Raw genomic sequence first — 54,142 nt, forward strand, 5'->3', positions numbered from 1 at the left:
GCGACATCATGGGCGGGGAGCCCGCCACCGCAGCTGAGCACGACGACGTATACGAGACGCTGCAGATCATGCGCGCCCGCGGCGTGCGCCGCGTGCCGGTGGTGGATGCCGAGGGCGCCCTGGCGGGCATCCTGGCGCTGGACGACGTGCTGGAAGTCCTCGCCGAGGAGCTGGACGCGGCGGTCAAAGTGGTCGCGCGCGAGCAGGCGAACGAGGCGCAGCGCCGCCGCTGAGGCCGGCAAGTGGGATTCTTGACGCAAGCGTCGAGGCACGTCTGGGAGACCAAGTACCGGTATCGGGACGGGGCAAACGGCGGGGATCACACCATCGAAGACACCTGGCGCCGGGTAGCGCGGACGCTGGGCGCCGTGGAATGGCGCGACCGGGAGGCTTGGACGCGGCGCTTCCTCGACATCCTGGAAGATTTCAAATTCCTGCCCGGCGGGCGCATCCTGGCCGGCGCCGGCACCGGGCGCAACGTCACGCTTTTCAACTGCTTCGTGATGGGGACGATCGAGGACTCGATGGAGGGCATCTTCCGCGCCCTCCATGAGGGTGCTGTCACCATGCAGCAGGGCGGCGGCGTAGGCTACGATTTTTCCACCTTGCGCCCGCGGGGCACGCGTGCGAAGGGCGTCGGCGCCATCGCTTCCGGGCCCGTCTCCTTCATGGGCCTCTGGGACGCCATGTGCGCGACCCTTCTATCCACCGGTGCGCGGCGCGGGGCGATGATGGCGACCCTGCGCTGCGACCATCCCGACATCGAAGAGTTCGTCTCGGCCAAGCGGAAGCCGGGCGCGTTGCGGCATTTCAACCTGTCGGTCCTGGTAACCGACGCCTTTATCGAGGCAGTCCGCCTGGGCCGGGATTGGCCCCTTGTCTTCCCCGCCACGGCGGCGGACGAACCCGGAGGGGAAACCGTCCTGCGCGACTGGCCCGGGCACGACGAGCCCGTGCGCTGCCGCGTCCACAGGACGCTCAAAGCCCGCGATCTCTGGGCCATGATCCTGCGCGCGACCTACGACTACGCCGAGCCGGGCGTGCTCTTCATCGACCGCATCAACCGGCAGAACAATCTCCGGTACCGCGAGCGAATCAGCGCGACGAACCCGTGCGGCGAGGTGCCGCTGCCGCCGTACGGCGCCTGCGATCTGGGATCGGTGAACCTCACCGCCTTCGTGCGCGAGCCGTTCACCGACCGGGCGCACCTGGACACGGAAGGCATCCGCGAGACGGCGACGGTCGCCGCGCGGCTCATGGACAACGTCATCGACGCCTCGCAGTTCCCGCTCGCGCAGCAGGCAGAACAGGCGCGCGGCACGCGGCGTATCGGTCTGGGCATCACCGGGCTCGCCGACACTTTGATCATGCTTAACCTACACTATGCCGAGCCCGAGGCACGCGCGCTCGCCGCCGAGGTCATGCGCCTGATTTGCCACAGCGCCTACCGCAACTCCATCGAACTCGCCCAGGAGAAGGGGCCGTTCCCGTTCTTCGAGCGCGGCCAGTACCTCCACGGCGAATTCATCCGATCGCTGCCGGCGGACATCCGGGACGGAATCGCGCGGCACGGCATCCGCAACAGCCACTTGATCGCCGTCGCCCCGACCGGGACCATCAGCCTGCTGGCCGGCAACGTGTCGAGCGGCCTGGAGCCGGCTTTTGCCGCGGAATTCCGCCGCAGCATGCTGCACGAGGACGGCACCACGTCCGCCTTCGAGCTGGTCGATTACGCCGTGGCTTTGTGGCGGCGGCTGACGGGCGACCGCAAGGGCTTGCCGCCGGCCTTCGTCCGCGCTTCGGACGTGCCCCCGGACGGCCATGTGGCGATGCAGGCGGCCCTGCAACCGTTCGTCGACAACTCCATCTCCAAGACGATCGCCGTCCCGGAGGATTTCCCGTTCGACGCGTTCCAAAACATCTACGACCTCGCCTACGACCGCGGGCTGAAAGGCTGTACCACGTACCGCCCCAACCCTGTACGGGGCGTGGTCGTCACGGCGGCAGAGGAGAGCACGGCGGCCCCCCACTGCTGCGCGATCGAGCGCGAAGCGGACTGAAGGCACGGGCGGCGGGGCAGGCTCCCATCGGTCGGCTTCGGGTCCCAATACCCGCCCGATCGCCCGTGAATTCAGCGACCTTTAGCGTCCGGCCTTCCGCCGTGTCGTAAACGATCGAGCAGACCCCGCCAAGACGCTTCCCTGGCCGCCGCGCCCGGCGGCGCAACCGCACGGTTCATTCGACTTTGATGGTGCGCCTCTTCGCCGTCTCCGTCTTGGGCAGCGTGATCTCCAGCACGCCGTCTTTCAACGACGCCTTGGCTTTCGATTCGTCCACTTCCGCCGGCAGCGAAACGGTGCGCGAGAACGCGCCGCGGGAAATCTCGCAGCGATAGTAATCGCCTTTTTCTTCCTTCTCCTCGCGTTTGGTCTCGCCCTTGATGGTGAGCACGTTGCCGGTGAGCGAAATCTCGATGTCCTCCTTGTTCACCCCCGGCACCTCAGCCCTCACCACCACTTCGGCGTCGCGATCGATGACGTCGAGCTTCGGTATCCGTGCCCCGACCCTTGCCACATCGGGGACGGCCGGCCACTCCCACCGGAACGGCTGCGGCCAGCGGTAGGAAAAGAAATCCTCGAGCATGCGCTCGATGTCCTCGAACGGGCTCAACGCCCTAGCCGGGACCCGTCGGACTTCCTTTCCTTTGGTGACGGCCACTTCCTTTTTCGTTTCCTCAGTCATGATGAATCCTCCTGGTCGAAACGATGCACGCGATCCCTTCGGGATCATACCGCCCTCTCCCTCGGGGAGAGGGCATCCCCTCTTCCTCCTCCCCCAGCCGGGAGGAGGACGGCGGCAAATGGTTCGTCGACCATTTACCGGAGGCTCAATAGCGGCGGACCAAAAACTGGACCGCCTTGCCAAAGCCGACCGGATCAATATGCCGTTTCTAGAGACACCCGGGTTTGATCTAGCGCAAACCGGCGCCGGATTTCACCTGGCGACGGGGTCGGTCCCGATCGTGCTTGGCATAGAGCGCTTCGATCTGGGCGGCGAAGCGCTTCTCCATCTCCGGGCGCTTGAGCTTGAGGGTGGGCGTCAAGAGCCCGTTTCGATCGTCCACGGCTCGAGGGTCAGCCAGATCCCATGGGGACGGGCGTAGCCGGGGAAGCCCGCAGGGCGTGCCGCACGCGCTTGAGCGCTTCGGCGGCGGCGTTGCGGGACTGGAGAGAGGCGGTTCGGTCCATGGGCCGGTAGGCCCGCGCGGCGGCCGGCTCATTCCAGGACGAAGGTGACCTTCAGGTCCACTCGGTACTTGGCGATGTTTCCGCCCTCGACCACCACCTGCTGCTCCTTGACCCAGGCGGCGCGAATGTTGCGCACCGTCTTGGACGCGGTCTCGATCCCCTGGCGGATCGCGTCCTCGAAACTCTGGGTGGATTCGGCGCTGATTTCGATGATTTTCGCGACGGACATGGCGCTACTCCTTTCTGCGTCTGCAGCAAATGGTCGATGAACCAGTTCCCGTCGTCCCGCCCTTCCTCCCGGAAGGAGAGAGGGACTGGGCGATCTCCTCCCCAGAGGGAGAGGGGCCGGCGAGGGCGGGCACCGCCCGGCATCTCGACGGCGCCACCGGAATGCCCAGGCCGATTACAGCACGAGCGGGGGTCGGCCGGTTTGACTTGCATCAAACCGGCGCCTTTTCGGCGCGCCTAAACTGGCGAAAGATGCCTGGGTCGAACCAAGGAAAGGACCGCGATGTTCAAGCACATCTTTGTTCCCATCGACGGAAGCGCCACATCGCAAGTCGCGCTGGAAACGGCGCTCCAACTGGCGAAGGAGCAGGGCGCCGAGGTACGGATCGTCCACGTCTTCAAGCACTTCGTGGCCTCCTCCGGCGGGGGACCCATCGACCTCACCGAGGCGTTCAAGCGGGAGGGGGAGACGGCGTTGGCGCGGGCGGAGAACCGGGCGCGCGAGGCGGGCGTGCCGGCCGCGACCGAACTGATCGACGCCGGCGGACGGCGCATCCCGGGGGCCATCGTGGAAGAAGCCGCCCGGTGGCCTGCCGATCTCATCGTCATGGGGACCCACGGGCGGCACGGCTTCGAGCACCTTCTGCTGGGCAGCGTGGCGGAAGGCGTCGCCCGGCGAAGCCCGATCCCCGTGATGCTGGTGCGGGGACGGTGAAGGCGGCGCTTCCCCGTTGAGATCCCCTAAGCCTGCGCCCCCGTCCATCCGGGAGCGCCTGCGCTTCGCCCTTTTGCGCGACGGCCCCAAGCTTCCCGGCGAACGCTACGTGGGCCTGGAGACGGCGGATCCTTTCAGGATCGACCGGAAAGCGGGCGATAATGGGAGCTCGGACAGCCACGCGTCTGCCTCAAAGCTTATAGCCGATCTTCCGCAGCAGATCCTTCCGCCACTGGATGTCCTCTTCGCCCTCGATGTCCTTGGTGCGAAAGCCGTCCACCACGCCCAGGATGGCGCGCCCCTGCGCCGTTTCGGCAAGGACGATTTCGGTCGGATTGGCCGTGGCACAGAAGATGCGGCACACCTCCGGCACCGCCTTGAGCGTATTGAGGACGTTGAGCGGGTAGAAGCCCTCGCCCAGGAAAACGATGAAGCAATGGCCGGCGGCGATGGCCATGGCGTTCTTCCGGGCGAGCTCCACCATGGCGGGATCGGTGCCCGACCAGCGGACGAGGCATTTGCCGGAAGCTTCGCAAAAAGCCAGGCCGAACTTGATGCCGGGAACCGCGGCGACCAGAGCCTCGTGGATGTCTTCCACCGATTTAATGAAGTGGGTCTGCCCTAGGATGAAATTGACCGCTTCCGGTTTATCGATCTTCACGGTGATGAGTTCCATCTCGGATTCCTCCTGTTTGACTTGGATCGAACGGAACCGCCTCCTCCCGCTCCCGCTCGTGCAGACGCAGGATGCTCTCCACCACGCGGGCCACTTCCTCGTCCGCCAGGGGAGGACGGCATCGCGCCCTGTTCCAGGCGAGCAGAAGCTCGAGCACCACCTGCGGGTCGACGCCGCGCCAGAAGAGGTGTCCGGCCAGGGAAGCGATGGTGTTGTTGCGTTGCCCTTCCTCCACGCCCTCCCGCACGAGGCTCCGCCAATGGGCGATCGGATGTCCCGTCCGCGGTCCCGCGGGCAGCACCAGGCGCAGGAGCCACGGGGGTACGGCCGCCAGAGGCACCTCATCGGGGCTGCGTCCCGGCACCCAGGCGTAGCACCGCCCGCTCGGATGCAACGACGGGGGCGCCACCGCCACGCCGCCGTCTCCGCGCAAGTCGATGCCCGAGGCGATGGCGATCCGGTTCGGCACTAGCCCGCCGGGGTGGGAGAAATAGCAGTGCCGTCCCCCTCCCCCGGTCGTCGCCTCGACGGTGACGGGCAGCCCGCCATGCTCGGCTTCGAGGGCGGCGAGGCTCTGCTCGCCTCCATGCCGGGGATCCACGTCCAGCACCACGAGCCCGGACACGGCCCCGGTGACGATGGCCAGGTTCGCCTCGCCGCGGTGCCGGAACCACGCCTCGAGCTCATCCTCCGTCGGAAGGCGGCGCTGGAACTCGGCCCACGGAACCACAGGCCGTTTGCCACGCCGCTCCACCGGGACCACCGACCAGCCGCGTGCGAGGTATGCGCGGGCTGCGGCCCATACCGAAGCCTGCGGTTCGGACATGGACTTCCCCCGGCGCATCGGCTCAAGTGAACGCTCGAAAAGCTTGGAGCCTATCTCGAAATCGAGCGAGAAGCGCTGAGCGAAGCAAAACGCAGCGGACGGTGACGGTCTGCCAGTGCCCCGGGCGGCAACTCTAAACGTCCACCACGCAGCGCGCTTCCCATTCCCCGTCCCGCTCCCGGACCGAAAGCATGGTGAGCGTCGCGCCCTTCACCTCCACGCCCCGCTCCATGCGGGAGGTCCAGGCCTCGCCGGAAGCTTCCCCCACCCAGCGATCCCCGCGCCGCTCCAGGGAGAACCGGCTGAAGACGGCGCCGTGCTCCCGCGCCGCCCCCAGCAGCCGGTTGAGCCAGGTGACCAGGGCCAGCTCCACGTCCGGTTCTTCGAACTCCACCTGGACCGTGAGCGCCTGACCGACCTGGGCGAGATCGGTCATGATGGCGAACATCGCCCGGGCTGCGGCTTCGAACGCTTCGGTCACGGTCCGCCCTCGCCCGATCACGCCGATGTCGGCGTCGTGCTCGAAATAGTCGTAGGTCGGCGCTTCCATGTCACCCTTGCCGTTCTCGCTTCCCGGATCCGTCGTGCGCCAGTGCGCCGCTTAACCAGCGCAGGATCTCGGGCCACAGGCGCCGGTGGGCGTTGCGCCCCACCAGCAGGCCCACGTGCTGGATCGCCACGCCGGTGTCGCCGTGGTACCAGAGCAGCGCCTTGTTCGCCCCCGGCAGCGCTTCGTAGAAGGGTACCACCGATTGGGGCGGCACGATGTCGCAACGGGGGTCGGCCGCGCACAGCACCGGAATCGCCAGGCGCTCCGGCGCCGCCCGCCGGCCGCCGAGCTCGAGGGTGCCGCGCATGAAGCGGTCCTCCCGGTACAGCCAGGCGGCAATCTCGGCAAAGAGCCTCCTCGGCAGCGGCGTCTCGTCCAGGGCCCAGCGCTCCACCCGCAGATGGGTCTGAGCCGCTTCGGCGTCCCCCATGCTGGAGAGCCAGTCGAGCCAGCGGTCGAGCTGGAACGTCTTCGGGGAAGCGAGCACGCTCAGGGTGTTGAGATAGGAGCCGGGGACGTTGGCCGGCAGCCGCTCGGGGAGGCCCGTGCGGGAAAGGGCCGCCAGCGTGCGGCCGAAGGTGCCGATGCCCTCGCCGAAGTGGAGCGGCGCGGCGAGCAAGGCCAGCGCCCCCACCCGCTCCGGATGGGCCGCCGTGAAGGCGGCGGCGAAGGTGCCGCCCAGGGAATGGGCGATGAGGCCGGGGCGGGCCGCGCCGCCGTCGGCGGCGACGGCCTCCAGGGCCTCCAGGAGCAACCGGCCCGCGTATTGAGCTAACCCGTATTCCGCTTCCGCCTCGCCCGGGGGCTCCCATTGCAGCAAGTAGACCCGAAAGCCGGCCTCGAGACACCGGCGCACCACGCTCGCTCGAGGCGCCAGATCCCAGAGATAGGCCCGCTTGAAGGGCGCCGGCACGAGGAGTACCGCCGGGCCGCCCTCGGCCGGGCGGTGATACGCCTTGAGCGTGACGGGAGGGCGCGCCAGCACCACTCGGCCCGGCGTCTCCTGGGGTCCCAGGCCCACCGCGTCCAAGGCGTGACCCCACGCCCGGCGCCAGGCGTCCATCCCCCCGTAGAGGCTCCAGGCGGCGAGGCTCGTCTCCAGAACGCGGGCGAACCCCCCGTCCAGGGCCTCTCCACCCCCTCCCCCGCTATGGCTATATTCCGTCATCGCCGCCTCGCTCGCACCGCCTATCGTCCCCTTGGGACAGGGCCACGATGCACTCAATTCGATCCAGGCCTTTGATATGGGTCAATGCCCTTCCGAAGCGCAAAACGGCGCCGGCGGGTCCTGGACATCATCGATCGCAATCGGCGTGGGCCGGGATAGGCAGGGCGTCGTCGCTTCTTATAACATACCCGGAACGGGAGGCGCCGGGTCTCGCCGCAGGACGATGTTTCCGTTGACCGGGATCGACGCCCCATCCGACCTCCGCCGGTAGGTTTAAGGCTGCGTGGACATCCATCCCGGCGAATCGTCCCTGTGTAAACCATGCCCCGCTCAAACGTTCCGCCATGAGCCCAGCGTCCCCTTTCCCCATGCATAAACTCGTCCACATCCCGGACGGCCCGGCCGTGATCGAAGGCATGCTGGAGGCGCCGGAATCGGCCCGGGGAATGGTGTTGTTCGCCCACGGCAGCGGCTCCAGCCGGCATTCTCCGCGCAACAATTACGTGGCGCGAGTCTTGCGCGAGGCTGGGATCGGCACCCTGCTCATGGATCTGCTGACGGTGGAGGAGGACAGGGATTACGAGACCCGCTTCGATATCCCCCTCCTCACCCGGCGCCTGATGGTCGCCACCGGTTGGCTGCGCCGGCAGGCGGGTTGCGCCTCCCTGCCGATGGGCTATTTCGGCGCCAGCACGGGCGCGGCGGCGGCCCTGCAGGCGGCGTCGGAACTCGGGGACGAAATCGCCGCCGTCGTCTCCCGGGGCGGCCGGCCGGATCTGGCCGGCCGGGAGGCGCTGCGCCGGGTGCGCGCCCCCACCCTGCTGCTGGTCGGAGGCCGGGACGAGGTGGTGATCGAGCTCAATCAGGCCGCCTACGAGGTGATGACCTGCGAAAGGCAGCTCTCCATCATCCCGGGTGCCACCCATCTGTTCGAAGAACCCGGCACGCTAGAGGAGGTGGCGCACCAGGCGAGCGCCTGGTTCCTGCGCCACTTCGGCTCGGCGCATCTTTCCCGGCTTCCTCCGGACTGATCTCGGCCGGGCGCGTGCCATTACCGCCGGTGTCCCCGCCTTCGGGCGGGCGCCCACGGAGCATCCGCTAGCCGTGGGGCGGCTCCTGAAAGGCAGGCAAGATTTCGCGGGGCATCCGTGTTGAACTCAAAGCGCTTCCGTACGCGCAGGCCTTCGTCCCGCGAGCAGCGCGGCCACCGTGTCGTCGTCCACCTGAGGGAAGTCGAGATAGAACGCGCTCACGGCCCCGAAGTCCTCCGGCGCGTGGAGGCACACGACCTCGTCCGCGTAGCCCCTCACCTTTTCGAGACTGTCCCGCGCCGCCACCGGAACCGCGCAGACGAGCCAGGCCGGCTTCTTCGCCCGCACCGCGTGCAGGGCCGCGATCATGGTGGCGCCGGTGGCGAGCCCGTCGTCCACCACGATGACGGTTCTTCCCGCCGGATCGATCGGCTCGCGCCCTGGCGTGTACTTACGCCGGCGCGCCTGCAGGACCTGCAACTGGCGCCGTTTCTCCGCCTCGAGATACTGCGGGTCTGCCCCGGCCTGGGGCGCGTAGTCGGCCACATACGTCCAGCCGGACTCATCGACCGCGCCTACCGCGAACTCGGAATTGAACGGCGCGCCCAGCTTTCTGACCAGCACCACGTCCAGCTCGCCGTCCAGCTCGTCGGCCAGCACGCGCCCCATCTCGACGGCGCCGCGGGGAATCGCCAGCACCAGGGGGCGCGCGCCGCGGTATTTCGCCAGCGCCGTCGCCAACCGGCGGGCCGCGTCGATCCGGTCCCGGAAAATCATCCGCTCTCCACGGGCACCCGCACGGGCCTTTCCTCGAAGGACAGCAAGCCGCGCGTCGCCGTTTCCCGCGCGATGCCGCCCCGGACCGCCCGGGCGAGCCCGGCCACCTGGTCGGCGAGCGCCTCCAGCACATCGTCCAGCGAGACGATGCCTTCGAGCTGGCCGTCGCCGGACGTCACCAGGACGCGGCGCACGCCGGCGCTCTGCATGACATCGATGGCGTCGTCGACGCTCGCCTCCGCCCGCACGGTGACGAGCCGGCCGCTTACCAGTTGGCCGACCGCTGCCTGCTGGGGAGCAATCCCGCGGGCCATCGCCAGGACCACCAGGTCCCGGTCGGTGACCACGCCCGCGGCCATGGGTCCGCTCGGCGTGTCTTGGGTGACGAGCAAAGCCCCCACGTGGTGCTCCCGCATCAGCGCGGCAGCCTGATCAAGGGTGGCGGTGTGGTCGGTGGACACGATTTCGCGCGTACAGATATCTCCGACTTTCATGGTCTCTCCTTTCCCTTTTGGGCCATCCGGCCGGCTGCCGGCGCACCAAGCTTCGATTAACGATACCCGCCCCATCGGACAGAGTATTGACCTACATCAAAGGACGTTTCAGCGCCACGCCTCGATTCGGCTCGCCCGGCCAGCCTCCACCCGGGCAACTCAGAAAGACGAAGTGTTAGAATGGCTTCGCTCGAACCGCCCCTGGAGGGCCCTGTCCCCCATGAGCGTTTTCCCCGATCCTCTCGGCCCGGGCAGCCGAACGCCCTTGATCCCGGCCACCCGCGTGGTTCTGGGGTCGGTGTTCGCGCTGGCGATCGCCATCGTCGCCGGCACCGCGCTCATCCTGGGGGAGCTGCGCAGCCGCCAGATCGCCGACGCCGAGCGCGAGATCGCCAACCTAAGCCGCATCCTGGCGGAGCAAACGGCGCGGACGTTGCAGAGCGTCGACCTCATCCTCAAAGGCGCGACCGAACGCGTGCGGGAGGGGCAGACGCGACCCCAGCTCATGGAGGAGGGAACCGTGCGCGCCCTGATGCAGGCCCGCCTCAGCGGCGTGCCCCAGATCCGGGCGCTTTTCATTCTCGACGCCCAGGGACGTCTGTCCCTGCACTCGCAGGCCTTTCCAACCCCCAAGCTCTACGCCGGCGACCGGGACTATTTCAAGGTGCACGTGGAAAATCCAGGCTACGGCCTGTACATCGACAAACCCACCCGGAGCCGCCTCACCGGGCAATGGACGATCCAGGCGAGCCGGCGCATCGACGGTCCCGGCGGCGAGTTCCTGGGCGTGTTCTCGGCGGCTCTGGACCCAGCGTATTTCGAAGCGCTCTACCGGGATCTCGAGTTGGGCCGCAACAGCTCGGTCAGTCTGTTCCTGCGCGACGGCACCTTGCTGGTGCGCCAGCCACGGGACGAGGCGCTGATCGGCCGCTCCTACGCCGGCTCTCCCGCGTTCCTGGCCCTGGCGCAGCCGAGCAATGATATCGGGGGAACCCACGTTCTGCGCACTGCCGGAGCCAACGCTACCCTTGTCGGCGTGCGCGAGGTCGGGCCTTTCCCCCTCGTGGTCGAAGTATGCCGCAGCGAGGACGCTCTGCTCGCCCAGTGGCGGCGCGATGCGGCCTTGATCGCCTCCGGTGCCGCGGCGGTGACGCTGCTGCTGGTCGCCGCCGGCGTTTTCCTCGCCCGCGAGTTATCTCGGGAAGCCGCCATGGGCCGGGCCCTCAGGGACAGCGAGGCGCGCATGAGCGGCATCGTTCAGTCGGCCATGGACGCGATCATCACCGTCGACGAAAACCAGCGCATTGTCCTCTTCAACCCGGCGGCGGAGAAGGTATTCCGCTGCCCCGCCGCGGAGGCGATCGGATCGCCATTGGAGCGCTTCATTCCAGAGCGCTTTCGCGCCGCGCATCGGCGACACGTGGAACGCTTTGCCGCCACCGGCGCAACCTCGAGAAAGATGGGCGATACCACCGTGTTGTACGGGCTGCGCGCCGGCGGAGAAGAGTTTCCCATCGACGCCTCCATCTCGCAGGTAATGGTAGGCGGCAGAAGGCTCTACACCGTGGTCCTGCGGGACATCACCCTGCGGCGGCAGGCGGAAGAGGAGCTTCGCGAATCCCACGACCGGCTGCGGGAGCTGACGGCAGCGCTAGAATCCGTGCGGGAGGAGGAGCGGGCGCGCATTTCCCGGGAATTGCACGACGAGCTCGGCCAGCAACTGACAGCGCTACGCATGGATGTCTCTTGGCTCGCCTCGCGGCTTTCCTCCGGTTCGCTGGCGGTGCTGGAGAAGTTGAACGGCATGAAGGCAACCATCGACGCCACGGTGCGCGCGACCCGGCAGATATCCGCCGAACTCCGGCCCTTGGTGCTGAGCGAGCTTGGACTAGTAGCAGCGGCTGAATGGCTGGTCCAGGACTTCTCCCGCCGCACCGGGATCAAAGCGCAGCTCGACCTCGACGTGGACGAGCATTCCCTGGCGCTGGACGATCGCCTGGCCACCGCCATGTTCCGCGCCCTACAGGAGTCCTTGACCAACGTGGCACGCCATTCCGGCGCTTCCCGGGTAAACGTCTCCCTGGCCGCCCCCAACGGCGCGCTGGTGCTCAAAGTACAGGACAACGGCAAGGGGATGGCGCCGGGCGAGGAACGCAAAAGCGGGGCCTTCGGCCTTCTTGGCATGCGCGAACGCGTGCAGGCGCTGGGGGGAGAGACCATGGTGCGTTCCAGTCCTGGGAAAGGTACGACCGTGGAAGTGAGCGTTCCGTTGAACCGCGCCGCGGCGGGAGAAGCCCGATGATCCGAGTGCTTCTCGCCGACGACCACACGATCGTGCGCGACGGTCTCAAGCAGATCCTCGCCGAGACCGGAGATCTGATCGTGGCGGGCGAGGCGGTAGACGGCCACGACGTGCTGCGCAAGGTCCGCGAACAGGATTGGGACGTACTGGTGCTGGACATGTCCATGCCTGGCCGTAGCGGCATCGAGCTCATCAAGCAGCTCAAGGCCGAGAAACCCAAGCTCCCGATTCTGGTGCTCAGCATGTACCAGGAAGAGCAGTATGCCGTGAGGGCCCTGCGGGCCGGCGCGTCCGGCTACCTCACCAAGGATACCGACGCAGCGCAGCTCGTGGCGGTGATCCGCAAGATCGCCGCGGGCGGGGCCTACCTGAGCGTAGCCATGGCCGAGCGTTTGGCGATGAGCTTCAGCCCCACGACTAGCAGCCTTCCCCACACCCAGCTCTCCGATCGGGAACTCACCGTCTTCGAGATGCTGGTCTCAGGGCTCGGCGTCACCGACATCGCCGAGCGCCTGTGCCTCAGCGTAAAAACGGTGAGCACCCACAAGGCCCGCATCCTGCAGAAAATGAACATGGGCAGCACCGCGGAGCTGGTGCGCTACGCAGTGAAGCACCGCCTCGTCCGCGACCCGGAAGAGTAGGCGTCCTCTCCGCACCGGAGCCTCTGGCCCCGGGAATTCGCCTCTATAGGAATTTTCCTACGGCACTTCGCGCATTCCTGCGCGCACTTTAAGCATCCTCCGATGCCCGGCGCTCCCGGGGACCTGCATAATGGGCCCACGAAGAGCGTTACGGAAACAAGGGCGGTGAAGGTTTTCATCGTAGAGGATTCGGCGCCGGTACGGGAGCGGCTCACCACCATGCTAGGAGAGATCGCCTCTGTGGAAATCGTGGGGGAAGCGTCCAGCGCGCCGGAGGCGATCGACGGCATCGCGCGCACCCGCCCCGATGCGGTGATCGTGGATCTCATGCTGGCGCACGGCAGCGGGATCGATGTCCTGCACGGGATCGCCCGCGAGGGCCTCGGGATCAAGACCATCGTGCTCACGAACTATCCCTCCGACGAGTTCTTCCGCAAGTGCATGGAAGCCGGCGCCGACTATTTTCTCGATAAGACGATCGATTTCGATCGGGTGAAGGGCGTCCTGGAGAGTCTCGCGAAAAGCTTCTTGCCCCAGGCATAAACACGCGGCCGGGAACGCCCTGGACTGCCCGAAAACGCGCAAAGGAGAATGAGATGGGTGTGGACAAGGCAAACGCGTTGTACCGGTTAGGCAAGAATCGCGGCGGCGCCGCCACCGGCATGGGCACCGGTCCCGGAGACCAGGCGCAGGCGGATTGCGCAGGATGCCCCGTGCGGCGCGCATGCCTGCTGGCTTACGCGCCAGCCGAGCCTCGCCAGGGTCTTCACCCGCTGGTCCACGTGCGCCGCCGGGTCCGGCGGGGGGAATCCCTGTTCCGGTCCGGCGATCCGTTCAACAATCTGTACGCAATCCGCAGCGGCTTTTTCAAGACCGCCATGTTGTACGCCGACGGACGGGAGCAGGTAGGAGGCTTCTACATGGCCGGGGAGATGCTCGGGCTCAACGGCATTGGACCCCAGGTCCATATCAACACCGCCACAGCGCTGGAAGACGGGGAGGTCTGCTCCGCTTCGTTCCCGGCGCTCGAGCAGGCGCTCCTCGACTCGCCCCTCATGCAAAGGCGCTTTCACAAGATCATGGCGGAGGAGATCGTTCGGGAGCAGACCGCCATGATGCTGCTGGGCTCGTTCGCCGCGGAGGGGCGACTGGCGGCCTTCCTCCTGAACCTGGCCTACCGCTACGCCTCGCGCGGATATTCTTCGGAGGAATTCCACCTGCGCATGACCCGGGAGGAGCTGGGTAGCTACCTCGGGCTCACGCTGGAGACCGTGAGCCGCACGTTCTCCAGGCTCCACGACGCCGGCCTGGTGGAGGTCAATCTGAAGCGGGTGCGCATTCTCGACGTGAAGGGGCTGAGGCGCGTCCTGGACCGTGAAAGGCAGCCGCCGGAGCGCTCGCCGCGCCCGGATTCGACGCCGCGGCGGTCGGCCGAACGATCCCGCCGCGCCTTGCGCAACGGCCGCAGCGGGCCGCTCCTGCCCGGGCCGGGCGCGGCGCCTCTGGCCCTGGTATGCTGACGGAAGGACGGGCGATGACCGTTCAAGCGACCACCCGTAGCGGCGCTCCTTATGATGGGGTAATCGCATCGCCGCCGGCGGGGCCGTAAGGAGAGCCTGAGTCGAAAGGCCGCCGCGACGAGAGCTAAGAGGCTCCGCGCCCGGTCGTCGGGAGCCGGGTCGCGTCGCCGCGCCGAGCGTTGTGAAACACCTCGACCGCGCTTGCCTCGCCTCCTTCTCGGCAGGCGGCCGATGATTCCTCGATCATCTGCCGGGAGCTCGACCCGGATCATCCGCGCATGACGCAGCTTTACGGATTCGACGCGTATTCGCCCCAGGAAATCGCCGATAAGGTGGAAACGGTGGGCGTGGCTAAGGCGCGGCTGCCCCTCCCCGCCATGGCCATGCTGGGCGTACTGGCCGGAGGCTTTATCGGGCTCGGCGCTCTCTACTTCACCTTGGTGACGTCCGACGCCTCGCTGCCTTTCGCTGCCTCGCGAGTGCTAGGCGGGGTCGCTTTTTCCATGGGGCTGATCCTGGTCGTCGTAGCCGGGGCGGAACTCTTCACTGGCAACAACCTCCTGGTCATGGCGTGGGCCGATCGCAAGATCACCACGATCGAGATGTTGCGCAATTGGACCGTCGTCTACGTCACTAACGCCGTCGGCGCCGCCGGCCTGGCGGTGGTGGTCTACCTGTCCCAGCACCCCGAGATGGCCGGAGGCGCCATCGGCCGGCAGGCGGTCAAGATCGCCGCTGCGAAAGCCCATCTTCCGCTCGTCGAGGCGTTTTTCAAGGGCGTACTATGCAACGTGCTGGTGTGCCTTGCCGTGTGGCTAGCGATGGCGGGCCGATCCGTGACCGATAAGGTGCTCGCCATCGTCTTCCCGATCTCCGCTTTCGTCGCGGCCGGCTTCGAGCACTCCGTCGCCAACATGTATTTCCTCGCCCTGGGTTGGATGCTCCAGGACGAATTCGTCGCGGAGGCGGCCTCGCCGCTCGACTGGAGCGGCATCCTGGGCAATCTGGTGCCCGTCACCCTCGGCAACGTGGCCGGCGGGAGCCTGATGGTGGCCCTCGTGTACTATCTGATCTACCGGCGCCCTTACCGCCCTTCCGCTCCCAAGGACTGACGGCCGCGTCTGGGCTTCCATCCTTCGCGAAAGGCGAATCTTTCGATGCTGGACGACTTTATTCGAGAGCCGCGCATCGCCTATTTCTCCATGGAAATAGCTCTGCGCAACGAAATCCCCACCTATAGCGGCGGTTTGGGGGTGCTGGCCGGGGACACCATGCGCACGAGCGCCGACTTGGGGCTGCCCCTGGTGGGTGTCACCCTGGTGAGCCGCGCCGGTTACTTCCGGCAGGAGATCGACGCCGCCGGGCGCCAAGTGGAGCGGCCCGATCCCTGGGAGCCGGAGCGCTGGACGACCCCGCTCAACGCCAAGGTGGCAGTGAGGATCGAAGGGCGAGAAGTCTGGATCCGGAGCTGGCTCTACGTGGTGCAAGGCCACATGGGCGGTCAAGTGCCCGTCATCCTCCTCGACACCGCCCTGGACGAGAACCAGCCGGAAGACCGGGAGATCACCCACTTCCTGTACGGCGGGGACCAAGCTTACCGGCTGAAGCAGGAGATCGTGCTCGGCATCGGGGGCGTGCGCCTGCTCCAGGCCCTCGGCTTCACCGTGCGGCAATACCATATGAACGAGGGCCATTCCGCCCTTCTCGCTCTAGAGCTCCTGCGCCGCCACGCCTACCCTCCGGAGGACGTGCGGCCCGGGGAGCCGCCCTTCGACATCCCGCGGGTGCGGGACCTGTGCAACTTCACCACCCACACCCCGGTGGAGGCGGGCCATGATCGCTTCTCCTACGACCTGGTGCGGCGAGTGCTGGGGGAGTTCATCGACCTGGAGACGCTCAAGTCCCTGGCGGGCAGAGACGAACTCAACATGACGCGCCTCGCCCTGAGCCTTTCCGAGTACGTGAACGGCGTGGCCAAGCGCCATGCCGAAGTGTCCCGCCGGATGTATCCGGGCTATCGGGTGCACGCGGTGACCAACGGCGTGCACCCCTACACCTGGACCTGCGAAAGCTTCCGGCGGCTTTACGACGCCCATCTTCCCGGCTGGTGCCACGAGCCCGAGCTTCTGGTGCGCGCCGACCGGATCCCGGACGCGGCGATCTGGGACGCCCATCGCCAGGCCAAGACCCGGCTCATCGAGAAAGTGAAAGCGTCTGCGGGAATCGCCTTCCTGCCCGAACAGCCGATCATCGGCTACGCCCGGCGCATGACGGCGTACAAGCGGCCCGACCTCCTGTTCACCGACGTGGAGCGCCTGAAGGCCATCGCCCGGGAGCGGCCCTTCCAGCTCCTCCTGGCGGGGAAAGCCCACCCTCGCGATGAGCCGGGCAAGGGCTTGATCGAGCTGCTCCACGCCCACATGCGGCAGTTCGCCGGAATCCTTCCCATCGCCTTTCTCCCCGACTACGACATGGATGCGGCGCTCGCCATGGTCTCCGGCTGCGACGTGTGGCTCAATACGCCGCTCCCGCCCCTGGAAGCCTCCGGCACCAGCGGCATGAAAGCCGCGTTCAACGGCGTGCCCCATCTTTCCGTCCTGGACGGGTGGTGGATCGAGGGCTGCATCGAGGGCGTCACGGGGTGGGCCATCGGGGACGGGGCGCAAGCGGCCGCGGAAAGCGACGCGGCGTCCCTCTATCGCAAGCTGGAGCAGGTGGTGCTACCGCTGTACGACGCATCCGCCAGCGACCCGTCCGGCTGGATCGCCGTGATGAAGGGCGCCATCTGCAAGAACGCGTCCTACTTCAACAGCCACCGCATGATGCGCCGCTACGCGACCGAGGCGTACATGCGTTAGCTTTCCATGTCGTTTCGAATTGTTTGAGCTAGATCAAAATGGATTCAGCCGAATCCGGGAGAATGGTCTATAGTGAAGGGGCGCCCGGCGTCTTGTTGCGCGTCGTAAAAATGCTTGACGACGCTTGCCCTCACCCGCCCTCTCTCCTTCCCTCTCTCCCGGAGGGAGAGAGGGACTGGACAGTCCCCCTCCCCCGCTGGAGGAGGAGGAAAAGAAGGGGGATGCCCCTCTCCCATGGGGCGAGGTGAAATGGATGGCGGTAAATGGTTTGTCAACCGCTTACCGAAGGCTCAACAGGACCGGCGACGGCGTTGGAAGGAGAAAACGAGCATGCAAGCCAAGGACGTGATGACCACCCCCGTGGTGACGGTAAAGCCCGAGACCAAGGTTTCCGAGATCGCCCGGCTGCTGCTGGAGCGCGGCATCAGCGCCGTGCCCGTGGTGGACGAGAAGGAGCGGCTGCTGGGTATCGTGAGCGAGGGGGACCTCATGCGCCGGCCCGAATCGGGCACCCAGCGCCGCCCGTCCTGGTGGCTCGCCTTGTTCAGCGATCTGCGGGAGGAGGCCCGGGAATACGTCAAGTCCCACGGTCTTCACGCCCGGGACGTCATGACCCGCGACGTGATCACCGTCGGAGAAGACGCGTCGCTCCAGGAGATCGCGGCGCTGCTGGAAAAGCACCGCATCAAGCGCGTCCCGGTGGTGCGCGACGGCAAAGTTGTGGGCATCGTCAGCCGGGCCAACCTGCTCCAGGCGCTCGTGGCGCAGCCGCCCGAGAAACAGGTTTCGGCAGACGATAGAACGCTGAGGGAAGAGGTGCTCAAGGCTGTGCAGTCCGTGGGGGCCGGGACCGTCTTCGTCAACGCGGTGGTTTCCGAGGGCGTAGTCCACCTGTGGGGGGTCGCTGCCTCCGGGGAAGTAAAGGACGCGATCCGGGTCGCGGCGGAGCGGGTGCCGGGAGTGAAGCAAGTGAAAGACGAAATCAAGGTTCTGCCGCGCCGCGCGATGGGCTATGAATGAGCATGACCGCCATGGGAACCGGTTACGAAGACTATGAAGTGGTTCGCGTCACCAGCGAATGCCGGCTGGTGGACGCGGGAGGACGCGAGCACGTGTACTGGCGGCGCGACGGGCAATCCCTCCCAGAGGGCTGGTACGTCGTGAGCTGGCCCCCGGCGCCGGGACGGCAACCGCGGCGTTTCAACGAGGAGGCGGTGTTCCGGGGCCCCTTCAAGCTCGAGGCGGAGGCGCGCCACGCCCTGGCCCGGCTCAAGACCGAACAACCGGCGGCCGCCCAAGACGTTCAGGCCACGGGTGCTGGTGCCCGACCCCAGGAACAGGAAGGGGCGCCGCCGGGCGGTGGGTCTTCGAAGCGAACCGTGGGCTCGGTCGAGGTGCGCCGGCGTTGAGCTTCCGAGGCAGTCGTAGGGTGCGTGCAGCGCAGCCTGCCTGCGCCGCACCGGTCGCGGCAGGCAGGCGAAACGCACCGAACGGCGCAGCGCGCCTACGACTCGAAACCCATCCCCACCCTAACCCTCCCCTTGAAGGGGAGGAAACCCATCCCCACCCCAGCCTGCCCGCGGCCTGGCATGCCCATGTCATCCCCCCCCTTCAAGGGGGAGGCCGGGAGGGGGATGGGTTGCGATTGAGGGGAGGCAGGCCCGCTCAACCCAGGAGGCGTCCCAGCACCAGCCCCGCGGCGAGAAGCGCACCGTGGAGGGAGGCGACGGCGATGGTGCGCTCGATCGCCGGCTGCAGCCTGCCCGGCTCGAAGGCATGACGCAGCAAGTCGCGTCCTGCCAAGGCGGTGAGGGGCGTGGCGGCAAGGCCGAGCAAAGCTGCCGGGGGCAACAGGCCCGCGACCACCACCCCCGTCAGCCATAGATAGGCCCCGAGACCGGTCAGCAAGTAGACCCAGCGCGCCCGGGCTTCGAACGCCTCCATCACGCGCCGGCCCATCGGGCCGAGCAGGGCGCGGGCCGTCCGGTCGAGAAGAAACGAACCAGGCTCGAAATCGACCCGCAGCTCCACGCGGCAGCCCCCCTCCACTGGCTCAAACCGCCAGTCGATCGCCAGCCGGCGAAACGGGCCGTCCTCCGCGCGGATCCGGAGGCGCCCGGGCGGGTCGAAGAACGCTCTCGAAGTGAACCGCATCTGGAATCCGGCGAGGCCGAGGGTCTGCTCCACCCATGCCTCGTTGCCCGTGCGCTCGAGCACGCGGGCGTTGCGCCAGCCGGGGACGAACTCGGGATAGCGCTCCACGTCGGCCACCAGCTCGTAGAGCCGTTCGGCCGCGACGGGGAACAGGCGCCGCTCGCTGTGCACGGTCATGAGCGCTTCCCGCGCCGGGGGCTACGTCGACCCCGGCGTTGTCGAGAATCCGAACCTTCGCCGCTAAACGCGGCCCGCTATATCGCTTCCTCTTGCGTGGGGAAGGCCGCCTCGACGCCGTCGAACAGATAATGGGCCTCCCAGTCCTTGTGGTGCCGCGCCATCACCATCTGCTCGGCTTCGGCGGCGCTGGCGGCGAGCGTCGCGTAGGCCATGACGGTGTCCGGGACGCTGCCGCCTTTGGACTTGAGTTTCACGATCACCGTGTAGCTGCGGGGTTGGCGGGCGCGTTGGGCAGCCGGGTCGATCATGGTGGATGGTCTCCGTTGCTATCCAGGGTTTGGGGCCCGCCGGGGCGGGAGATCAGCGGGCGCGCACCAGCAGCACCGGCACCGTGGCGCGCCGCATCACCCCTTCCGCCACGCTGCCCAGCACCAGGTGCTCGAAGCCCCGGTGGCCATGGGTCCCCATGACGATGAGGTCGGCGCCCCAGCGGGCCGCCTCGTCCGTGATGGCCGCGGCGACGCGCCGCCCGCCGGCTTCGATGAGGGTCGTGCTCGCCTCCACGCCCGCCGCCTGCGCCCGGGCAGCGGCCTCCGCCAGCACCCGCTCGGCTTCGGCCCGCACCGCCCCGTCCAGATCGCCGTAGCCCTCGATCGCCAGGTTGTGGAGCGGCTCTGCACGTGGGCCAGGCGCACCCGGGCGCCCTGCTCCTTGGCGAGCTTCAGCGCCTCCTCGAGGGCCCGGTTGGAGGGCACGCTGCCGTCCACCGGCACCAGCATTTGCTTGTACATGGTTCCCCCTTCTATTCCCGCCGCCGGCTCTCGGGTGGCGAACTCGATCCATCATGAACTCGCCCTCAGCCCTTGGCTTTGACGTAAATCAAAGGCCAAGGCTGCCGGCAAGCCCCGGCTGTCGCTCCTCGAGTTGTCCAGGCGCAGGATCAATGCATTTCTCCGATTCGTAGGGTGCGTTGAGCGGATGAGAAACGCACCGCCCCCGGGGCGAGGCGACCCCCGAGCGGTGCGCTGAAGCGCGCCCTACCGGGGAAGCGATTTCGAGATGGGTTCTAATCCGCCAATCGCTCGGCCACCAGCTCCAGCAGGCTGCCCATTTTGCGGTTCCAGCGGAAATGGGCCCGGCCGTCGTCGAAGGTCTGGCGGCAGTTGCTGCAGGAGGTCGCCAGGACCTCCGGGTCCTGGGCGTCGATCTGGGCCATTTTGATCTCGAAGGCCCGGTAGCGCAGGGGGTCGGCCCGGTGGATGGTGACCACGCCTCCTCCGCCGCCGCAGCACCAGTTGAGCGCGCCGCTGTCCTGGGTTTCCCGCAGCTCCGCCCCCAGGGCGCGCAGCACCTCCCGGGGCGCCTCCGTGGCGCCGCCGCGGCGGGAGACCTGGCAAGGATCGTGGAAGGTGATCGATTTGCCCAGGAGCTTGAGCCTGAGGCGGCCCTCCCGCACCGCCGCGGCTAGGTATTCGGAGATGTGCAGCACCTGGAAGGGCAGCGGCTGCCCGTACACGTTGGCGCCCTCCCAGCGCATCGCCCCGTAGGCGTGGCCGCACTCAGGCAGGATCAACGTCTTGGCCCCGCACGCGAGCGCGGCCTCGATGAGCTTCATGCTCATGTCCCTTTGCCAGGCCGTGTTTCCCGAAAGCATGCCGAAATTGGTGGCCTCGTACCCGCGAGTGGACAGGGTCCAGGACTCCCCGAGGCGGTTCAGCACCTTGGCGAGGGCCACGATCGACTGGGGATATTTCATGATCTCGATGGAGGAAAGCGTCACCAGGACGTCCGCCCGTTCCCGGTCGAGGGGGATATCGATCTCGTGCTCCTCGGCGAGCCAGGCGATCCGCTCCTTGAGCACCTTGGGCGTCGCGCCGAGGGGGCTTCCTTCCCGCTCCGCCCGCTCCGCCACCGCCCACAATTCGTGGGGCACCAAGCCCGCCTCGAACATGGCGTGGCGCGCCAGTGCCACCAGGCCGGCGATGTCGATGCCCATGGGGCAGATCATGGTGCAGCGCCCGCACAGGGTGCAGGCGTCGTAGATCAATTCCTGCCATTCCTCCAACTGGGCGGCGGTGACTTTGGGCTCGAGGCGGAGCGCGCGGTAGAACCACGCAAAGGGCCCCATCTCCCGCCGGTAGATCCGCCGGAAGGGCTCGAGCTTCCAGATGGGGGTATAGCGGGGATCGCCGGTCGCCACGTGGAAATGGCACGCTTCGGCGCATTGACCGCAGCGGATGCACGATTCCAGGTAAATCGCCGCGGTGCGCCCGAAATCCCGGGCGAAAGCCCGCCTTGCCGCCGCCAGGCGATCCTCGTCCGTCCTGTCTCCTTGCCGGTCGAACCTCGTCTGCGGCTTCCTGATAGAAAAGCGCGGCGAGTCCAGATCGATGGGGTGCTTGGCGTTGGCGTCGCTCATAGCTCGGCTCCCCTGCGGGCGAAGGCCGCCCCCGTCGCGCCCCGGGAGAAGAACACGAGAAAGGCGTGCGCGAGCTTGCCGAACGGCAGCCACGCGAGCAGCAACTCCAGGGACAGGAGATGAATCGCCACCCACAGCGGATTGGCCGGGGAAGCGGGATAGACTCCGGTCTCGATGGGCAGGCTGATGAGGGCCATGCCGGTCAGCATGGGGAGCAGGGTCACGAACCAACTGAAGTAGTCGTCGAAGGTGGAGAGCAGGTGCAGCACGGGCGAGGAAAGCCGCACGAAGAGGGCGTAGAACAGCCCGACGAAGGTGAACGCCACCGCGAGGGCGAAGAGCCACCCGGGCACCGCGGGCCAGGAAAGTCCGGTCAGGCGCCGGATGAAGGCGATGTGGGGCCCGTAGCCGAAGAAGACGATGGCGAGACCCAGGTGATACCCGTAGGCGTGGACCATCGAAGCCAGGGTCCGCTCGCGGAACGCCGCGTGGGGAACCATGCGCGAGACGATGGCCCGCAGCGCGCCGCGCCCCGTGGCGGCGCTGCGGGGCTGCGAATAGTCCGGCTTGACCGGAAAGCGCAGGAGGCCGATGAGCCGCCAGGCGGTGCCGCCCAGGAACAGGGCCAGAGCCAGAGCGAGTCCCGGACCGCGGGCGAATTCGAGCAGTTCCATGGTTCAGGCCTGCAGCACGTAGGTTCCGGGGGCGTCCCAGAGGGGCGGGTAGCCGGCGGCGGGCGCCCCCATGGGCGGCGGGGCCACCGGATCGCCCGAGCGCGCCACGAGCCAGGCGACCCACTCCGGCCACCAGGAGCCCTCCTTGCGCGGCGCGATGGTAAGCCAGGCATCCGGGTCCGAATAGCGGTCGTCCTTGGACTTGGTGAGCACCTGGTAGCTTCGCCCCTTGCGACCGGGCTCGGAGACGATGCCCGCGTTGTGGCCGCCGGTGGTGAGCAGGAACGTGACTTCGGTGTCGCTCAGCAGGTGGATCTTGTACACGGAGCGCCACGGCGCGACGTGGTCCCGCACCGTGCCGACCGCGAAGATCGGCGCCCGGATGTCCGTGAGGGCGACTGGCCGGCCCTCGACCCGGTAGCGGCCCTCGGCCAGGTCGTTGTCGAGGAACAGGTGGCGCAGGTACTCGGAATGCATGCGGTAGGGCATGCGGGTCGCGTCCGCGTTCCAGGCCATGAGATCGGTCATGGGGGTGCGCTCGCCCATGAGGTATTCCCGGAGCATGCGCGACCAGACGAGATCGTTGGAGCGTAGGAGCTGGAAGGCGCCGGCCATCTGCTTGGCGTCGAGGAAGCCCTGCTCCCACATCATGTCCTCGAGGAACGTGACCTGGCTTTCGTTGATGAACAGCATCAGCTCGCCGGCTTCCTCGAAATCCGTCTGGGCGGCGAACAGGGTGATCGATTTCAACCGTTCGTCCCCGTCCCGGGCCATGGCGGCGGCACCGATGGCGAGCAGCGTGCCGCCGAGGCAATAGCCCACCGCGTGCACCGGCGCCCCCGGCACGACCGCCGTCACGGCGTCGAGAGCCGCCATCAGGCCGAGCCTGCGGTAGTCTTCCATGCCCAGGTCCCGGTCCTCGGGCCCCGGGTTCTTCCAGGAGATCATGAACACGGTGAAGCCTTGTTCCGTCAGGTATCGAACCAGGGAGTTGGACGGGGACAGGTCCAGGATGTAGTACTTCATGATCCAGGCCGGTACGATCAGGATCGGCTCCGGCCGCACCCGCTCCGTCGCCGGCGCGTACTGGATCAGCTCGATCAGCCGGTTGCGATAGATTACCTTGCCCGGGGTCACGGCCAGGTTGCGGCCGACCTCGAACCGCTCGGCGCCCACGGGCTTCTTGCCGCCCAGGGCGCGCTCCCAGTCCTCGGCGAAGTTCTGGGCCCCGCGTACCAGGTTCATCCCGCCCTGCCGCATCGTGTGCTCCAGCAGCTCCGGGTTGGTGGGAAGGAAGTTGGAGGGCGAGAAGGTGTCCAGGATCTGGCGCGTCACGAACTCGACCACGCGCTCGTGCTGCCGGGTCACCCCGCGCACGCCCGTGGTGGCGTTGTGCCACCACTGCTGGCCGAGGAGAAAGCCCTGATAGATGAGGTTGTAGGGCCAGCGCTGCCAGGCTTCCCCGAGGAAGCGCCGGTCCTGGGGCAGGGGCTCGATGCAGGGCTCGGCGCTGCCTCCCTGCAGCATGCAGCGGCCGGCGTAATTGGCGAGCCGCACGGCCTTGCGGAAGGCCTTGTCGAGGAGGTTCAACTGCTTGCCCGGGCTCGTGGCCAGGTGGGCGGCCCAGTCCAGGTAGGCGCCGGCCAGGGCAGCCGGGGAAATGCCCGCCGTGAAACGCGCCAGGGTGGCATGGAGCGACCGGTCGATCACCTCGCCCAGGGCGGTGGCGGCGTAGGAATCCCGCTCCAGGTCGCGGCGCGGCGGCGGGGCGGGCGTAGACGGATGGCCTCCGCTCGACCCGATCTCAAGGCCCGCTTTCGCGGCATCGCCCGGCGCTTTTTCCTTCGCCGTTCTGCCGTGTCCCATCGTTTTTCCTCGAAGGGTGATGGCACCATTGTCTCCCGGCGGCCCAGTCGCCGTTTTGACCTATATCAAAGACCCCCGATCGCATCGTGGGTCTGCGCTCGCGCCTTGGCGGCGTAGACCTCCCTGCCCTCACCGTCCATCACCCGCACGCCCACCGGTATGCCCTGCCGGACGCTGCCGGTCACCACGCAAAAATCCTCGAACTGCTCGAGGCAGCGGTCGAAGTGGGCAATGCGCTCGACGGCGTCGCCCAGGCGAATGGCCGCATCGATGCGCCCGATGCGCAGCCGCCCGCGCTCGTTACGCACCAGGGTGGCGGTCACGTCGGTGCGCAGCTTGCCCGGGTTTTGCTTGAACTTGCGCATGCAAAATAGCAGGCTCGCGCTCAGGCAGTGGGCCACCGCCGCAGCCAGCAGGCGGGCGGCGTTCGGCCCCTTTCCTTCTCCCAACGGCTCGGGTTCGTCCACCAGCAGGCTGGGTACGTCGAGCCCGCCGAAATCGACGCGGAATCGGTAGTCCTGCTCCTGCTCCAGGTAAATGGTGAAGGACATCTGCTCGGGCATGTCCGCTCTCCTGTCGCTCAATCGGGGAATTTGCGCCAGTGGTAGTGGTAGAACACCACCGGGATGACCAAGAGGGTGAGGATCGTCGACACGAAGATGCCGAAGATCAGGGACACGGCGAGTCCGCCGAAGATCGGATCGTCCAGGATGAAGAGGGCACCGAGCATGGCGGCCAGGGCCGTCAGAGCGATGGGGCGTGCCCGCACCGCGGCGGCCGAGAGGGTGGCCTCCTGCAGGGGCTTGCCGGCGGCCACTTCCTGCTGGATGAAGTCCACCAGGAGGATGGAGTTGCGCACGATGATGCCGGCGAGCGCGATCATGCCGATCATGGACGGGGCGGTGAACTGCTGCCCCAGGAGCGCGTGCCCGGGCATGATGCCGATCAGGGTGAGGGGGATCGGCGCCATGATGATGAGGGGCACCCCGTAGGAGCGGAACTGGGCCACCACCAGCAGGTAGATGAGGATCAGCCCCACCGAATAGGCGATCCCCATATCGCGGAAGGTCTCGTAGGTTACCTGCCACTCTCCGTCCCACTTCATGCTCCATTCGTAGGGATTCTCCGGCTGGCGGATCAGGAACTGCCTGATCGGCGCCCCGTCGATGGGGGTTTCGGCAAGGCGTGCTGCGATGGCCCGCAGCCCGTACATGGGGCTGTCGGTGCGGCCGGCCACGTCCCCGGTGACGTAGACCACGGGCAGCAGGTCCTTGTGGTGGATGGTTTGCTCCCGCTCGCTTTCCCGGATCTCGGCGATCTCCGACAAGGGGACCAGCGCCCCGCTTTGCGAGCGCACGCGCAATGCTCCGAGCGCTTCCCCGTCGGCCTTGTCGCCGGGGTCCAGCTCCAGGCGCACGGGAACGGGCACCCGGGCGTGCTCGCTGTGCAGATAGGAAATGTCCTCGCCGCGGATCGCCGCGCTGACCGCCGCGGCCACGCTGTCCTGGGTGACCCCCAGCCTGGCGGCGCGGGCCCGATCCACCGCCACCACCAGCTTCGACTGGGGCGCCTCCAGCGTGTCGTCCACGTCCACCACGTCGGGGGTCGCTTCGAACACGGCCCGCACCTGGCGCGCCACGTCCAGTTGCCGCGCGTAGTCGAGCCCGTAGATCTCCGCCACCAGGGGGGCGAGAACCGGCGGACCCGGCGGCACCTCGACGATGCGCACCGTGGCGCCGAACGCCCGGCCGATCTGCTGCAGGGGTTCGCGCACGGCGGCGGCGATCTCGTGGCTTTCCCGGTCGCGGTGGCGCCGGTCCACCAGGTTGACCTGGATGTCGCCCTGGTGGGGCGCTTTGCGCAGGTAATACTGGCGCACCAGTCCGTTGAAGTTGATCGGGGCGGATGAGCCGGCGTAGATCTGGTAGTCGGTCACTTCCGGGACCCCGCGCAAATGGGCGGCGAGGGCGTCCAACACCCGCTGGGTCTCCTCCACCGGGGTGCCTTCCGGCATGTCCACCAGCACCTGGAACTCGCTCTTGTTGTCGAAGGGCAGCATCTTCATGATGACCGCCTGCAGGCCCACCAGGGAAAGGGAGCCCGCGATCAGAACGAGCAGCGCCGCCAGCAGCAGCCAGCGATTGCGGCGGCCCGCCTGCCGGCGCAGGAAGGGGGTCATGACGCGGGCGAAGAAGGCCTGGAGCAGCCGCGCGGCGCGCTCTTCCCCGGGGGCCGGGCCGTGGGCCTGCGCCTTGAGGAACAGCCGCCGGTAGAGCCAGGGGGTGAACATGAACGCCACCGCCAGGGAGATCAGCATGCCGGTGGAGGCGTTGATGGGAATGGGCCGCATGTAGGGACCCATCAGGCCGGTGACGAAGGCCATGGGGAGTAACGCGGCGATGACGGTGAAGGTGGCGAGGATGGTGGGCCCGCCCACCTCGTCCACCGCGAGGGGGATCGCCTCGGTGAGCGATCTTCCTCCCTGGACCATGTGGCGGTGGATGTTCTCCACGACGACGATGGCGTCGTCCACCAGGATGCCGATGGAGAAGATCAGGGCGAACAGGGACACCCGGTTGAGGGTGAAACCCCAGGCCCAGGAGGCGAACAGGGTGATCGCCAGGGTGACGATGACCGCCGCGCCCACCACCATCGCCTCGCGCCGACCCAGGGCGATGAGCACCAGCACCACCACCGAGACGGTGGCGAAGACGAGCTTCTGGATCAGGGTCCGCGCCTTGTCGGAGGCGGTCTCCCCGTAGTTGCGGGTGATGGTCGAGCGCACGCCGTCGGGAAAGTAGATGCCCTTCAACTGCTCGAAGCGCTGAATCAGGGCTTCGGCTACGGTCACCGCGTTTTCGCCCGGTTTCTTGGAGACGGCGATGGTGACCGCCGGATGGTGGCCGGTGGGCGGCAGCCCCTTGGAACCGGCTGCCGGGCCCACGCCGAAGGTGACGTAGCGCTCCGGCTCGTCGGGTCCGAGGGCGACTTGCGCCACGTCCCGCAGGAACACCGGCGCCCCCTGGTGCAAGCCCACCACCAGGTCCGCCACTTCCTCGGGTGTGCTGAGGAAGGTGCCGGCCTGTACCAGGAGTTCCCGGCCATCCTCCACCCGGGAGCCCGCGTCCCGGGAGGCGTTGGCCGTGCCCAGGGCCCGGCGCAGATCGTCCAGGGACAGGCCGTAGGCGGCGAGCCGCCGCGGGTCGAAGCGCACCCGTACCACCCGGTCCGGGCCGCCGATCACGTCGATGTCCCGGGTGCCTGGCACCCGCTGCAGCTCGGACTGTACGGCATGGGCGACGCGCAGCAGCTCGTTCGCGCCGATGGCCGGGTCCTCGCTCCACAGGGTGGCGGCGAGAATCGGCACGTCGTCGATGCCCTTGGGCTTGATGAGGGGCGGGCCGACCCCGACCCCCGGCGGCAGCCAGTCCTGGTTGGAATAAAAGGCGTTGTACAGCCGCACGAGGGCGTCGGTGCGCGGCTCGCCCACCTCGAAGCGCACGGTGAGCACCGCGAGCCCCGGCATGGAGGCCGAGTACACGTGCTCCACGCCTTCGATCTCGGAGACCACCTGCTCGGCCGGCGTGGTCACCAGGGATTCCACCTCCCGGGCCGAGGCGCCGGGATAAGGGATGAAGACGTTGGCGAAAGTGACGTTGATCTGGGGTTCTTCCTCCCGCGGCGTCACCAGCACCGCAAAGAGCCCCATGAGCAGGCCGGTCAAGGCGAGAAGCGGGGTGATCTCGGTGGTGAGAAACTGCCGGGCGATGCGGCCCGAAATGCCCAGCCGGGGCCCGTCCGTCATGCCGCGCCCCCGTGCTGGCGCTTGTAGGCGATACCGGCGGCGATGGGATCGATGGCCACCTTCTCTCCGGGCTCGAGGCCCGCCAGCACCGGCACGCGCCCGTCGCCGGCCGGCGTGCCGACGCGCACGTAACGGAAGGCGACCCGACCCTCCGCATCGACCACGTACACCGCCGTCACTTCGCTGCGGCGGACGATGGCCTGGGGCGGCAGCAGCAGCCGCTCCTCCTCCCCGCTCACGAAGGCCACCTTCACCAGGGTGCCCGGGAGCACGCTGCCGTTGGCGCCCTGCTCGCCCGCCGGCAGGGTCGCCAGCACCCGGAAAGTGTGGGTGGCGGGATCGGCCGCCGGCGGGATGCGCAGCCCGGTGACCTCCACGCTTTTGCCCCCGGGCAGGATCGCACGCGCCTTGCGGTGCCTGCGCAGGGGACCGATGTGCTGTTGCGGCACGTCTACCACCACCCGCAGGTGCTCCAGGGACAGGCCGGTCATAAGGGGCTGGCCGGGGGCCACGGACTCGCCCAGCTTGACGTCGCGGCGCACCACGATGCCACTATAGGGCGCCCGCACCACCGTGTAGTCCAGGCCTTCCCGGGCTTCCCTGATCGCGGCCTCGGCCGCCGTCACCCGCGCCTGGGCGGAACGCAGCTCCGCTTCCGCCCGGTCGAACTGGGCCTTGGCGATGAACCGCTTGTCGTACAGATCCTTGATGCGCTCGTAGGTCCGCTGGGCCTCGGCCAGGCGCGCTTCGGCTTCCGCCAGGGCGGCCTGGGCGTTGGTCAGGCGCGCCCGCTGCTCGGTGTCCCGCAGCCGCACGATGACTTCCCCCTTCTCCACGTAGTCGCCCACGTCGAAGGGCAGCTCCACCACTCGCCCGCTGGTCTGGGCCGACACCGTCGCCTGGTTGACCGCCTCCACCACGCCGTCGAACACGGTCTCCCGCGGGACGCGCGCAGGCTCCAGGGTGACCGTCTCCAGGGAGGTCGCGGCGGCGACCGGGGGCCTGTCCGCGGGCGCAGGCGCCTCCGAGCAGGCCGTGAAGGAAACTGCCGCCAGCAGCAGCCATGCGGCGCGGGGAATCGTCACGAGGGTCCTCCGGGTCAGGCAGGGCGCTTCGCCGGGCAGAAGGCCGCGCCGGGCTTGACGCCCAGCTTGGCGAGCAACATCGCCAGGGGACAGAAGCCGGTGAATGACGCCTGCAGCATGTTGGCGCCCACAAAAGCGGTCAACCACAGCCAGTGGATGCTGTGCACCTGGGACAGCGCGAGCGAGACCAGGATGAATAGTCCGGCGAATCGGAACACCAGCTTGTCCACGTTGCTGCCAGCGGCATCTAAGGTCTCGGGATGCGGGGTCATGGCGGCTCGCTTTTCCATGGTCAAACACCTTTCTTTCGGGATCGGGATCGTGGAACGGTGCAGTAATGGCCGTGCAGCACGCGGATGATATCCAACGCAGGGCCGGGGCGCACCGAATAATAAATGGTCTGGGCTTCGCGTCTGGCGGCTATCAGCCCCTCCTCGCGCAGTACGGCGAGGTGCTGGGACAAGGCCGATTGGGACAGCGCAATTCGCTCGTTGAGCTCGCCCACCGATTGCTCCCCCTCCCCCAGCACGCACAGAATCAGCAGCCGGTGCGGATTGGCCAGACTCTTGAGCAAGGCCGCTGCATCGTCGGCGTGCCGGGCCATCTCGTCTGCCTCCGGTAGACGAGCGCTGGACCGATCCAAAACCTGGCTCACCTTATTTTACCTCTTGCTAATTTAGCTTTTACTAATATAATACCTCTTGTCCCGGATCGCAAGGGACATGTGCCGAAGGCGCACCTTGACCGCCCCAGGCAACGCTCGCATGACCATTGCCCACTCTACTCGAGCCTTCTTTCACATCCGGCGCAAACCGGGCCGCGCGGTGTCGATCGGCTGTCGTGGGACCGCGCATACCCAGGTCCCGAAGAAAGGGGTACCGCCGCTCGAGCGGCGCGCGGCAGATCCTGGACCGAGCCTTACGAGTATTACCTTCTTCGAGAAACAGGGAACGACATCATGGAGTTGACCGCGGGCTTATTGCTTTCCACATTTCTCCTTTCCCTGCTCGCCCTCTTCGTTTTCATCTGGTCCATGTCCAAGGACCTGTTCGGCTCCGGCGTGGAGGCCGCCAAAATCATTTTCGCCAAGCACGAACCGGGACGGGTCGAGGAGCCGGCCGCGACCGGAACGGGGCTCCAAGCGCTGCAAGCGGCGGTCTCGAGCCAGAGCGCCGCCGGTCCGCCCGTCGATCCCGTCGAGCTGGAAGAGCGGCTGCGCGCCGACCGCTCCAGCGCCCTGGTGGCCGGTGTCGCCCTCACCTTCGCGGTACTCTGGCTGATCGTGGGCTCCATCGCCGGACTGATCGCTTCCATCAAGCTGCACGCGCCAGACTGGCTCGCCGATCAAGCGTGGCTCACTTTCGGGCGCATCCGGCCCATCCACCTGAACGCCGTCGCCTACGGCTGGGCGTCGTTTGCCGCCATCGGCGTCTCGCTGTGGCTCCTGCCCCGGTTGCTGAAGACGGAACTGGCAGGCGCCCGCTGGGCCCTTGCCGGCGGCGCCATCTGGAACCTGGGCGTGCTGATCGGCGTGGCGGCGATCGCCACCGGGCACAGCAACGGCATGGAATGGCTGGAGTTTCCGCTGCCCGCAGCCGTGCTTCTGATCCTGGGAGGCGCCTTGCTCGGCGTGCCCTTGCTGCTCACCCTGCTTAAGCGCCGCGTGCATCATCTCTACGTCTCGGTGTGGTACATCGCGGCCGGGTTGTTGTGGTTTCCCATCCTTTACCTGGTGGCCAACATCCCCGGCCTGCACTTCGGTGTGCAACAAGCGGCCATGAACTGGTGGTACGGGCACAACGTGCTAGGACTGTGGTTCACCCCCATCGGGCTGGCGGCCGCCTACTATTTCATTCCCAAGGTGCTCGGTAAACCGATCTACTCCTACAACTTGTCCCTGCTCGGCTTCTGGGCGCTTGCCTTTTTCTACAGCCAGGTCGGTGGTCACCATCTGATTGGCGGCCCCGTGCCGTCGTGGCTGATCACGATATCCATCGTGCAAAGCGTGATGATGGTGATCCCGGTGATCGCCGTAGCCATCAACCAGCATATGACGGTCGTGGGTAACTTCCGGGCCTTGCTCTACTCGCCCACCCTGCGCTTCGTGGTGCTGGGCGCAATGATGTATACGTTGGCCTCTCTGCAGGGCTCGCTGGAATCGCTGCGTTCGGTCAACACGGTCACCCATTTCACCCATTTCACGGTGGCTCATGCCCATCTGGGCCTGTACGGCTTCTTCTCCATGGTGATGTTCGGCGCCATCTACTTCATCATGCCCCGCATCATGGACTGGGAGTGGCCCTATCCGCGGCTCATCTCGCTCCATTTCTGGCTGGTGGTGGCGGGATTCGCCGTCTATTTCGTCGCCCTCACCGTCGGCGGGTGGCTGCAAGGCCTTGCGCTGCTCGATGCGCAGCGCCCGTTCATGGAATCGGTCACCCTCACCATACCTTACCTGGAAGCGCGCTCCTTGGGCGGCGCGTTGATGACGCTGGGGCACCTGGTGTTCGCCTTGCACTTTTTCCTCATGGGTTGGCGCTTCGGGCCGCGCCGTCTCGGCGCAGCCCTGCTCGGACCTGCGGGGTTTCGAGCTAAAGCCGCGGCAGGAGGCGCGCTATGAAACTTGCCGGACGCTGGGAAATGGACGAAGCTCGCCTGATCGTCGGCGCCATGGTGATCCTCGCGCTCGCCACCTCGATCCTGGTGGTCCTCCCCTACCTGCTGCTGCGCGAGATCAGGCCGCCTGCAGGGCTTAAACCCTATAGCCAAGCCGAGTGGCGCGGCCGCCAGGTCTACATCGCCAACGGCTGCGTCTATTGCCACTCGCAGCAGCCCCGCGACCCACGCCAGTCCCCCGCCGATCAGCAACGTGGTTGGGGCAGGCCCTCCATCGCCGGCGACTACGCCTATGATCGCCCGCATTTGCTCGGCACCATGCGCACCGGCCCTGACTTGTTGAATATCGGTGCGCGGCAGCCGAGCCGCGACTGGCATCTCGGCCACCTCTACCAGCCGAGGGCCTACGTTCCGGGCTCTATCATGCCGGCCTACCCGTTTCTGTTCGAAGCGCGCAAAGGCCCGGCCAAGGCAGGCGAGGTCGTGGTGCATCTTCCGCCCGACTACAGCGAACCCGGGGTGACGCTCGTGGCCAAGCCGGAGGCGCTCGATCTGGTCGCTTACTTGCTGGCGCTCGATCGCACCTATCCTGCGTGGCCCCAGCCCAAGGAGGTCGCCAAGCCATGACCGAACCCGAAAAACACCCCGCGGCCATCCGCCGCGAGCAAGCCGATCCCAGCGAGCAGACAAGACCCCTGCCTTGGATCGTCACCATGCTGCTGGGGGCCATGGCGATGTGGGGCGCGTTCTACATCGTGACCACCCCTTTCGGCGAAGGGTCGGACGTGGGCGATGGGCGCAGCGCAAGCGCCCTCGCGCCACCGAAGGTGGACCACCAAGGCGCGGCGCCCGCGCCCGACGGCCAGGCGCTGTTCATGGCCCGCTGCTCGGCTTGCCATCAGGCGAACGGCCAAGGGGTGGCAGGTGTGTTTCCGCCCCTCGCCGGCTCCGAGTGGGTGCTGGGCCCGGAGCGGGTACTGATCGCCGCCCTCCTGCACGGCATCAGCGGTGAAATCGAAGTTCGCGGTGCGAAGTACCAGGGTGCCATGCCTTCATTTGCTGCCCTGTCGGATGCCGAGATCGCCGCCGTGGCCACTTACATCCGCAGCGCCTGGGGCAACGCTGCTAGCGCGGTCACGGCGGAACAGGTGGCGCAGGTGCGCGCCGCCACCCGGGATCGCGCTCAACCGTACGAAGGAGGCGAAGCCCTCAAGGCGTCGCAGCAATGAACGGGACACCCCAGACCGGCTCCTGGCGCCTCACGCTGCTCGCCGTCGCAGCGATCCTGGCAATCGGCCTTACGTTGATTTCCTGGCAGACGGAAGGCGGCCGCGCTTTCACCAGCGAATCCCTGCGCCGCCTCCAGGTGGAAAAGAACGCCCCTCTATTGCCGGCGCTCGCCGTCATTGACGAGAGGGGTAAAATGCAGGCTCTGCCGGTGCTCGTCGCCGCAGGTCCCTTGGTCTGGATCGCGGACTTTTTCTATGCCCGCTGCACCTCCCTGTGCTTGGCCCAGGGAACGGTGATGGCGCAACTGCAGAGGCAAATCTTGGCACAGGGCCTGGAGCACCGCGTCGGACTCCTCAGCATAAGCTTCGATCCGGCGCACGACCGGCCCGACGTGCTGCAGTCCTACGCCCGGCGCATGGGCGCCGAACCTCGGGTGTGGCGCTTCGCGACGCTCGCGCGGCCGGATGAGCACCGCGCTTTGCTCGCGCATTTCGGCCTGGTCGTCATTCCCGCACCCCTCGGCGAATTCGAGCACAACGCCGCGCTCTATGTGATTTCCGCAGACGGACGCCTGCTGCGTATCGAAGACATGGAAGCTCCCCAGCGGGCCCTCGCTTATGCGCTTCACGCCGCCGCGCTGGCCGATCGTGCGCCGCCGCGCTAGCACCCTTGCCTGGGGCATCCTCGCGCTGCTCGCAGCGGCGCTGTCGGCCCCGGGCTTGCGCACGGGCATCGAGAACAGCATGGTACTCCACATGCTGGTGCAGATGCCCTTGCTGTGGGCGGCCGGAGGAGGGCTTATGGCAGGAATCGATCCCGGCGCCCGGCTCGGGGCGCGCTTCGACATGCAAGGGCTCAGCAGCTTCTCGTTCTGCCTCGTCGTCGTGAGCTATTGGATGCTACCTTCGGCCATCGATCGCGCGGTGCTTGAACCGGGCATCGACGCCCTCAAGGTCGCTTCGCTCCTCGCCTGTGGCGCTTCGCTGCGCCAGGCGGTCATGCGCGCTCCTGCCGTGGTACGGCTTTTCTTCCTGGGCTATCTCCTGCAGATGACGCTCTGGCTGGGGCTATATTGGGCGTTCACCGAGGAGCGCTTGTGCAACGTTTATAGCCTCTCAACGCAGCAGCAGGCAGGCGCGGGACTCGCGGCGCTCGCCGTCGCCTTGGGCGCCGTGCTCGTCTGGCGCCTGGCCCGGGCCGCGGCTTCCGGTCCCGAGTCCACCGCTTCGACCCCTTGAGCGCGGTGCTCCTTCCGCTTTCCCGCGCGCAACGCGCGGGTTCTTGGCCCTGCGCCGCCGCCGGGCGGCTATCGAGCTTTGCCGCAGGCCAGGTTGGCGGGAATGGCCACATCCATGAGCCGCGGGTCCGGCAGGCGCAGATTGCGCATGATTTCCACGTACTGCTCGCGCGTCTTGCCGGCGATGCGCGGGTTGAACCGTTTCTCCTCGCCGATGGTGGAGACCGTCCATCCCTTGTAGTCGTGGGCTGGGTAGACCAAGGTCTCGTCGGGGAGCCGAAACAGTTTGTTGACGATGGAATCCCAGGACTTCTCCGGGTCGCCGTTTTGGAAGTCGGTGCGCCCCGTGCCGCGGATGAGCAGCACGTCTCCGGTGAAGACGGCGTACGGGGCCTCCGGACGGAGGACGAAGCTGAACGATTCGTCGGTGTGTCCCGGGGTATAGAGGGCGCCCAGCTTGATCCCGTCCACGTCGATCACCTCCCCTTCGCGGACGCTTTGCGAGACGCATTCGGCCTTGGTGAACTCGCCCATCATCGTGACGCAGCCGGTCGCGTCGCGCAGATCGCCGAGACCCGTGACATGGTCGGCGTGGGTATGGGTGTCGATCGCCCGGACGAGTCGCAACTCGAGCTGCTCGATGGCGGTGAGATACTGGGGAACCTGCTCTTTCACCGGGTCGATGATCAGGGCTTCGCGCCCCTTGCCCGAAGCGATCAAATACGTATAAGTGCTGGAGTTTGCGTCGAAAAACTGCCTCAATAGCATGGCGCGTCGTCCTTTCCCGCCGCGGGCATGATGCCCATGGCAGTATTTTCGAGTTTGCTAAATTAGATGTTTCTAATATAATGAGCTTCGTCATGTTTGACAAGACGACTCTTAGAGGAGGAGCGCCATGGCTCATCTCGTCGTAATGGGCGCCGGCCTCGGCGGGATGCCGGCCGCCTACGATCTCAGGAAAGCCCTCGGAAAATCCCACCAGGTGACCCTGGTCAACGCCTCCGAGCATTTCCAGTTCACCCCCAGCAACCCTTGGGTCGCGGTCGGCTGGCGCGAGCCGGAGCAGATCCTGGTGCCGATCCGCCCCCACGTGGAAAAGAAAGGCATCCGCTTCCTCGCCCAGGCGGTAGCGAAGATTGAGGCGCAGGCGAGCCGCCTGACCCTGGCCAACGGCGAGACCCTCTCCTACGACTACCTGGTGATCGCCACGGGGCCGAAGCTCGCCTTCGACGAGATCCCCGGGCTAGGCCCCGAAGGTCACACCGTCAGCGTGTGCACCACGCCCCACGCCGAGCACGCCCACGGCGCTTACCGCAAGTTCCTGGAAAATCCCGGCCCGGTGGTCATCGGCGCGGTCCAGGGGGCGAGCTGCTTCGGTCCGGCCTACGAGTTCGCCATGATCCTGGACGCAGATCTGCGCAAGCGAAAGCTCCGTGACCGGGTGCCCATGACCTTCGTCACCAGCGAGCCCTACATCGGCCACATGGGCCTGGGCGGGGTGGGCGATTCCAAGGGCCTGCTGGAGTCGGAGCTGCGCCAGCGGCACATCAAGTGGATCACCAACTCCAAGGTGCTCGAGGCCACGGCAGAGGGTGTAAAGGTGACCGAGCACAACGAGCGGGGCGAGGCGGTCAAGGAGCACGAGCTTGCCTCCCGCTACACCATGTTCATTCCCGCCTTCAAGGGCGTGGACCCGGTGGCCGCGGTGGAGGGCCTCGTCAATCCCCGCGGCTTCGTGCTGGTGGACGAGCACCAGCGCAATCCGAAATACCGCAACGTCTTCTCCGCCGGCGTGTGCGTGGCGATTCCGCCGGTGGAAGCCACCCCGGTGCCCACCGGCGCGCCCAAGACCGGCTACATGATCGAGTCCATGGTCACGGCCATCGTGGAGAACATCAAAGCCGAGCTGGAGGGCCGCCCCCCTTCCGCCAAAGCCACCTGGAACGCCATCTGCCTGGCCGACCTGGGGGACGACGGGGTGGCCTTCGTGGCGCTGCCCCAGATCCCGCCCCGCAACGTCACCTGGGCCAAGCAGGGCAAATGGGTGCATCTCGCCAAGGTGGCCTTCGAGAAGTACTTCCTGCGCAAGATGAAGACCGGCGCCACCGAGCCGATCTACGAGAAATACGTGCTCCGGGCGCTGGGCATCACACGGCTTAAAGAAAGCTGAAAAGGAGCGACCCCATGATGAACTCATCCTTGCTGTTGGCCGCGACACTCTTCGCGCTGGTCACCGTGCCAGCGCTGGCGGCCGGATCCCCAGACCCCCGTCTGGAGCGTTCCCGTGCGCTCGCCGACTCGTTCCAGCAAGCGCTCAAGCAAAAGCTCACCAGTGCCCTCGAGCAGGGCGGTCCAGTGAACGCTATTGGCGTGTGCAAGGAAGAAGCGCCGGCGATCGCCGCGGGGCTCTCGGCCCAAAGCGGCGCACGGGTGGGACGCACGGCGCTGCGCATCCGCAATCCGGCCAACGCCCCCGACGCGGACGCCCGGGCCGTCCTCGAGGGTTTTCAGGGGGCGCTTGCCGGCGGCGCCGGGCCGGAAACCCTGGAGCGCTTCGAAGCGCGGCCCGACGGCGGCGCGCGCTACATGAGGGCCATCATTGCCCAGCCGCCCTGCCTCGCCTGCCACGGCACCGAGATCCCGGCGTCGGTACAGGCAGCCCTGAAACGGCACTATCCGGAAGACCAGGCGACCGGCTTCCGAGCGGGGGATCTGCGGGGCGCGTTTCTCGTCGATTGGCCGCCTTCAAGCGCGGGCGAAGGATCGCCTGCCGGGGGCAAGGAGGGGCGGCCATGATCCGGGTCTGTTCCCATTGCGGCGCGAAGAACCGGGTGCCGGCAGCCCATCTGGCGGACACTGGCCGCTGTGGCGCCTGCAAGCGCGAGCTTCCGCCCCTAGCCGAGCCGGTCGAGGCGGACGAAGCGCTCTTCGCCGAGATCACCCGGGAGGCCAGGGTACCGGTGCTGGTGGACTTCTGGGCGCCCTGGTGCGCCCCCTGCCGCATGGCCGGCCCGGAAGTCGCCAAGGCCGCCGCCAACCTGGCGGGCAAGGCCGTCGTGCTCAAGGTGAACACCGAAGAGCACCCCGTGCTGGCGAGCCGTTTCGGCGTGCGCAGCATCCCCAACTTCGCCCTGTTCAAGGACGGCGCGCTGCGCTGGCAGCAGCCTGGGCTGCTGGGGCACCGGCAACTGGAGCAGCTCGCTATGGAAGCGGCATGAAGCGTTGGCGCTTGCAGAGTCGACGACTCGCCCTGTTGATCGGCGGGCTCGCTGCGTGGGCGAGCGCCGGCGCCGGGGAGCTAGGGGACCTCCTGCGCTCGAGCCTTGCGCACCCGGCCGTGGCGGCCCGGGCCGCCGCGAAGGAGGCGGCCGACCGCCAACTCGATGCTGCTCGGCGCCGCACCCTGGGCGCCGCGAGCCTGGTCGCCGAGGCCGCCCGCTACGAGGGGGAGCGCTTCGTCGGCGTGCTCTCTCCCGCCGCCCTGGCCGCCATGCCCTTCTCCCGGGACGTCTCCCGCTACGGGGTGGCCTATCAGTTGCCCGTGGACCTGGCGGGGGCCATCGCCGCCGCCCGGCGCGCCGCGCAGGGCGATCTGGAAGCGGCGCGGCTCACCGAGCGGCAGACGGCGCTTCTGAAGCTCCATGACACCGCCAGCGCCTACGTGCGCCTGCAGGCCTTGCTGCACCAGGTGCAGGTGTTGAAGGTGCAGCAGGAGCGGGTCCGACAAACCATCGAGCGCATCCAGCGGGAAGTGGAGATCGGGCAGGCGGCCCTGGTGGACCTGCGCCTGGCCGAAAGCGAACAGGCCCGGCTGCACTCGGAGCAGACCCGTCTGCAGGCGGCGATCGAGGAGGCACTCACGGCACTAGAGGAAGCGAGCGGCCAGCGCCAGTTGCCCTCCGAGACCCTCTCCGCCGCGCCGGCCTGGCCGGAAGGTGGGATCGATAGCGCCCTGCCCCTGGAGCTCGCGCAAGCGCGGGCGGAAGCCCAAGCCGCCCGGGCCGAGGAAGCGCGGCGGCAGCTCTGGCCCGCCTTCTCCCTGGGGGCGGATTATTTCCAGTTCGACAGCGGAGCGTTGCCGCCGGACACCTGGACCCTGTCGGCGCGGGTGAGCCTGCCCATCGACCCCGCCGCCTGGGCCCGCGCCGACGCCGCCCGGGCCCAGGCCCGCGCCGCGCGGGAGGAGCGGGAAGCGGCTCGCCGGGACGTGGCGCGCCAATGGGCCGCCCTGCGTTCGGCCTACGACACCGCCCGCGCCGACGCCGAGGCGCTTAAGCAGGAGATCGCCGCCCGGGAGGAGGTGGTGCGGGTCCAGGCCGAGCTGCTGCGGGTGGGCATGGCGCCCATGGAAGAGTTTCTGCGGCAACAGCGGGACCTGCGGGAGGCCGAAGCCCGTGGCACGGAGGCCCGGGCCCGCGCCCTGATCGCCTGGTCGGCGGCCCAGGTACTCCTGGGCACGCCAGTGGAGCGCTACATCGAAATCCTAGACTCGGTCCGATAGCCGCAGGGTGCGCTCCAGCGCATGATAAGGAGCGGTTCTGGCTTCACGGTGCGTTTCGCTCTTGCTCAACGCACCCTACCGCGAAGGCGCATCTTCCCATCCCACCGCTTGCACGTCGAGCAAAACGTCCACGCCTCGGGCGGGGGCGATGCGCCGCGCCGGGATGTCCTCGCCGCGACGCCACGCGGCCACCGCGGCGCGCTTGGGCTCGCCTTGCACGAAAAAGAGCACCTGGCGCGCCCGGCTGAGGCGCGACGCGCTCAGGCTGACCCGCTCGGGCGAGGGCTTGGGTGCATCGCGCACGGGGAGGACGTCCGTCTCCCGGTCTATCTCCGGGGCGAGGCCGGGAAAGAGGCTGGCGGTATGCCCGTCTTCGCCCAAGCCCAGCAACACCAGGTCGAATTCGCCCACCGACGCGAGCGTTCGGGCGTAGGCCGAGGCGGCGGCTTCCGGCCCCAGCTCCGCGGGGATGGGGTGAATCTGGGCGGGGGGAATGGGCACGTGATCGAGCCAGCGCTCGGCAATGCGCGTGTCGTTGCGGGCGGGGTCGCCCCGCGGCCGGCAGCGCTCGTCCCCGAAGTACACGTGCCAGGCGCTCCAATCGGTCTCGGCGAAGCGCAACCGTTCGTAGACCGGGAGCGGCGTCTCGCCCCCGGCGAGGACCAGATGGAACGCGCTACGCGCCGCGATCGCCTCGCGGCTCGCGCGCGCGATCGCCCGGGCGCCGTGCCGCACCAGGTCCGCGGCGTCGGGGTACACGTGCCAGCGCAGGGTCTGGATCGTCACAAGGCTCAATCAATGAGATTGCGCCAGCAGTGGTCTTCCCGGTCGAACAGGCGATCGGCTTCCTCCGGCCCCCAGGTGCCCGCCGGATAGGGGCTGACGGGGTTCCGGTCCCGGACCCAATGGCGCAGGATGGGATCCACCACCCGCCACGACCATTCCACCTCGTCGAAGCGCAGAAAGAGGCTCTGGTCGCCTTCGATCACGTCCAGCAGCAGGGTCTTGTAGGCCTCCATCGATGATGCCCGGGCCTGGCGGTAGGAAGCGTTCAAGCGCAAAACCCGGGTGCGCATTTCCGTGCCGGGCTCTTTGGCCTGGAGCTCCAGGTGCACGCACTCCGCGGGCTGGAGCGAGAGGAGAATCCAATCGGGCTCCGGCGCCGTCCCGCCGGCGTCGAACAGGCGCTGGGGCGGGTGCTTGAAGCGGACGGCGATGGAGGAGAAGGCGCTCGCCAGCCGCTTGCCGGTGCGGAGGTAGAAGGGGACGTCGCGCCAGCGCCAGTTGTCGATGTAGAGCTTGAGCGCCGCGTAGGTCTCGGTGTCGGACGCCCCGTCCACCCCCGGCTCTTCCCGGTAGCCGGGCACGGTCTCCCCCGCCACCGTCCCGCGGGCGTACTGCCCGCGCACGGCGAAGGCGCTGGCGGCTCCCTCCGGTATCGGGCGGATGGCGCGCAGCACCTTGACCTTTTCGTCCCGGATCGCGTCGGGATCGAAGGAGGCGGGGGGCTCCATCGCCACCACCGCGGCCAACTGCATCAGATGGTTCTGCACCATGTCGCGCAGGGCTCCGGCGTGCTCGTAGTAGCCGGCGCGGCCCCCGACGCCCCCCGTCTCCGCCACGGTGATCTGCACGTGATCCACGTGGTTGCGGTTCCACACCGGCTCGACGAGCATGTTGGCGAAGCGCAAAACGAACAGGTTCTGCACCGTCTCCTTGCCCAGGTAATGGTCGATGCGGTAGATCTGCCCCTCGTCGAAGTGGCGGTGTAGCAGCGCGTTCAACCGGCGGGCGCTGTCCAGATCCTCGCCGAAGGGTTTCTCCACCACGATGCGGTGCCTGCCGTGGGAACGGTTGATGCCGGCGCGGTTCAGGTTCTCGATCACGGTGGCGAAATCCTGGGGCCGGATGGCGAGGTAGAAGATGACGTTTTCGCACGCCCCCAAGTGGGGCTTGCCCAGGACTTCCACGAGGCGCGGGTAAGCTTGGGGATCGTTGAGGTCGCCGGCCACGTAGTCGAACCGGGCGGCGAAGCGATCGAAGACCTCCGGGCCGCATTCGCTCCCGAGCCGCTGGCTGAGCGCCGGGTGCAGATGTTCCAGCCAGTCTGCGCGGCGCCACGCCCGGCGCGCGAAGGCAATGACGCGCAGGCCTTCGTGCAGGCGCCCCTCGGCCTCGAGCTGGCACAGGGCGGGCAGGAGCTTGGTGGTCGCGAGGTGCCCGGTGGCCCCGAAGATGACGAAGGAGCAGGGCTCCCGCGGGACCTGGGTCATTCCGTCTCGCGGGTCCGAACGGGATGCCCGCCGAACTGGCGGCGCATCACGGCCAGCAGCCGCCAGGCGTAATCGTGTTTGCCCTGGCTCGCGAAGCGCATCATGAGGGCGGCGGAAATCGCCGGCACCGGTACCCCGCGCGCGACGGCCTCCTCCACGGCCCAGCGCCCCTCCCCCGAGTCCGCCACCCAGGGCTCGACCCCCGTAAGCGCGGGGTTCTCCGCCAGCGCCTCGGCGGTCAAGTCGAGCAGCCAGCTCCGGATCACGGTGCCGTGCCGCCAGGTCTCGGCGATGGCGGCGAGATCGAGCTGGAAGTCCGGTTGCGCCTCGAGAAGCGCGAAGCCCTCAGCATAGGCTTGCATCATTGCGTACTCGATGCCGTTGTGGACCATCTTGACGAAATGGCCCGCGCCGGCCGGGCCGCAGTGCAGCCAGCCCCGGTCGTGTGCCGGGGCGAGGGCCTTCAGGATCGGCTCCAGGCGCGCCACCGCCCGCGCCGAGCCCCCCAGCATGAGGGCGTAGCCGTGCTCGAGCCCCCCCACGCCGCCGGATACCCCGGCATCCACGAAGTCGATGCCCCGCTGCGCCAGGGAGGCGGCGCGGCGCATGGAATCTTTGTAATGGGAATTGGCCCCGTCGACGAGCACGTCCCCTGGCGCGAGGAGGGGCGCGATGGCTTCGATATGCTGCCCGGTGACCTCCCCCGCCGGCAGCATGAGCCAGACCACCCGGGGCGGGGGGAGAAGCGCGGTGAGCCGCTCCAGGGAATCGGCGGCGGCCAATCCCGTCTCCGCAGCGAGGGCATGGGCGACGGCAGGGTTGCGGTTCCACGCCGCGAGCCCGATCCCGGCCCGCCGCAGTCGCCGCGCCATGTTGGCGCCCATCCTGCCCAGCCCGACGATGCCCAGCTCCATGGGCTCATGATAGCGGGGCCGGCGTGCCCGCGAAACCTCCCGCTGCCCGGGCGCTCAGGCGGGCCTCACTTTTTCGCGGAGCAGGTGTTGAGCCCCAGCAGGGAATAGGCGGGACAGAAGCCCACCAGCGCCGTCGCCAGGGGCACGATCCCGATCCAGCCCCAGGCGCCGATGGTTCCGGTCAGGGTCAAGCCGATCAGGGCGATGCCGACCCCGGCCCGCAGCACCCGGTCGATGCTTCCCACATTCGTCTTCATGGTTACCTCCTGTCTGCTTGTACCGACCCTATTCAACGCCCTCGGCCCGGCCCCCGTCTGTGACTTAGGTCACAGACCTTCGGCGATGCGCCTCAAGCCTTCCGGGTCGAGGACCAAGATCTGCTCCCGGCCCAGAGCGACCAGGCCCTGGTCGGCGAAGCTCCCGAGGAGCCGGCTCACCATCTCCCGCACGCTCCCTAATTCGTCGGCCAACTGCTGGCGGGTGGCCCGGACGGTGCGGCCCCGCTTGAGCAGCAGAGCGGCGAGGCGCTGGTCCAGCTTGCGGAAGGCCACTTCCTCCACCAACTGCATGAGGTCGGCTAGGCGCTCGGAAAACAACCGGAAGACGAAGGTGCGAAACTCGGGCGTGGCGAGCAGCTCGGTGAAAACCGGCGCAGGCAACAGCACCAGCTCCGTCTCTCCCTCCGCCGTGCCGCGGGCGTTGTAGCGGGCCTCCCCCAGAAGGCAACTGGAGGTGATGATGCAGCTCTCGCCGGGCCGCACGCGGTAGAGGGGCAATTCGCGCCCGCCGGGGGAAAGCTTGGACACCCGCACCGCGCCGCCCAGGACGAAGGGAAATCCCCGGCAGGGCTGCCGCTCGTCGAAGACGATGGCCCCGGAGGGCAACGCGGCCGCCTGGGCCTCCCGCTCGATGCGGCTGCGCAGCGGCGGGGCGAGCCGCGCGAGAAACGGGTAGAGGGCGATCAGGCGGTCGTCGAACGCAGGCATGGGCCGTCCGATCGGGCAAGCTTCACGATGAGCAATGCGGGCATCGCGAACCGAGGTTCGCCTGCGAGTCAAGCCGGCGGGCGCGAAGCCATCGCTCCGATCCGCCGCCGCAGAAACTTCTCCACCTCCAGGATGACGAGGAGCGCCACCCCCACCGCCACCACCTCGATGCCCTGGCCGATGGCGAGGGGCCGGCTGCCGAAGAACAGCTCCATGAAGGGCGCGTAGGTGAAGAGAAGCTGCAGGCCGAACACGGTGAACACCGCGATCAAGACCGGCCCCGTGCCCTTGACGCCCTCGAAGGTGAAGGAAGGGGTGCGCAGGTAGCGCACGCTGAAAAGATAGAACACCTCCATCGCCACTAGGGTATTGACCGCCACCGTGCGCGCCTCCTCCACGCCGGCGCCGCGGGCGAGCGCCCATTGGAACATGCCGAAGATGCCGGCGAGAAAGAGCGTCGAAACCAGGGCGATGCGCCACAGCAGGAAGCCGGACAGGATGGGCTCCCCCACCGGCCGGGGCGGGCGGCGCATCACGTCGGGCTCGGTGGGCTCGAAGGCCAAGGCCAGGGCGAGCCCCACCGAACTCACCATGTTGACCCACAGGATCTGCACCGGCGTGACGGGCAGGGTCGCCCCCGCGAGGATCGCCGCCACCAGGCTCAAGGATTCGCCGCCGTTGATGGGCAGCAGAAAGGTGATGGCCTTGCGCAGGTTGTCGTACACGGTGCGCCCTTCCTCCACCGCGTGGGCGATGGAGGCGAAGTTGTCGTCGGCCAGCACCATGGCGGCCGCCTCCTTGGCCGCCTCGGTTCCCTTGCGCCCCATGGCGACGCCCACGTCGGCGCGCTTGAGGGCCGGCGCGTCGTTCACCCCGTCGCCGGTCATGGCCACCACCTCGCCGTTCGCCTGCAAGGCCTGCACCAGCCGCAGCTTGTGCTCCGGGCTCGCCCGGGCGAACACGTCCGCCTCCTGCACCGCCCGTCGCAGGGCGGCCTGGTCCATGGTCTCCAGGTCGACGCCAGTGAGCGCCCGCACGCCGTCGCCGATGCCGAGCTGGGCGCCGATGGCCCGGGCGGTCACCGCGTGGTCGCCGGTAATCATCTTCACTCGGATGCCGGCGCCGCGGCAGCGCTCCACCGCCCGGACCGCCTCCTCCCGGGGAGGATCCATCAGGCCGAAGAGGGCAAGCAGGGTGAACCCGCCCTGTTCCACGTCGGCAAAGAGCAGCTCCCCCTTTCCGGGCTCGACGGCGCGAAAGGCCGCCGCCAGCACCCGCTGCCCGGCGGCGGCCGTCTCCTCGATGCGGCGGTGCCAATAGGGAAGATCCAGCGGGCGGTCCTCCCCGCGGCTGCGCTGGGCACTGCACAGCTCCAGCACCCGTTCCGGCGCACCCTTCAGGTAAACAAAGGCATGCCCCGCGTGGTCGTGGTGCAGGGTGGCCATGAACCGGTGCTCGGACTCGAAGGGGATGGCGTCGATGCGCGGGCGCTCCTCCGCTTCCACCCGGGGACGGAGGCCGGCCTTGAGGGCGAGGGACACCAGCGCCCCCTCGGTGGGATCGCCCTCCAGCCGCCATTCCCCCGCCTCTTCCCGCAGCGTCGCGTCGTTGCACAGGAGCGCCGCCCGGGCGATCTCCAGGAGCTCCGGGTAGTCGTCCACCGCCGCTTCCCGCCCCTCCACCAGGAAGCCGCCCCGGGGCGCGTAGCCGGCGCCTTCCACCTCGAACGTCCCGTCCGCCGTCACCACGCGCCGCACGGTCATTTCGTTGCGCGTCAGCGTCCCGGTTTTGTCGGAGCAGATGACCGTCACCGACCCTAGGGTCTCCACCGCCGGCAGCCGGCGGATGATGGCGTTGCGCCGGGCCATGCGCTGCACGCCGATGGCGAGCGTGATGGTGAGGATCGCGGGCAACCCTTCCGGGATCGCCGCCACCGCCAAGGCGACTGCGGCGGTGAACATGTCGGCGGCGGCGTAGTCCCGCACCAGGATGCCGAACGCGAACACCAGGGCCGCGGCGGCGAGGATGGCCGCCGTCAGTTGCCGGGCGAAGGCGGCCATCTTGCGCAGGAGCGGCGTTTCCACCTGCTCCACCTGCTCCAGCATGGCGCCGATGCGCCCGAGCTCGGTGGCCGCTCCCGTCGCCACCACCACCCCGGCCCCCTGGCCGTAGGTGACCAGGGTGCCGGAATAGGCCATGCAGACCCGGTCACCGATGGGCGTCCCGGGGTCCACGGGGACGAGGGCCTTCTCCACCGGCTCCGACTCCCCGGTAAGCGCCGCTTCCTCGATGCGCAGGCTATTCGCCTCGATCAGGCGCAGGTCCGCGGGAACCTTGTCGCCGGAAGCGAGCAGCACCACGTCCCCGGGCACCAGCTCTTCGGCCGGGATCTCCATCCGGCGCCCAGCGCGGCGCACCGTGGCCTTGGGGGAGAGCATCCCGCGGATCGCCTCCAGCGCCTTCTCCGCCTTTCCCTCCTGGAAGAAGCCGATCAGGGCGTTGACCAGCACCACCCCGAGGATCACCGCGCTGTCCACCCAGTGACCCAGGGCCGCGGTGACGACGACGGCCGCGAGCAGCACGTAGATGAGGACGTTGTGGAACTGGAGCAGGAACCGGACCAGGGGGCTGCGGCGCTTGGGCGGCGCCAGGCGATTGGGACCGAAGCGCCCCAGGCGCTCGGCGGCTTCCTCGGCGCTCAGACCCGCGCGCCGGGTCCCGAGCCGCTCCATCACCGCGCCCGCGTCCAGGGCGTGCCAGGGGTCTGGCTGTACAGGCTTGTTCATGACGTTCGATTGGGGGAGAGGGCTATCTCTTTTCAGCTTTGTGGGATGCGTGAAGCGAAGCGCAACGCACCGAACAGCGCCGACGAATGGTGCGCCAAAACGCACCCTACGCAAACTATACGGGGGCGGACGGCCCCCGCTATTGATCCCGATCAAATCGAAGGGATCGACGCCAGCACTCTCCGCACCGGCGTGGGCACCGCCCCCTGGGCCGCTTCGAGGACGGGAAGCCACAGCCACCCCGGTTGCGCCGCCCGCTCCGGCACGCGCCCCACCCGCAAGAGCCGCGGATGGATGCGCAGGGCGAAATGGGTGAAGACGTGGGTGAGGGGCTCCAGCGCCGCGAGCGCCTGGGGCCGCGCTTCCAGCACCCGGGCGCACCAGGCGGCGGGGTCCTCTTCCAGGCCGATCTCGGGAAACGACCACAGGCCGCCCCACAGGCCCACGGGCGCGCGCTTTTCCAGCAGCACTTCGCCCGCGCGGACCACCACCAGCCACTGGACCTCCCGCTGGGGCAAGGGCCGACGCGGGCGCGGCGCGGGCAGCCGATCCACCTGCCCCGTGCGCCGAGCCACGCAGTCGCCGGCCACCGGGCAGGCGGCGCAGCGGGGCCGCGCGCGGGTGCACACGGTGGCCCCCAGGTCCATGAGGCCCTGGGTGTACGCCTCGATGTCTTGCCCGGGAAGAAGCGCGTGGGCTTCCCGCCACAGGCGCCGCTCCACGGCCGGCGCGCCCGGGTGGCCTTCGATGCCCAGGTGGCGAGCGAGCACCCGCTTCACGTTGCCGTCCAGGATCGCGGCCCGCTCGCCGAAGGCGAAAACCGCGACGGCCGCGGCGGTGGAGCGCCCCACCCCCGGCAGCCTGGCGATGTCTTCGCTGCAGGTGGGGAAAGCGCCGCCCCACTTCCCCATAATCTCCCGGGCCGCCCGGTGGAGGTGGCGCGCCCGGGAGTAATAGCCGAGCCCGCTCCACAGCTCGAGCACCTCCTCCAGCTCCGCCGCGGCCAGCGCCGCCACGGAGGGGAAGCGCTCCAGGAAGCGCAGGTAGTAGGGAACGACGGTGGCCACCTGGGTCTGCTGCAGCATCACCTCTGCGATCCAGATGGCATAGGGGTCGCGGCGCTTCTGCCAGGGCAGGTCATGCCGTCCCGCCCGCCGCTGCCAGGCGATGAGCCGTTCGGCGAAGGTCCCGGCGACCGGAATCACTTCTTGAACAGCTCCTTCAGCGCGTCCAGGGGGTTGGGCGGCGGCGCCTCCTGGCCCGCTTCGCCCCCTTCCTTAGGGCCGCCCAGCCGGCGCTGGATCTCCCGCTCCAGGGTACGCTTGGCCACGTCGCCCGCGATGGCGCCGAAGTCGAACTCGTAGCGGGGCTGGGCCAGGGGACCCGTCACCCGCACCGGCACCGTGATGCCTTTGAGCTGGGCCAGTTCCGCGCCCCCTTGTCCCTTGGAGGTGGCCACCACGGTGGCCTTGAGCAGGTAATCCAGGGTGTCGTTGACGATATCCACGCTCCCCGCACCGGCGAGCCGCAGCAGGGGCGACTTGCCCGTGAGGTCGTTGTTGCGGGCGACGCCGTCCTTGAGGAGAAAAGTGCCCGAGAGCTCGGAGAAGTCGGTCTTCTTCTCGCCGCTCGCGGCTTCCACCTGCTTGCCCCGCAGGGTGGCGAGGGCCGCCTTGGCCTCCCGCAAGGTCTCGGCGATGTTCACCCCCTTGATGGCGCCATCCTTGAGCTGGAAGGCCACGGTGCCCCGCAGGGCTTTCTTGAGGGCCTCGACGCTCGCCCCCTGGCCGCTCAAGTCCAAGGTCACGGTGCCGCGCCCTTCCAGGCGATCCGTGCCGTTCAAGTCCCGAAGCAGGGGGCCCACCTGGACGCCGGTCAACTGCTGCTGGATGGCGATGGAAGGGGGCTGGGTGGCGGCGATGGCCAGCGCCCCCGAGAGCTTGCCCTGGTACAAGGTGGCGGATGGCGTGGCGTTCAACCGCCCGCCGGCGGCCTTCACGACGAGGTGCACGTCGGTGGCAGTCAGGTTCGCCGCCTTGAGCTTGCCGATTTTCACCACCCCGTTCAGGTCCAGGCCCTCGAGGAAGGCGAAGCCCAGGGGGGCGCCCTTCCGAGCGGCGGCGTCCTTCTGGGATGCCGACCCTTGGCCGCTTCCCTTCCCCGCTTGAGGCGGGGCGCCGCCGGTGAGCCGGTCGAGATCCAGGGTTTCTACCGCCAGGGCGAAAGAAACCTTCGGTTTGGCGAACCCGTTCACGTCCACCGTGGCGGTAAGGGGGCTCTCCAGCAGCGTGCCCTGGAGCCGGGTGCTGGCCGTTTCCTTGGCCGTGTTGAACGCCGCCTCTCCCGTCAGATCGGCGGAGGCCTTGCCTCCGGGCAAATCCGGCCCCATGGCGGTGCCGCTCAGCTTGAGGGGCTTCAACCGGAACTCCCGGGTCTCCAGGTTCCCCGTCAAGGGGGCGTTCACGGTCACCTTGAACGTCCGCTCCCCCTGGCGGCCGTCCAGGGTGAGCTGCAGGGGCCCCGCCTGGAACGCCTGGGCGTTGCCCTGCACGCCGGCGACAGCCAGGTTCGCGACCCAGGCGTCCCGGCCCCCCGTGCGCTTGAAGCTCACGGTGGCCTTCCCGCCCGTGTAGCGTTCGCCCGCCAGGATCAGCTTGGGGGCGTCCACCGCCAGGTCCAGGGCTTCGCCCCCATGCTCGCCCGTGAGGGTGAGCTTCAGTTTCTCGGCCGCGAACTCCCCGGTCTTGGCGTTGGCGGTCAAGTCCCCGTTGGCGGCGAGCTCAAGCTTCTTGAGCTCCGCGGCGTTCCCAGTCACGTGGAGGCTCGCGTCGTTCATGGCCACGCGCTGCGCCTGCACATTGAAAGTGAGACGGCCCTGGAAGCGGGTGTCCAGGTTCAGCTCCGGCTGCTTGCCCACCGCGGTGAAGGTGAGGCCCACGGTGCTCGGCACGTCGTTGGCGATGCGCCCGGTCTTGAGGTTCAGGTTGCGCAGCGTGAGCTCCCGTCCCTGGGTCTCGTCCCGGTAGTGCAGGGTCGCGTCGCTCACCGTCACCTGATCGATGTCGATCATCACGGGCGGCGCCCCCTCCTCTTGCGGCGCCTGGGCCTTTCCCGCCGGGGGCACCGGCACCGCCAGCAGGTCCTGGTAGTTGGTGGAGCCGTCCTTGAACTTCACCAGCCGCGCCCGCAAGCCCGTGAGGGCCACCTCGTCCACCACCACTTCCCGGCGCAGCAGGGGCCACAGGGCCACTGAAGCCCTCGCGCTCTCGATGGCGGCGAATTCCTCCTCCCCGCCCCGCTCGGACAGGCTCGCACGGCCGAGGCTCGCGCCGAGCCTGGGAAAGAGGGTGAGGCGCAGGTCGCCCTCCAGCGTCAGCGTGCGGCCGGTCTTTTCCTTGACCAGGGCCGCGAGCTGGGGCTTGTAGCGGTTGGCGTCGAAGGTGGCGGCGAAGAGGACGAGTCCCGCGATGGCGACGACCGCCAGCACGGCGAGTCCGAGGAGGGCGAGCTTGAGCTTTTTCATCGAAGGGCCTTGCATGTGGAGGTTGGGCGGAGAACAATCCGCGGCCGTCGCGGCGGTGGAGAGGACACCGGAGCGACACGGGAGCGGCGCCGCGGCTTTCGCAACGGGCTCCAGCGTATCATATCGCGCAGCGAGGGAAAGGCGCTCTGCCGCGGTGAACTCGCCGCCGCGCCCGCCCTTCTACTGGTTCATGCTCCAGGTCCGCGATCTCACCAAGGCCTATCATCCCGGCGCGCCGGTGCTGCGGGGCGTCGCCTTCGATCTCGCTCCCGGAGAATATGTGGCCATCATGGGGGAATCCGGCGTGGGCAAATCCACGCTGCTCAACCTGATCGCCGGCCTGGACACACCGGATGCGGGACGCGTGGTGCTGGAGGGGGTGGACCTCACCCGGCTCGACGACGACGAGCGCACCCGCCTGCGCCGCCGCCGCATGGGCTTCGTGTTCCAGGCCTTCCACCTGCTGCCCCACCTGACGGTGGCTCAGAACGTGGCCTTGCCCCTCGCCTTGAATGCCCTGGACGATCCGGACCGGGTGCAGCGCTTGCTCGAGCGGGTGGGGCTCGCAGGCAAGGCCCGGCGCTATCCCCGGGAGCTCTCCGGCGGCGAGGCCCAGCGGGTGGCCATCGCCCGGGCCCTGGTCCACCGGCCGGCCCTGGTGCTGGCGGACGAGCCCACGGGCAACCTGGACCCGCGCACCGCTGCCCAGGTGCTAGGCGTGATGAAGGAGCAACTTCAGCAGGACGGCGCCGCTGCCATCCTGGTCACCCATTCCGAGCGGGCCGCGGCCACGGCCCAGCGCGTCTACGTGTTGGGACCCGAGGGGCTCGCGCCCCAAACCCGCTGAATGGGAACCGCCCGCCTCATCGCCCGGGCCGCCGTGCTCGGGCCCCTGTTCCAGGCGCCGGGCCGCACCGCCCTGTCCGTCGTGGCCATCGCTCTGGGCGTCGCCCTGGGAATGGCGATCCACCTGATCCACGGCACCGCCGCCGCGGAAGTCCACGCCGCCACCCGGGCCCTCTTCGGCGAGGCGGACCTGGTGGTGCAAGGGGGGAGCGAAGGCTTCGACGAGGAGCTCTTTCCGATGGTGGCCCGCACCCCGGGCGTCAAGCTCGCGAGCCCGCTGGTGGAAGTGGAAGCGCGGCTTGAGGGGCGCCGGGAAACCCTGCGCATCCAGGGGCTGGATCCCCTGCGGGCCGGGCGGCTCCTGCCAGCCCTTTCCACCGGCGAAGGCGGTTCCCCCATCGACATCTTTAGCGACGATGCCTTGTACTTGAGCCCCGCCGCGGCCCAAGCGCTTGGGCTTCGAGAGGGCGACCGGCTCCCGGTGCGGGTGGGCACCCGTCCGGTGGAACTGCGGGTGGCGGGGTTACTTCCCGGAAGCGCTTTTTCCCAGTCCATCGGGGTCATGGACATCGCCGCCGCCCAGTGGAGGCTCGACCGGCTGGGGCGGCTCTCCCGCATCGACCTGCGCCTCGCCCCCGGCGCCGAGCCGGCGGAGGTTCGCGCCGCTCTGGCGCAGCGGCTCCCCCCCGACGTGCAGGTGACCACCCCGGCGCTGGAGGCCCGGGAAGCCCTGAGCCTCTCCCGGGCCTACCGGGTGAACCTGACCGCCCTTTCCCTGATTGCCCTCTTCACCGGCGGGTTCCTGGTCTTTTCCACCCAGGCCCTCTCCGTGCTGCGGCGCCGGCGGCAACTGGCCCTGCTGCGGGCCCTGGGGGCGGCGCGGGGGGCCCTCGCCCGCTGGATCCTGGCGGAGGGGGCGGTCCTCGGGGCCGTGGGCGCCGCCCTGGGGGTGGCCCTGGGTTACGCCCTGGCGGCTTTCGTCCTGGCGACCCTGGGCGCCGACCTGGGGGCGGGATATTTTCCGCACCTCGCCTCCCGGGTGCGGGCTACCCCCTGGACCTGGGCGGGCTTCTTCGTCCTGGGGGTTGGGGTTTCCGTCCTGGGGGCCCTCGCCCCGGCCCTGGAGGCGGCTCGGGTAGCGCCGGCCCAGGCCCTCAAGGCAGGGGACGAAGAGCGGCCCCTCGCCCGCCTCCCCTGGCGCGCGCCGGGGACGGTAGCCCTGGGGCTCGCCGTCGCACTCCTCGGGCTGCCCCCGGTGGACGGGCTGCCCCTGGGGGGCTACGCCGCCATCGCCTTGCTCCTCCTGGGGGCGGTGCTGCTGCTGCCGGCCCTCACCCGCCGCGCCTTCGATGCGCTTCCCGTCCGCGGGCCGGCATGGACCCAGGTGGCCGCCGCCCACCTCAAAGGCAGCGCGGGCCAGGTGACGTTGTCGGTGGCGGCGGTGCTGGTGAGCGGCAGCCTCATGGTGTCCATGGCCATCATGGTGGCCTCCTTCCGCCACTCCCTGGACGCCTGGCTGGAAAAAGTGCTGCCCGGAGACCTCTATCTGCGCGCCGGCTTCGCCGGGGAATCCGCCTTCTTGGACGTGGCCTTCCAGGAGACTTTAGCGGGTCTTCCCGGTGTGGCTCGCTTCGAGCTGTCCCGCTCGGTGGAAATCGTCCTGGCCCCCGACCGTCCCCCCGTCACCCTGATCGCCCGGCCCATGGGCCTTAACGAGGCCCGGGAGCGCCTGTGGCTCACCCGGGAGGCCCCCGCCCAGCCCGAAGAGGTCGATCCCCTTTGGGTGTCCGAGTCCTTCGCCGATCTCTACGGCCTCGCGCCGGGCAGCCGCCTGGAGTTGCCCCTTGCCGGGCGCCCCGTGGCCTTCCAGGTGCAGGGGATCTGGCGGGACTACGCCCGGCCGGAGGGCGCGGCGGTCCTGGATCTGGCCCTGTACCGGCGGCTCACTGGCGATCCCCGTGCCACCACCGCCACCCTGTGGCTCGCCCCGGGGGCGACGGCCGATGGGGTGGCCGCAGGTCTGCGGCAGCGGCGGCCGGAAGCCGCCTTCGAGGTGAGCGTCCCGGGGGACATCCGGGCCGCCTCCCTCGCCCTCTTCGACCGCACCTTCGCCGTCACCTACGCCCTGGAAGCCGTGGCGCTGCTGATCGGGCTCTTCGGCGTAAGCGCCGCCGCCAGCAGCCAGGTGCTGGCCCGGCGGGGGGAGTTCGGCATGCTGCGCCACGTGGGCATGACCCGCCGGGAGATCGGGGCCATGCTGGCCTTCGAGGGCGGGGTGTGGGGCCTCACCGGTGTCCTGGCCGGCAACGTGCTGGGATTCGTGGTGGGCCTGATTCTGATCCACGTAGTCAACCGCCAGTCGTTTCACTGGAGCATGGATCTCCATCCCCCCTGGGGGCTGCTCGTGCTCCTGGCGGCGGGTCTGGTCGCCGCCGCGGCGGTGACCGCCGTGGCGAGCGGCCGCCAGGCCACGGGCATGGAGGTGGTGCGGGCGGTGCGGGAGGACTGGTGAGGAGCCTTAAGGGTTTGTTCGGGCTGGCGCTGCTGGGTTTCGCCGCTCTGGCGGCAGCGGGGATCGAGTATCCTCCGGTCACGCCGGGCCGGGAGATCTCGTTTCCTGCCGACGAGGGCAGCCACCCGGCGTTCCGCATCGAATGGTGGTACGTGACCGGGTGGCTCACTGCCGAGGACGGGGCCCGGCTGGGCTTCCAGGTCACCTTTTTCCGCAGCCGGCCGGATTTTGCCAGCGAAAATCCCAGTCGATTCGCGCCGCGCCAGGTCCTGGCCGCCCACGCCGCCCTCTCGGACCCCGCCTTAGGGCGGCTGCTCCATGACCAGCGGGCGGCCCGGGAGGGCTTCGGCCTGGCTTACGCCCGGCAGGGTCGGGTAGATCTCGCCATCGACGACTGGACCCTGATCCAGGAAGGCAGCCGCTACCGGGCCGTGATCCCCGCCCAGGGATTCCGCCTGGATCTCGCCTTCGAGCCCACCCAGCCGCCCCTGCTGCAGGGACGGGACGGCTTCAGCCAGAAGGGGCCCGAGGAGCACTCGGCGAGCTACTACTACAGCCTGCCCCACCTGCGGGTCGCGGGCACCGTGGAGCGGGACGGGCGCCGCCGGACGGTGACCGGGGAAGCCTGGCTCGACCACGAGTGGTCGAGCCGGCTCATGGACGAGGCCGCGGTGGGCTGGGACTGGATCGGGATCAATCTCCTGGACGGGGGGGCGCTGATGGCCTTCCGCATGCGCGACCGGAAAGGCGGGACCCACTGGGCGGGGGGCACCCTGCGGCGCCCCGACGGGAGCGTTCGCACCTTCGGGCCCGACGAGGTCGTCTTCATTCCTGGGCGCCGCTGGGCGAGCCCCCGTTCCGGGATCGGCTATCCGGTGGACTGGACGGTGCGGACGGGGTCTCTAGAGCTTAAACTCCGGCCCCTCATGGATGATCAGGAAAACGACGCCCGGGCAAGCACCGGCACCCTCTACTGGGAGGGCGCGGTGGAGGCGCTGGAAGCGGGCCGCCTGGTGGGGCGCGGTTATCTGGAGCTGACCGGCTATGGCAGGGCGTTGAGGTTTTAGCGGTCAATGGAACGTCAGCGACGAACCCCCTGCGCTCAATCGGCAGGCCCCACGCTCCGGACTACTTCTCGGCGCTTCGCCAGGTGGGCGGTGGCGGCTTCGGCCTGGCCGGTGGCCACGTCCAGCGTATAGGCGCCCCCCGCTCCCGGACCGGAGACGATGGTCGCCCCCACGCTCTGGAGCAGCTCCCGGATCTGACCTTCCGTCGCCTCGTGATGGAAGGTCACGGTGAGCCGGGCGCCCCCGACCTGGACAGGGGTCGCGGCTTCCCGTTCATGGAGCAGCGCCCCGATCAGGGCCGCCTCCACCGCCGCCACCGTCACCGCGATGCCGAACATGGGGGTAAGCCAGCGGGGCCGGCCGCGGCGCCGCGGGGGTGCCGCCGGAACGGGAACCGGGGCCGAAGGCACGAGCTGCTGCATGAAGCGGGCGAA

54 protein-coding genes and 1 pseudogene (2 of these 55 only partly in view) are annotated in these 54,142 nt (G+C 68.5%); 24 read left to right on the forward strand and 31 right to left on the reverse strand.

Features of this window, described 5'->3' with window-relative positions:
• Both ACUVYZ_RS06125 and ACUVYZ_RS06130 read left to right on the forward strand, forming a co-directional pair.
• A protein-coding gene (locus tag ACUVYZ_RS06125; protein WP_439933240.1) for a CBS domain-containing protein crosses the window boundary here: on the forward strand, window positions 1-233 show its 3' portion. It extends 217 nt beyond the left edge of the window; the window shows 233 of its 450 coding nt (coding positions 218-450); its start codon lies off the left edge, out of view; its stop codon occupies window positions 231-233.
• A 9-nt stretch (window positions 234-242) separates the two neighbouring features.
• Window positions 243-2,060, forward strand: a complete 1,818-nt coding sequence (locus ACUVYZ_RS06130) for an adenosylcobalamin-dependent ribonucleoside-diphosphate reductase (protein WP_439933239.1) — start codon at window positions 243-245, stop codon at window positions 2,058-2,060.
• A 175-nt stretch (window positions 2,061-2,235) separates the two neighbouring features.
• Here the strand turns inward: ACUVYZ_RS06130 and ACUVYZ_RS06135 are convergent, their stop codons facing one another.
• From ACUVYZ_RS06135 to ACUVYZ_RS06145, 3 genes are all read right to left on the reverse strand, one after another.
• Window positions 2,236-2,790: an Hsp20/alpha crystallin family protein gene (locus ACUVYZ_RS06135; protein WP_439933238.1), complete on the reverse strand. Its 555-nt coding sequence runs from the start codon at window positions 2,788-2,790 to the stop codon at window positions 2,236-2,238.
• A 181-nt stretch (window positions 2,791-2,971) separates the two neighbouring features.
• Window positions 2,972-3,124, reverse strand: coding sequence for a hypothetical protein (locus ACUVYZ_RS06140; RefSeq protein WP_439933237.1), 153 nt, complete (start codon window positions 3,122-3,124; stop codon window positions 2,972-2,974).
• Between the two features lie 152 nt (window positions 3,125-3,276).
• Window positions 3,277-3,477 carry a dodecin family protein gene (locus ACUVYZ_RS06145; RefSeq protein ID WP_439933236.1) on the reverse strand — a complete coding sequence of 67 codons (201 nt, stop codon included), beginning with the start codon at window positions 3,475-3,477 and terminating at the stop codon, window positions 3,277-3,279.
• A 282-nt stretch (window positions 3,478-3,759) separates the two neighbouring features.
• Between ACUVYZ_RS06145 and ACUVYZ_RS06150 the strand changes: the two genes are divergently transcribed.
• Complete coding sequence (locus tag ACUVYZ_RS06150) at window positions 3,760-4,191, forward strand: universal stress protein (RefSeq protein ID WP_439933235.1); 432 nt, start codon at window positions 3,760-3,762, stop codon at window positions 4,189-4,191.
• Between the two features lie 190 nt (window positions 4,192-4,381).
• Here ACUVYZ_RS06150 and ACUVYZ_RS06155 read toward each other — a convergent pair whose 3' ends face one another.
• The 4 genes from ACUVYZ_RS06155 to ACUVYZ_RS06170 form a co-directional block, all read right to left on the reverse strand.
• On the reverse strand, window positions 4,382-4,867 hold the full coding sequence (locus ACUVYZ_RS06155; protein WP_439933234.1) for an adenosine-specific kinase: 486 nt from the start codon (window positions 4,865-4,867) through the stop codon (window positions 4,382-4,384).
• Window positions 4,839-5,693 carry a bifunctional DNA primase/polymerase gene (locus ACUVYZ_RS06160; protein ID WP_439933233.1) on the reverse strand — a complete coding sequence of 285 codons (855 nt, stop codon included), beginning with the start codon at window positions 5,691-5,693 and terminating at the stop codon, window positions 4,839-4,841. Before ACUVYZ_RS06160 ends, ACUVYZ_RS06155 begins: the two co-directional genes overlap by 29 nt.
• Window positions 5,694-5,826: 133 nt before the next feature.
• Window positions 5,827-6,243 carry an archease gene (locus ACUVYZ_RS06165; protein ID WP_439933232.1) on the reverse strand — a complete coding sequence of 139 codons (417 nt, stop codon included), beginning with the start codon at window positions 6,241-6,243 and terminating at the stop codon, window positions 5,827-5,829.
• Between the two features lies 1 nt (window position 6,244).
• On the reverse strand, window positions 6,245-7,411 hold the full coding sequence (locus ACUVYZ_RS06170; RefSeq protein WP_439933231.1) for an alpha/beta fold hydrolase: 1,167 nt from the start codon (window positions 7,409-7,411) through the stop codon (window positions 6,245-6,247).
• Between the two features lie 344 nt (window positions 7,412-7,755).
• Here ACUVYZ_RS06170 and ACUVYZ_RS06175 point away from each other — a divergent pair, with 344 nt between their 5' ends.
• On the forward strand, window positions 7,756-8,442 hold the full coding sequence (locus ACUVYZ_RS06175; RefSeq protein WP_439933230.1) for a dienelactone hydrolase family protein: 687 nt from the start codon (window positions 7,756-7,758) through the stop codon (window positions 8,440-8,442).
• Between the two features lie 126 nt (window positions 8,443-8,568).
• On the opposite strand, the gene ACUVYZ_RS06180 is transcribed toward ACUVYZ_RS06175, so the two are convergent.
• Together ACUVYZ_RS06180 and ACUVYZ_RS06185 are read right to left on the reverse strand one after the other, a co-directional pair.
• Window positions 8,569-9,219 carry a phosphoribosyltransferase gene (locus ACUVYZ_RS06180; RefSeq protein ID WP_439933229.1) on the reverse strand — a complete coding sequence of 217 codons (651 nt, stop codon included), beginning with the start codon at window positions 9,217-9,219 and terminating at the stop codon, window positions 8,569-8,571.
• The gene (locus ACUVYZ_RS06185) at window positions 9,216-9,713 is read right to left on the reverse strand and encodes a CBS domain-containing protein (protein ID WP_439933228.1); all 498 of its coding nucleotides are present in this window, start codon (window positions 9,711-9,713) and stop codon (window positions 9,216-9,218) included. Before ACUVYZ_RS06185 ends, ACUVYZ_RS06180 begins: the two co-directional genes overlap by 4 nt.
• A gap of 220 nt (window positions 9,714-9,933) precedes the next feature.
• Here ACUVYZ_RS06185 and ACUVYZ_RS06190 point away from each other — a divergent pair, with 220 nt between their 5' ends.
• From ACUVYZ_RS06190 to ACUVYZ_RS06225, 8 genes are all read left to right on the forward strand, one after another.
• Window positions 9,934-12,015: a PAS domain S-box protein gene (locus tag ACUVYZ_RS06190; protein ID WP_439933227.1), complete on the forward strand. Its 2,082-nt coding sequence runs from the start codon at window positions 9,934-9,936 to the stop codon at window positions 12,013-12,015.
• Window positions 12,012-12,656 (forward strand): response regulator, encoded by a 645-nt coding sequence (locus ACUVYZ_RS06195; RefSeq protein WP_439933226.1) that lies wholly within the window; start codon window positions 12,012-12,014, stop codon window positions 12,654-12,656. Before ACUVYZ_RS06190 ends, ACUVYZ_RS06195 begins: the two co-directional genes overlap by 4 nt.
• Before the next feature lie 165 nt (window positions 12,657-12,821).
• Entirely contained in the window at window positions 12,822-13,199 is a 378-nt protein-coding gene (locus ACUVYZ_RS06200; protein ID WP_439933225.1) for a response regulator, read from the forward strand.
• Between the two features lie 53 nt (window positions 13,200-13,252).
• Entirely contained in the window at window positions 13,253-14,176 is a 924-nt protein-coding gene (locus tag ACUVYZ_RS06205) for a helix-turn-helix domain-containing protein (protein ID WP_446033044.1), read from the forward strand.
• Between the two features lie 278 nt (window positions 14,177-14,454).
• On the forward strand, window positions 14,455-15,288 hold the full coding sequence (locus ACUVYZ_RS06210) for a formate/nitrite transporter family protein (RefSeq protein WP_439933223.1): 834 nt from the start codon (window positions 14,455-14,457) through the stop codon (window positions 15,286-15,288).
• A 45-nt stretch (window positions 15,289-15,333) separates the two neighbouring features.
• On the forward strand, window positions 15,334-17,034 hold the full coding sequence (glgP, locus tag ACUVYZ_RS06215) for an alpha-glucan family phosphorylase (protein WP_439933222.1): 1,701 nt from the start codon (window positions 15,334-15,336) through the stop codon (window positions 17,032-17,034).
• A gap of 330 nt (window positions 17,035-17,364) precedes the next feature.
• Window positions 17,365-18,054 carry a CBS domain-containing protein gene (locus ACUVYZ_RS06220; protein ID WP_439933221.1) on the forward strand — a complete coding sequence of 230 codons (690 nt, stop codon included), beginning with the start codon at window positions 17,365-17,367 and terminating at the stop codon, window positions 18,052-18,054.
• An 11-nt stretch (window positions 18,055-18,065) separates the two neighbouring features.
• Window positions 18,066-18,443 (forward strand): hypothetical protein, encoded by a 378-nt coding sequence (locus ACUVYZ_RS06225; protein WP_439933220.1) that lies wholly within the window; start codon window positions 18,066-18,068, stop codon window positions 18,441-18,443.
• 256 nt (window positions 18,444-18,699) lie between these two features.
• Here the strand turns inward: ACUVYZ_RS06225 and ACUVYZ_RS06230 are convergent, their stop codons facing one another.
• From ACUVYZ_RS06230 to ACUVYZ_RS06285, 12 genes and pseudogenes are all read right to left on the reverse strand, one after another.
• On the reverse strand, window positions 18,700-19,365 hold the full coding sequence (locus tag ACUVYZ_RS06230) for a type II toxin-antitoxin system RatA family toxin (RefSeq protein ID WP_439933219.1): 666 nt from the start codon (window positions 19,363-19,365) through the stop codon (window positions 18,700-18,702).
• A 77-nt stretch (window positions 19,366-19,442) separates the two neighbouring features.
• The gene (locus ACUVYZ_RS06235) at window positions 19,443-19,676 is read right to left on the reverse strand and encodes a hypothetical protein (protein WP_439933218.1); all 234 of its coding nucleotides are present in this window, start codon (window positions 19,674-19,676) and stop codon (window positions 19,443-19,445) included.
• A gap of 52 nt (window positions 19,677-19,728) precedes the next feature.
• Entirely contained in the window at window positions 19,729-19,992 is a 264-nt protein-coding gene (locus tag ACUVYZ_RS06240; RefSeq protein WP_439933217.1) for a universal stress protein, read from the reverse strand.
• A 101-nt stretch (window positions 19,993-20,093) separates the two neighbouring features.
• Window positions 20,094-20,159: pseudogene (locus ACUVYZ_RS06245) on the reverse strand (universal stress protein); the annotation flags it as partial.
• A 275-nt stretch (window positions 20,160-20,434) separates the two neighbouring features.
• Window positions 20,435-21,787: a (Fe-S)-binding protein gene (locus ACUVYZ_RS06250; protein WP_439933216.1), complete on the reverse strand. Its 1,353-nt coding sequence runs from the start codon at window positions 21,785-21,787 to the stop codon at window positions 20,435-20,437.
• Window positions 21,784-22,461 (reverse strand): nitrate reductase, encoded by a 678-nt coding sequence (locus ACUVYZ_RS06255; RefSeq protein WP_439933215.1) that lies wholly within the window; start codon window positions 22,459-22,461, stop codon window positions 21,784-21,786. The genes ACUVYZ_RS06250 and ACUVYZ_RS06255 overlap by 4 nt, the downstream gene beginning before the upstream one ends.
• Before the next feature lie 3 nt (window positions 22,462-22,464).
• Window positions 22,465-24,327: a PHA/PHB synthase family protein gene (locus ACUVYZ_RS06260; protein ID WP_439933214.1), complete on the reverse strand. Its 1,863-nt coding sequence runs from the start codon at window positions 24,325-24,327 to the stop codon at window positions 22,465-22,467.
• A 65-nt stretch (window positions 24,328-24,392) separates the two neighbouring features.
• Entirely contained in the window at window positions 24,393-24,890 is a 498-nt protein-coding gene (locus tag ACUVYZ_RS06265; protein WP_439933213.1) for an OsmC family protein, read from the reverse strand.
• Between the two features lie 17 nt (window positions 24,891-24,907).
• Window positions 24,908-28,132, reverse strand: a complete 3,225-nt coding sequence (locus ACUVYZ_RS06270) for an efflux RND transporter permease subunit (RefSeq protein ID WP_439933212.1) — start codon at window positions 28,130-28,132, stop codon at window positions 24,908-24,910.
• Complete coding sequence (locus ACUVYZ_RS06275) at window positions 28,129-29,217, reverse strand: efflux RND transporter periplasmic adaptor subunit (protein WP_439933211.1); 1,089 nt, start codon at window positions 29,215-29,217, stop codon at window positions 28,129-28,131. The genes ACUVYZ_RS06270 and ACUVYZ_RS06275 overlap by 4 nt, the downstream gene beginning before the upstream one ends.
• A gap of 14 nt (window positions 29,218-29,231) precedes the next feature.
• Window positions 29,232-29,489 carry a YgaP family membrane protein gene (locus ACUVYZ_RS06280; RefSeq protein WP_439933406.1) on the reverse strand — a complete coding sequence of 86 codons (258 nt, stop codon included), beginning with the start codon at window positions 29,487-29,489 and terminating at the stop codon, window positions 29,232-29,234.
• Window positions 29,490-29,509: 20 nt separating this feature from the next.
• Window positions 29,510-29,821: an ArsR/SmtB family transcription factor gene (locus ACUVYZ_RS06285; protein ID WP_439933210.1), complete on the reverse strand. Its 312-nt coding sequence runs from the start codon at window positions 29,819-29,821 to the stop codon at window positions 29,510-29,512.
• A gap of 354 nt (window positions 29,822-30,175) precedes the next feature.
• Between ACUVYZ_RS06285 and ACUVYZ_RS06290 the strand changes: the two genes are divergently transcribed.
• Genes ACUVYZ_RS06290 through ACUVYZ_RS06310 form a run of 5 tightly spaced genes read left to right on the forward strand, consistent with a single transcriptional unit; the run spans window position 30,176 to window position 34,301 of the window.
• On the forward strand, window positions 30,176-31,837 hold the full coding sequence (locus ACUVYZ_RS06290) for a cbb3-type cytochrome c oxidase subunit I (RefSeq protein WP_439933209.1): 1,662 nt from the start codon (window positions 30,176-30,178) through the stop codon (window positions 31,835-31,837).
• Complete coding sequence (locus ACUVYZ_RS06295; protein WP_439933208.1) at window positions 31,834-32,460, forward strand: cbb3-type cytochrome c oxidase subunit II; 627 nt, start codon at window positions 31,834-31,836, stop codon at window positions 32,458-32,460. The genes ACUVYZ_RS06290 and ACUVYZ_RS06295 overlap by 4 nt, the downstream gene beginning before the upstream one ends.
• Entirely contained in the window at window positions 32,457-33,062 is a 606-nt protein-coding gene (locus ACUVYZ_RS06300; protein WP_439933207.1) for a c-type cytochrome, read from the forward strand. The genes ACUVYZ_RS06295 and ACUVYZ_RS06300 overlap by 4 nt, the downstream gene beginning before the upstream one ends.
• Entirely contained in the window at window positions 33,059-33,727 is a 669-nt protein-coding gene (locus ACUVYZ_RS06305) for an SCO family protein (RefSeq protein ID WP_439933206.1), read from the forward strand. Before ACUVYZ_RS06300 ends, ACUVYZ_RS06305 begins: the two co-directional genes overlap by 4 nt.
• A complete protein-coding gene (locus ACUVYZ_RS06310; protein WP_439933205.1) occupies window positions 33,711-34,301 on the forward strand; it encodes a hypothetical protein in 591 nt (196 codons plus the stop codon). The genes ACUVYZ_RS06305 and ACUVYZ_RS06310 overlap by 17 nt, the downstream gene beginning before the upstream one ends.
• 68 nt (window positions 34,302-34,369) lie before the next feature.
• Here ACUVYZ_RS06310 and ACUVYZ_RS06315 read toward each other — a convergent pair whose 3' ends face one another.
• On the reverse strand, window positions 34,370-35,068 hold the full coding sequence (locus ACUVYZ_RS06315) for an MBL fold metallo-hydrolase (protein ID WP_439933204.1): 699 nt from the start codon (window positions 35,066-35,068) through the stop codon (window positions 34,370-34,372).
• 127 nt (window positions 35,069-35,195) lie between these two features.
• Between ACUVYZ_RS06315 and ACUVYZ_RS06320 the strand changes: the two genes are divergently transcribed.
• The 4 genes from ACUVYZ_RS06320 to ACUVYZ_RS06335 are packed head-to-tail and all read left to right on the forward strand — an operon-like array spanning window position 35,196 to window position 38,801.
• Complete coding sequence (locus ACUVYZ_RS06320; RefSeq protein WP_439933203.1) at window positions 35,196-36,470, forward strand: NAD(P)/FAD-dependent oxidoreductase; 1,275 nt, start codon at window positions 35,196-35,198, stop codon at window positions 36,468-36,470.
• 14 nt (window positions 36,471-36,484) lie between these two features.
• Window positions 36,485-37,096: a Tll0287-like domain-containing protein gene (locus ACUVYZ_RS06325; RefSeq protein WP_439933202.1), complete on the forward strand. Its 612-nt coding sequence runs from the start codon at window positions 36,485-36,487 to the stop codon at window positions 37,094-37,096.
• Window positions 37,093-37,518 (forward strand): thioredoxin family protein, encoded by a 426-nt coding sequence (locus ACUVYZ_RS06330; RefSeq protein WP_439933201.1) that lies wholly within the window; start codon window positions 37,093-37,095, stop codon window positions 37,516-37,518. Before ACUVYZ_RS06325 ends, ACUVYZ_RS06330 begins: the two co-directional genes overlap by 4 nt.
• Entirely contained in the window at window positions 37,515-38,801 is a 1,287-nt protein-coding gene (locus tag ACUVYZ_RS06335; RefSeq protein ID WP_439933200.1) for a TolC family protein, read from the forward strand. Before ACUVYZ_RS06330 ends, ACUVYZ_RS06335 begins: the two co-directional genes overlap by 4 nt.
• 75 nt (window positions 38,802-38,876) lie before the next feature.
• Here the strand turns inward: ACUVYZ_RS06335 and pgl are convergent, their stop codons facing one another.
• The 8 genes from pgl to ACUVYZ_RS06375 all read right to left on the reverse strand — a co-directional run bounded on the left by pgl (window position 38,877) and on the right by ACUVYZ_RS06375 (window position 49,283).
• Window positions 38,877-39,587 (reverse strand): 6-phosphogluconolactonase, encoded by a 711-nt coding sequence (pgl, locus tag ACUVYZ_RS06340; protein ID WP_439933199.1) that lies wholly within the window; start codon window positions 39,585-39,587, stop codon window positions 38,877-38,879.
• A 5-nt stretch (window positions 39,588-39,592) separates the two neighbouring features.
• The gene (gene zwf / locus ACUVYZ_RS06345) at window positions 39,593-41,074 is read right to left on the reverse strand and encodes a glucose-6-phosphate dehydrogenase (RefSeq protein ID WP_439933198.1); all 1,482 of its coding nucleotides are present in this window, start codon (window positions 41,072-41,074) and stop codon (window positions 39,593-39,595) included.
• Window positions 41,071-41,988 carry a phosphogluconate dehydrogenase (NAD(+)-dependent, decarboxylating) gene (gene gnd, locus ACUVYZ_RS06350; protein ID WP_439933197.1) on the reverse strand — a complete coding sequence of 306 codons (918 nt, stop codon included), beginning with the start codon at window positions 41,986-41,988 and terminating at the stop codon, window positions 41,071-41,073. The genes zwf and gnd overlap by 4 nt, the downstream gene beginning before the upstream one ends.
• Window positions 41,989-42,053: 65 nt before the next feature.
• Window positions 42,054-42,245, reverse strand: coding sequence for a YgaP family membrane protein (locus ACUVYZ_RS06355; RefSeq protein ID WP_439933196.1), 192 nt, complete (start codon window positions 42,243-42,245; stop codon window positions 42,054-42,056).
• A 69-nt stretch (window positions 42,246-42,314) separates the two neighbouring features.
• Window positions 42,315-42,974 carry a Crp/Fnr family transcriptional regulator gene (locus ACUVYZ_RS06360; RefSeq protein ID WP_439933195.1) on the reverse strand — a complete coding sequence of 220 codons (660 nt, stop codon included), beginning with the start codon at window positions 42,972-42,974 and terminating at the stop codon, window positions 42,315-42,317.
• 68 nt (window positions 42,975-43,042) lie between these two features.
• Window positions 43,043-45,760, reverse strand: coding sequence for a cation-transporting P-type ATPase (locus tag ACUVYZ_RS06365; RefSeq protein WP_439933194.1), 2,718 nt, complete (start codon window positions 45,758-45,760; stop codon window positions 43,043-43,045).
• A 152-nt stretch (window positions 45,761-45,912) separates the two neighbouring features.
• Window positions 45,913-46,965 carry an A/G-specific adenine glycosylase gene (gene mutY / locus ACUVYZ_RS06370; protein WP_439933193.1) on the reverse strand — a complete coding sequence of 351 codons (1,053 nt, stop codon included), beginning with the start codon at window positions 46,963-46,965 and terminating at the stop codon, window positions 45,913-45,915.
• Window positions 46,962-49,283: an AsmA family protein gene (locus ACUVYZ_RS06375; protein ID WP_439933192.1), complete on the reverse strand. Its 2,322-nt coding sequence runs from the start codon at window positions 49,281-49,283 to the stop codon at window positions 46,962-46,964. Before ACUVYZ_RS06375 ends, mutY begins: the two co-directional genes overlap by 4 nt.
• 190 nt (window positions 49,284-49,473) lie before the next feature.
• Between ACUVYZ_RS06375 and ACUVYZ_RS06380 the strand changes: the two genes are divergently transcribed.
• The 3 genes from ACUVYZ_RS06380 to ACUVYZ_RS06390 are packed head-to-tail and all read left to right on the forward strand — an operon-like array spanning window position 49,474 to window position 53,708.
• On the forward strand, window positions 49,474-50,130 hold the full coding sequence (locus ACUVYZ_RS06380) for an ABC transporter ATP-binding protein (protein WP_439933405.1): 657 nt from the start codon (window positions 49,474-49,476) through the stop codon (window positions 50,128-50,130).
• Window positions 50,131-52,641, forward strand: coding sequence for an FtsX-like permease family protein (locus tag ACUVYZ_RS06385; protein WP_439933191.1), 2,511 nt, complete (start codon window positions 50,131-50,133; stop codon window positions 52,639-52,641). It begins immediately after the preceding gene.
• Window positions 52,638-53,708, forward strand: a complete 1,071-nt coding sequence (locus tag ACUVYZ_RS06390; RefSeq protein ID WP_439933190.1) for a lipocalin-like domain-containing protein — start codon at window positions 52,638-52,640, stop codon at window positions 53,706-53,708. Before ACUVYZ_RS06385 ends, ACUVYZ_RS06390 begins: the two co-directional genes overlap by 4 nt.
• 35 nt (window positions 53,709-53,743) lie before the next feature.
• Here the strand turns inward: ACUVYZ_RS06390 and ACUVYZ_RS06395 are convergent, their stop codons facing one another.
• A protein-coding gene (locus tag ACUVYZ_RS06395) for a hypothetical protein (RefSeq protein ID WP_439933189.1) crosses the window boundary here: on the reverse strand, window positions 53,744-54,142 show its 3' portion. 210 nt of this gene lie beyond the right edge of the window; 399 of the gene's 609 nt are visible here — the last part of the coding sequence; its start codon lies beyond the right edge, outside the window — the gene reads right to left on this strand; its stop codon occupies window positions 53,744-53,746.

This window comes from Pelomicrobium sp. P1 (genome assembly GCF_052805615.1).

What these genes read in the sequence shown, in the direction of transcription:
- ACUVYZ_RS06380 (WP_439933405.1), top strand. Translation starts at nt 49,474, where the DNA reads ATGCTCCAGGTCCGCGATCTCACCAAGGCCTATCATCCCGGCGCGCCG.
- gnd (WP_439933197.1), bottom strand. Translation starts at nt 41,988, where the DNA reads ATGGAGCTGGGCATCGTCGGGCTGGGCAGGATGGGCGCCAACATGGCG.
- ACUVYZ_RS06320 (WP_439933203.1), top strand. Translation starts at nt 35,196, where the DNA reads ATGGCTCATCTCGTCGTAATGGGCGCCGGCCTCGGCGGGATGCCGGCC.
- ACUVYZ_RS06210 (WP_439933223.1), top strand. Translation starts at nt 14,455, where the DNA reads ATGACGCAGCTTTACGGATTCGACGCGTATTCGCCCCAGGAAATCGCC.
- ACUVYZ_RS06285 (WP_439933210.1), bottom strand. Translation starts at nt 29,821, where the DNA reads ATGGCCCGGCACGCCGACGATGCAGCGGCCTTGCTCAAGAGTCTGGCC.
- ACUVYZ_RS06220 (WP_439933221.1), top strand. Translation starts at nt 17,365, where the DNA reads ATGCAAGCCAAGGACGTGATGACCACCCCCGTGGTGACGGTAAAGCCC.
- ACUVYZ_RS06155 (WP_439933234.1), bottom strand. Translation starts at nt 4,867, where the DNA reads ATGGAACTCATCACCGTGAAGATCGATAAACCGGAAGCGGTCAATTTC.
- ACUVYZ_RS06165 (WP_439933232.1), bottom strand. Translation starts at nt 6,243, where the DNA reads ATGGAAGCGCCGACCTACGACTATTTCGAGCACGACGCCGACATCGGC.
- ACUVYZ_RS06135 (WP_439933238.1), bottom strand. Translation starts at nt 2,790, where the DNA reads ATGATCCCGAAGGGATCGCGTGCATCGTTTCGACCAGGAGGATTCATC.
- ACUVYZ_RS06230 (WP_439933219.1), bottom strand. Translation starts at nt 19,365, where the DNA reads ATGACCGTGCACAGCGAGCGGCGCCTGTTCCCCGTCGCGGCCGAACGG.
- ACUVYZ_RS06180 (WP_439933229.1), bottom strand. Translation starts at nt 9,219, where the DNA reads ATGATTTTCCGGGACCGGATCGACGCGGCCCGCCGGTTGGCGACGGCG.
- ACUVYZ_RS06355 (WP_439933196.1), bottom strand. Translation starts at nt 42,245, where the DNA reads ATGAAGACGAATGTGGGAAGCATCGACCGGGTGCTGCGGGCCGGGGTC.
- ACUVYZ_RS06190 (WP_439933227.1), top strand. Translation starts at nt 9,934, where the DNA reads ATGAGCGTTTTCCCCGATCCTCTCGGCCCGGGCAGCCGAACGCCCTTG.
- ACUVYZ_RS06290 (WP_439933209.1), top strand. Translation starts at nt 30,176, where the DNA reads ATGGAGTTGACCGCGGGCTTATTGCTTTCCACATTTCTCCTTTCCCTG.
- ACUVYZ_RS06250 (WP_439933216.1), bottom strand. Translation starts at nt 21,787, where the DNA reads ATGAGCGACGCCAACGCCAAGCACCCCATCGATCTGGACTCGCCGCGC.
- ACUVYZ_RS06150 (WP_439933235.1), top strand. Translation starts at nt 3,760, where the DNA reads ATGTTCAAGCACATCTTTGTTCCCATCGACGGAAGCGCCACATCGCAA.
- ACUVYZ_RS06185 (WP_439933228.1), bottom strand. Translation starts at nt 9,713, where the DNA reads ATGAAAGTCGGAGATATCTGTACGCGCGAAATCGTGTCCACCGACCAC.
- ACUVYZ_RS06375 (WP_439933192.1), bottom strand. Translation starts at nt 49,283, where the DNA reads ATGAAAAAGCTCAAGCTCGCCCTCCTCGGACTCGCCGTGCTGGCGGTC.
- ACUVYZ_RS06195 (WP_439933226.1), top strand. Translation starts at nt 12,012, where the DNA reads ATGATCCGAGTGCTTCTCGCCGACGACCACACGATCGTGCGCGACGGT.
- ACUVYZ_RS06145 (WP_439933236.1), bottom strand. Translation starts at nt 3,477, where the DNA reads ATGTCCGTCGCGAAAATCATCGAAATCAGCGCCGAATCCACCCAGAGT.
- ACUVYZ_RS06330 (WP_439933201.1), top strand. Translation starts at nt 37,093, where the DNA reads ATGATCCGGGTCTGTTCCCATTGCGGCGCGAAGAACCGGGTGCCGGCA.
- ACUVYZ_RS06325 (WP_439933202.1), top strand. Translation starts at nt 36,485, where the DNA reads ATGATGAACTCATCCTTGCTGTTGGCCGCGACACTCTTCGCGCTGGTC.
- ACUVYZ_RS06305 (WP_439933206.1), top strand. Translation starts at nt 33,059, where the DNA reads ATGAACGGGACACCCCAGACCGGCTCCTGGCGCCTCACGCTGCTCGCC.
- ACUVYZ_RS06160 (WP_439933233.1), bottom strand. Translation starts at nt 5,693, where the DNA reads ATGTCCGAACCGCAGGCTTCGGTATGGGCCGCAGCCCGCGCATACCTC.
- ACUVYZ_RS06260 (WP_439933214.1), bottom strand. Translation starts at nt 24,327, where the DNA reads ATGGGACACGGCAGAACGGCGAAGGAAAAAGCGCCGGGCGATGCCGCG.
- ACUVYZ_RS06205 (WP_446033044.1), top strand. Translation starts at nt 13,253, where the DNA reads ATGGGTGTGGACAAGGCAAACGCGTTGTACCGGTTAGGCAAGAATCGC.
- ACUVYZ_RS06360 (WP_439933195.1), bottom strand. Translation starts at nt 42,974, where the DNA reads ATGCCTGCGTTCGACGACCGCCTGATCGCCCTCTACCCGTTTCTCGCG.
- ACUVYZ_RS06270 (WP_439933212.1), bottom strand. Translation starts at nt 28,132, where the DNA reads ATGACGGACGGGCCCCGGCTGGGCATTTCGGGCCGCATCGCCCGGCAG.
- ACUVYZ_RS06280 (WP_439933406.1), bottom strand. Translation starts at nt 29,489, where the DNA reads ATGACCCCGCATCCCGAGACCTTAGATGCCGCTGGCAGCAACGTGGAC.
- ACUVYZ_RS06235 (WP_439933218.1), bottom strand. Translation starts at nt 19,676, where the DNA reads ATGATCGACCCGGCTGCCCAACGCGCCCGCCAACCCCGCAGCTACACG.
- ACUVYZ_RS06225 (WP_439933220.1), top strand. Translation starts at nt 18,066, where the DNA reads ATGGGAACCGGTTACGAAGACTATGAAGTGGTTCGCGTCACCAGCGAA.
- ACUVYZ_RS06175 (WP_439933230.1), top strand. Translation starts at nt 7,756, where the DNA reads ATGAGCCCAGCGTCCCCTTTCCCCATGCATAAACTCGTCCACATCCCG.
- ACUVYZ_RS06265 (WP_439933213.1), bottom strand. Translation starts at nt 24,890, where the DNA reads ATGCCCGAGCAGATGTCCTTCACCATTTACCTGGAGCAGGAGCAGGAC.
- ACUVYZ_RS06335 (WP_439933200.1), top strand. Translation starts at nt 37,515, where the DNA reads ATGAAGCGTTGGCGCTTGCAGAGTCGACGACTCGCCCTGTTGATCGGC.
- ACUVYZ_RS06385 (WP_439933191.1), top strand. Translation starts at nt 50,131, where the DNA reads ATGGGAACCGCCCGCCTCATCGCCCGGGCCGCCGTGCTCGGGCCCCTG.
- ACUVYZ_RS06315 (WP_439933204.1), bottom strand. Translation starts at nt 35,068, where the DNA reads ATGCTATTGAGGCAGTTTTTCGACGCAAACTCCAGCACTTATACGTAT.
- ACUVYZ_RS06170 (WP_439933231.1), bottom strand. Translation starts at nt 7,411, where the DNA reads ATGACGGAATATAGCCATAGCGGGGGAGGGGGTGGAGAGGCCCTGGAC.
- ACUVYZ_RS06295 (WP_439933208.1), top strand. Translation starts at nt 31,834, where the DNA reads ATGAAACTTGCCGGACGCTGGGAAATGGACGAAGCTCGCCTGATCGTC.
- glgP (WP_439933222.1), top strand. Translation starts at nt 15,334, where the DNA reads ATGCTGGACGACTTTATTCGAGAGCCGCGCATCGCCTATTTCTCCATG.
- zwf (WP_439933198.1), bottom strand. Translation starts at nt 41,074, where the DNA reads ATGACCCAGGTCCCGCGGGAGCCCTGCTCCTTCGTCATCTTCGGGGCC.
- ACUVYZ_RS06300 (WP_439933207.1), top strand. Translation starts at nt 32,457, where the DNA reads ATGACCGAACCCGAAAAACACCCCGCGGCCATCCGCCGCGAGCAAGCC.
- ACUVYZ_RS06365 (WP_439933194.1), bottom strand. Translation starts at nt 45,760, where the DNA reads ATGAACAAGCCTGTACAGCCAGACCCCTGGCACGCCCTGGACGCGGGC.
- ACUVYZ_RS06255 (WP_439933215.1), bottom strand. Translation starts at nt 22,461, where the DNA reads ATGGAACTGCTCGAATTCGCCCGCGGTCCGGGACTCGCTCTGGCTCTG.